Raw genomic sequence first — 57157 nt, forward strand, 5'->3', positions numbered from 1 at the left:
GGATTAGTAAGAATATTTCGTTTAATACCAGTTACCGCAAAGTATTCGATAACTATTTTGACCTTGCCCGTGTGTCCCAAATTCGATATTTAAAAGATAATCAAACCGATGCTGAACCCAAAAATTATTTGAGCTACAGTGCACTGGCAGATGAGATTTTTAGGGCGGGGATGAGCTATAACTTTTACGAAGGGTATAGCGCCTATCTGGGATATAACCAGATCAAATATAGCGACAACTCTTATAAATTACTCTCTACAAACCTAAGTGGGAGTCTGAACAAAAACTGGGGCTTTTATGCCTCAGCGTATAAAGATTATGAAAATCACAAAGACTATGGCATTTACTTTGCGCTGCGTTACACACCGTCTACCCGAGTGAATGCGATTACAAGTGTATCTAGTGATGCTGGCAGGCTGAGTTACCGTCAAGAAATATTCGGTTTATCAGAACCACAAATCGGTTCATTTGGATGGGGAGGCTACGTTGAGCACGATCAGGATGCCAATCAAAACAATGCATCTATCTATGCATCTTACCGTGCCCGTGCTGCTTATCTGACAGGTCGATATAACAAAATAGGAGAGAACGATCAGGTTGCACTTTCAGCAACAGGATCGTTGGTTGCGGCAGCTGGGCGGATTTTTGCGGCCAATGAAATTGGAGATGGCTATGCAGTTGTGACCAATGCTGGGCCACAAAGCCAAATTATAAATGGCGGAATCAACTTGGGCGTAACTGATAGTTCTGGAAGATTTCTGATTCCAAGTCTTATGCCATATAAAGAGAACCATATTTATTTAGATCCATCGTATCTTCCTTTGAATTGGAGCGTGAAGTCTACAGATCAGAAAACAGTTGTAGGTTATCGCCAAGGTGGTCTTATTGACTTTGGTGCTCATCAGGTCATTTCTGGATTAGTCAAACTTGTTGACCAGAATAATTCACCTTTATTACCGGGTTATACGGTTCGAATTAATGGGCAACAAGATGGGGTAGTTGGCTACGACGGTGAAGTATTTATTCAAAACCTAATAAAACAAAACAAGCTTGAAGTCGATCTTCTGGATCATGGTTCATGCCAAGTTGACTTCACTTATAACAGTAATCAGTACTCAACTAAGAAATTGGGACCTTATGTATGTCATTAAATATTATGAATAAGGCTCAAATAGAGAGCTATAAGAAATTTTCATTGGCTTTAAAATACTTTATAGGCATTTGCTTATTTTATCTCGTTTATGCTTTTTTTAGTCCAGCACATGCTGCTTGTACAGTAAGCGGAACTACTAATAGTACTTTTACCTACACGGCAGCAAATATTAATAGTGATGCAACTGTAAACCTTTCAGGCACAATTACTTGCACGAATTTAGGACTTCCCCAAATTTCTAATTTCATGTGTATGAAAACCGTATTTACAGGAGCAACCACTGCGAATAATAGTGTGACTTTACCATATACGGTCACTGCAACTGTAGGTGGAGCTGGGTCTTCTACCACCAACCAAACCTCCAATGTGTGGTATGGTCCAGTAGCAACAGTGGCATCAAATAATATTGTGAGTTACTCGGTAAATGTGAAAGTTCCAGCTCGAACGGGGTCACTCATTGCATATCCTAAAGGAACATATACGGCTTCGGTTCGGTTGTATTGGGATATGGATCTTTTGGGTTTATCATGCGGTGATTTAATTGGTGGCTGGGATTCAGGTGATGTATTACTAACAGCAAACTTTGTGGTACCAAGTATGTGTCAATTAAACTCAACCTCAACTGTAGATTTCAGCAATATTAATGATATTAGTACCACTAGTCGTGATTACACAGCGCAAGGAGCTGTAAATTCGACCTGTAATTATGGAACACCATATAGCATTTATTTAGGCGATGGCAATAACCGTATTCCTGGCGGATTTAGGCGTATGACCAATGGTAATAATGAATATATTCCCTATCAGTTATATAAAGACTCTAACTATAGTACGGTGTGGGATGCCACAGGTGGCGTAACCAATGTTGGGGGAGCCGGTGGAGTGTCTGGTACGGGAACAGGTAGCGCTCAAAGTACACCTGTCTATGGGAAAATTCCACAAGGTACTTCCATCGCAAGTACACCAGGAAACTATTCTGATAGTGTTGTGGTTACAGTGACTTATTAATTTATCAAATATACGCGGTTCTATGTTAGTCGCATGGTTCCGCGTAATTTTAATTTTATTCATTAAAATTGGCTGAGCATAAAACGATATAAATCAAATGATTTTAGTTTTTTGAAACTTATTCGTCATCAAAAACAGTTTGACTTAAAAATACATACTGTATATTTATTGGTTAGTTCTAAAAAAGAACTGGTAAGCAAAACAGGCAATTAAAATAAAGGTGAACAAATGTCGGATATTATTTTGCATCAATGGGAAATTTCGCCATTTTGTCAGAAAGTTTCAAGAATTTTGAAATTTAAAGGAATTTCATTTGAAACAGTTAACTATAACGGTATTTTGGGAGCTAAAGTTCCTTTATTGAGTAAAGTGGGCAAGGTGCCTGTAATTGACCATAATGGTCAGCGTATTCAAGATAGTACTCGAATTGCTCGTTATCTGGATGAAACCTATCCAGATACGCCTCGGCTCTATCCAGAAGATCCAAATCAAAAGGCACTTTCAGAGTTATGGGAAGACTGGGCAGATGAGTCTCTCTATTTTTATGAAGTCTATTTACGCGTAAATGATCCAGAAGCCCTAGATGAAGCAATTCGTATTAGCAGTATTGGTCGCCCATCTTATGAGAAGCCAATGGTAAAAGGATTTATTTTAGCCGAATTGAAAACACAGCTTTTCTTTCAGGGTTTAGGCCGAATGAAAGCTGAGCATGTTGAAGAAGAGTTCAGAAGACACTTAGGCCGCATTGAACAAGTTTTATCACAAAGTGAGTGGTTGGTTGGAGACTCACAAACAATTGCAGACATTGCTGTTGTTGCCCAACTAGGTGAAGTGATTCGCACAAGCAAAAAATTTGGTAAAGAAATTTTGGATCGTCCGTCTATTGCATTATGGTATAAAAAACAAACAGGGTGAAACGATTATGACATTAGCAACACCAGATAAAATATTAGATTGTGTAGTTGTTATTGGCGTTGGGGCATCACAAGGTATTGGTGCAGCTGTGTGCCATCGTTTTGCAAAAGAAGGCTTAAAAGTTTATGTCGCTGGGCGTACTTTCCAAAAAATTGAAGCAGTGGCTGCCGAAATCCATTCGAAAGGCGGTGACGCTGTTGCGTTTCGTTTAGATGCAGAAGATGTAAAGCAAGTACAGGCCTTGTTTGACACAATCACCAGTCAAAATGAACGCATTACTGCTGTAATTCATAATGTGGGAGGGAATATTCCCTCAATTTTTTTACGCAGCCCGCTATCGTTTTTTACTCAAATGTGGCAATCCACTTTTCTATCGGCGTATTTAGTTTCTCAAAGCTGTCTAAAAATCTTTAAAGATCAAAACTACGGTACGCTTATTTTTACTGGGGCGAGTGCTTCTTTGCGCGGGAAACCTTTTTTTGCAGCTTTTACGATGGGTAAATCTGCCTTGCGAGCTTATGCACTCAATCTAGCTCAAATCTATAAATCACAAGGCATACATATTGCTCATGTGATTATTGATGGAATGGTCGATGGCGATAGAGTGAATAAAGCATTATTTGGCCTAGGGCGTTTAGCCCGTCTTACGCGTGGCACGGGTGGACTCAATATTGACGCAATTGCAGAAAACTATTGGATGCTTTACCAACAAATGCCTGAGCTTTGGACACATGAGTTGGATTTACGCCCTTATCAAGAAAAATTTTGAGAGACTAAAATGCTAAAAAAAATATGTCAGAGATTTCAAAAAAAGCAGGGCTGTGTTGTCGTTGCTGGTCATGACTTACACTTGATCGAGCGTGACTTTGTAATCTTAGATAAAAATGCACATTCTCCATTATATCTTTATCAGGTTGTGCATGATTCAGCCATGCAGAATATACAAGTGCATTCTATAAATGATGGTGTGACAGCAGTTCATTTGAACTTGGTGAATGCAGATCATTTAAAAAGCTTGTTGAGTTATATTTCCAGTCACAGACATACAATTGAACTGTGTGTGTTTCAGCCGAACTTTTCATCTTCACCAAATATTGAGGCTTTATCTTTAGAAGAGATTGAACACCATTGGCAGACCACAGGTTTAAGTGCAGTGAGTGTAGCGCAAGCTGTGATTAAGCCTATGCTAAAACAGCAACGGGGCACAGTTATTTTTCTTGGAGCGCCATTTAGCAACTCGACTCATTATGATGTATTAAGCCAAAGCATGTTCGCGGGCATTCGTGCTTTAGCGCAGTCATTGGCAAGGGAGTTTCAACCTAAAGGCATTCATATCACCTATTGTATGGTTGAGAAATGGGATGGACAAAACCAGCACTTTACCTCATCTCTTAAGCAAGTATGCCAGCACATCTATCAACAACCTGATTCGGCATGGAGCCAAGAACTTAGCCTATCTTGAAATTTTACTTTTGCATGTTGTTAAAATACAGTACTGATCTGGAATGATGACAAAACAATAATTTCGATAGGTATTACATGGCAAAAATTAAGCGTGCTCAGCAAGCTATTAAAGCGGTTTGTACGTTGGTAGTTTTCATGGGCTTTTCTTCATTAGCGCAAGCATATCAATATGATCAAACTGCCCGTTTAATTAACGAGCGCTTATCTTATATGAAGGATGTAGCGGGTTATAAAGCAGAGCAGCATTTGCCGATTGAAGATTTAACTCAAGAAAAGAAAGTTCTCGATCAATCTGTTTCCGAAGCTGAATCTTTTGGTTTAAATAGCGAAACAGTGAAGCCATTTATTGTGACTCAAATGAATGTTGCTAAGGCAATTCAGTACAGATATCGAGCAGACTGGTTATCGAGTTCGGAAGCCAATTGGAAGCCCCAAGATTTAGCAGAAGTACGTTTAAAAATTAGTACGCTAAACACGGAGCTTCTAAAAAATATTGCCTATGAACTTAAGAAAAATAATAACAAAGCACCTCATAGCTGTGGCTACATGTGGTCTGTTCAGCATCCTCAACTTAAAGAGGCCGACAAAAAAGCCTTATGTATGACACTAAATAAAATTAAGTTAAAACAATAGGTTTTTTAAACCGATGCATATAACTTGCTGATTCAAGCCAAATTAAATCAGCAATTTCTTCAAGCTTAAATTTTTTGAAGAGTAGTTGGATGAGTGCGGAAATACTTTAAGTTGTAAACGCTTTTAGCTAAAAAGCGTTTTCTGGAATTTTTATTAATCTCTATTCAATACCAATAACAGTCGTAATGTAGCTCGTTGTTAAAAGGATGGCTAGGCCTAATGACATTTCAAATAAAATGGCGCAACCCAACTGGTTTGCAAATTTTGAGTGTTGTAAACGAGGAGTGAAATACCATTTGTTAAAGGCTGCTAGCAATAAAATACATAGCACAAAGAGTAGTTTTATAATCAATCCATGCCCATAAGGGGTATTGACCAGCGTATTGAAATCTTTAAGCAATAGCAGGGCAATAGTAACACCACAGACAAGTAAAACTCCAACAATAAAGGCTGCAATTTTTCCAAACAGATGCATACGTTCTTTTAACGGTAGGCCATGAATTATTCTGCTCGTTTTCCATAAGGGATAGAGTGAACCCATCCATAAAGACATTGCAAGTACATGTGTTGATAGTAAGATTTGCGCAAATAAGGATAAATTCGTGACATGACCTAATTGAGAAAAACTGAAAACAATGGGTATTAATAGTAGAGCGAAAATTGATCCTTCAAATTTAGAAATCTGACTATTTCCACTGCTTAATTTTACGAGCATAAAGAGTAATAAAAGCAGAAAGCTGATTGATCGAATGATGTAGACGTGACCAATCGTCGTATTAATGAGTAGATTTATATAGTTACTATCCCACATACCTGATAGGCCAGTATTGGCAAAACTTCCGATGAGAATGAAGAAGCCTAAAGTACTTGAGACAAGCCCCAACCCTGCACCAACAGTGATGTATTTGATAATAATTTTTTTAATTTCTACATAGTGTCCAAGCAAGAAATAACAGAAGGCACCTCCAATAACAAATGCGGCTCCCAAATATAAAAAAGCTTTAACAAGCCAAGTCGCATATATCCAAGTTTCAGGCACCATATTCTTCTCTCTATACAATATGCCAGCTCATTGCTGGCATGGACTAGCGATACTTTTTTATTTTTCTGGTTTATTTAATAGTGAAAGTATATTCGCCACTCATGTTGTGACCATCAGAGCCCATAGTGGTCCACACTACGGTATATTTTCCTTTTTTTAGCTTTGGCACAGCGACTTCAAATGATTTTTTTAAATCATGACTCACTTGGTAATTTAAAGGAATGTCTGTACGTTGAGCATCAAGCAACTTAATGTTCATTAACATGACTTCGCCGCCAAAATTAAGCGTTATATTTTTAGGTTGACTCACTACCGAAGCATTAATACCGGGGTTTGCGCTAACTAGGCTGACATGTGCAAATACGTTTGAAGCAGCAACCATCATAGTTGCTCCTACTAGAACATTCCGTAGAGCGGTCATTTTGTTGTGAAAAAGCTTCATGTTTTCATCCTCGTAAAATGAATATTTGACTAAGTAATGACTGAATTAAAATAAAGGATGTACTTTATTAGTCACACTCTTTGTATGCCTATTATTCAAGATAGAGAGAAACGCGTTGATGACTCCAAAATTACATTTTTGTCATTTTAAAAAATTGAGAATTTATCAGTACCAAAGACTTTTTCTATTTTGATAATATTTTACTGTTAGATCAATTTAACTAATAAATGAGTATGAGAGATCAGGAATACACTTAATTTTGAAAGATGATTTTAAAAGTAATATGCCCATTCTCATAGTTCGCCTGAATAGTAGCTCCATGTACATCAAGAATAGATTTGGTAATTGCTAATCCTAACCCCGTGCCTTCTTCAACTCGTTGTCTCGACGCATCTGTACGGTAAAAACGATCAAATAATCGAGTGAGTTGTTCTTGAGATAAGGGGGAGCTTTCATTTTCAATGGTTAGTTCAGTTGTATCACTATTCTGTTGGCATTTAATTTTGATGATCGAATCTGATTTACCATATTTGATTGCATTTGATAAAAGATTGCTAAGCGCTCGGCGTAACATTGAAGGATCACCCTCGACATAACCTTGGCCAGTTTGTTTTAGTGACATGCCTTTTTCAGCAGCAATCGCATCATAAAAATCAAATAATGCCGAGACTTCTTTGACCAAATTTACTTGTTGTAAGTTTGCTCTATGTAAGCCATGTTCTGCTTTGGCAAGAAAGAGCATATCGGACACCATTCTGGCTAAACGTTCAAACTCTTCCAAGTTGGAAAATAGAATTTCCTGATAGGTAGTGATATCTCGACTACGCGATAGACAAACTTGGGTTTGAGTCATCAAGTTGTTAATCGGTGTTCTAATTTCATGGGCAAGATCAGATGAAAAATCTGAGAGTTTTCCTACGGCTGTTTCTAGTCGATCTAACATATCGTTAAATGCGATAGCTAACGATTTCAGTTCAGTTGGTGTGTTGTCGACTTCTAAACGCTCGGAAAGATGCTGAGCTGAAATGCCTTCTGCAACCTTTGCCATGTTTTGAACTGGACGGAGCCCACGCCAAGCAGCAAACCACCCCAAGAGCATCAAACAAATTGTACCGATAATACCGATATATAAGAGCTGACGTCTAAAATCGTTTAAGAAATGTAGGTGCTCAGATGTATCAATACCCACAATAATTTGAGCTGATGGAATAGCGCTATTTTGATCGAAAGACTTTTTATAAATTAAGCCATGATAGATTTTATTTTGGACTTTCCATTCAAGCCACGGACCATGTTTAGATTTTACTAATGTTTTACTCTTAAGCGCTGTTGGCGATGAGCTAAAAATAATTTGACCGCTCGGGCGCTCTATTTGCACGATCAGGTCGTGATGTCCAACTAAGGCATCTTTTAAATATAAGTTTAATTCAGAAGGCTTGTGATGATTTTGCTCAAGTAGGTTTTCTACAAGTTGAATTTTACCTTCTAATTGAGTTCTATCTTGAGTTTCAAAATGATGCATGACGAGTTGGTGAATGACCAATCCCATAATCATTAAGATAATAACTGTAGAAAAAGAAAAAAGAATTGCAATACGAAAGCTGATCGCATTAAACAGTTTATTAGGCATCTTCAACCTCTAACACATAGCCCATTCCTCGTATGTTCTGGATCAGCTTAGGGCTGAAGTTACTATCTATTTTATTTCTTAAACGTTTAATAGCGACTTCTACAACATTGGTATCACTATCAAAATTCATATCCCATATTTGAGAGGCAATGAGGGTACGAGGTAAGATTTCTCCACGTCTACGCATGAATAATTCCATCAATGCAAACTCTTTAGCTGTTAAGTCAATACGTTGACCCGCTCGAGTGACACGACGCTTACGAAGATCAAGCTCAAGATCGGCAATTGTAATAATATTACTATCTTCTTTTTGTTGCCCACGACGGAGTAGGCTTTTTATTCTGGCAAGCAGCTCAGCAAAAGCAAAAGGTTTTACCAGATAATCATCGGCCCCGAGTTCTAGACCTTTAACTCTGTCTTCAATTTGATCACGGGCTGAAAGAAAAAGAATGGGCATGGTTTTGCCGCTTTTTCGGATATCGTTAATGATGTTCCAACCATCTAACTTCGGTAACATCACATCCAGAATAATCAAGTCATATTCTTCTACAAGCGCTTGATGTTTACCTGATAATCCATCAGTCACCCAATCGGTAATATATCCAGCTTCAGATAAACCTTGTTTAAGGTAATCACCTGTTTTTATTTCATCTTCAACCAATAAGATTCTCATTTATAAAAAATCTCATATTATTCACTGGGAATATAATAACGTTATAAACACATGATTCGGCGTAGATTACAAAAATGTCATTTTCAGGTCACCTGGATGTCCGTTGGAAGCCTATAGGGTATTTAGATAAAGTTAATTTTTGGATCTAAAAATGAAAACTCTATTTCGCCGTAGTTTAACAACGCTTATGTGTGTTGGTGCTTTAATCACTGGAACCCAGTCTTGGGCAGAAGATGCAAAACAAACAACGGCTGCGAATGCGGAAATTAAGCCAAATTCTAAAGCACAAGAAAAATGCACAAAACCTTGTAGCATGAAGAATGATGGAAAAATGCAGCAAGACCATACGCAGCATGAGCATGGCAATATGGCAGATATGTCTCAAATGGATCACTCTAAAATGAGTGAAATGGACCATTCACAGATGATGAATATGGATCACTCTAAAATGATGAATAAATAAAAAAGTAAAGAGCACTGTTTTAGTAAGTATCGTTAAAAAGTGCTCTTTGCGGATCTTATAAGTCCCTTGATCTTTTTTATTAATTTAAAATAAATAACACTTTTACATTTAAAGTACTTTTATTGCATAACACTAAGCAATGTGCTAGTTATTAAGCCAATATAAATCAATTTTCTTATAATATTTCTTCCTAATTTATCTTAATATAAAGAATAGATACGACTTACACCTTTTGTGAATCTTGAAAATTATAAATGAATAAAGAATTGAATTTGTTATCAGGAGAGGTTTTATGAAAAAAGCTTCCTCAATATCTTTTCTTCTTAAGAAGAGGTATTTACTGATACTTTTGTTAGTTGCAATCTTTAGTTATGGCAAATATCACAATTACAAAGAAAAGATTTTATTTAGAGAATATTATTTACATCCACCATTGTATACAGAGATTTGGCCATCTGAATTTGACTCTAATGGAGTCATATTAGATATTCCAGCAAACTATCTTATGGATGCAACTGCTATTTCTGAATCTTCACGAAAGAAAGATCTGGAATTCAGAGAAAAGCAACGATATGAGAGTGGCAAAGCCTTATGTGATAAATTCCAATGTACTGAACTTTTTCAAGTTCTTTTACCTGATTACAAAGGTAAAACATTAGAGAATTTACATATTTTTAATCCTGAATCAATAAGAGCTGAGTATGAAATACCTAAGGACTGGCAAGAGTTTCATAAGTATGTAATTTGGTTTTCCTTAAATAGCTGGATATATAAGAACATAAATGCTAGTGCCGCAGAAATTAAAATGGGTATAAATTTAAGTTCAGTGTTTCATCCGAAGAAGTATTTTGAAACGCCAAAATTAATTAAATATATACAAACTAAACCAGCTCTAGAATTAGGCTTAACAGAAGTGGTATCACTAGATCCTAATTTACCAGGCGGGTTCTATAAAGTTCTTGTTTATAAGGATTGGCGAAAGAAATATCCTGATGATGTAACAGAGGATTATAATCATTATAAGATTTACTTTAAAAAAGACGCTGATGGAAATATAGTCTCTTATATTAGTTGTAGTACTTTTGCTCGAACTTATTTATTAAGTAAACCAGATCCTGAACAGGCTATTCTAGAGGACTATGCTAAACCAAATCAGCAATACTATTGTAGTCATACTTTTAATGTGAAGGGACTGCCGATGAGTATTACCGCACATTACAGTGATATGCATCTAGCTGATTGGCAGAATATAGAAAATAATTTAACTCTGCTTATACAGTCATTTCATGTAAAAGAGACTAAGTAAGTTTCAATATTTAAAGCTCTTGTTATTTAAAGAGCTTTTTTTATATCTAATGTTTTGATTCTTTCTTTTTGAACATTGACACCTAAAACCTCTCCGATTATCCTTTGCCTGCTGGCCACATTGCCAGTCGGTTTTAGCAGACCGTTTTCATCTAGGACATCAAAAGAGCAATTTTTTGGTGTCGAACTCGTTCGTCTCCCTTCGTAGCGGTAGGACGGAGGAGGGACGCCCTCGGGCGTGCCGGTTCCTAGATGACTGGTCTGCTAACCCTTCTTCGTTCTGCCACCATAATCATTTAGCAGTGATTTGGCAGAACTTCTATTTCATCTAGGAGTCCGCTCATGCGTACTAATTCTTCTTATTTCTTGGCCTTTGCCAAACTCCCTCTACCGATACCATTCAACTGGCATTTAAAGCGGTTTAATCGACTCTAGGTTTTCTACACCTTTAGATCATTACGACTAAAAAATCATAGCAACAATAAAACCTGAGATAGGTGAACACACCACTTTTGTGTCGTTTTCGCATGCCTGTTTTTAGCGCTCATTTTAAGAGCGCCGGTATTTCTATCTCACTTATATACAACAAAAATTTATTTTAAACGGTATATCTATGCCAAATTTAGAAGCTTCATTTAGAGCACTACAAGTGCTCCACGCGGCAAAAGATTTATTTAATCAACATGGGTTTCACGTCGGTATCGACCGAATTATTAGTGAAGCCAAAATTCCAAAAGCCACCTTTTATAATTACTTTCACTCTAAAGAAAAACTGGTTGAGATGTCTCTGACTTTTCAAAAGGACGCATTAAAACATGAGGTGTTTTCTATTATTCATTCATACCAAGAACTTATGGTGTTCGATAAGTTAAAGAAAATCTACTTCTTACATGCGAACTTAGATGGCTTTTATCGGTTGCCATTTAAAGCGATTTTTGAAATTGAAAAGCTCTATCCAGCGGCCTATAAACTCGTCATTGACTACCGAAATTGGTTCATTAACGAAATTTATAAGCTACTTTTAACCATAAAAGTTACCGCTACACTTGAAGATGCTTACATGTTTTTATTTGTTATTGATGGAGCAATGGTTCAGCTTTTAAGTGCAAATAAGATCGATGAAAGAGATAAGTTATTAGAATATTTTATGTCGATGCTCGTTTAAATTGGCTAAGACTTTAATGTTTAAAGAAAAGCCCTCCGAAGAGGGCTTTTTGTTCAATTTGATTTAGCTTTAAAAGTCAAAAGAGGTTTGTAGATAGAAAGTACGTGGTTGCCCTACATACTTACCACCTGTAGAGTCAGTTGAGCGGGTAAAATATTGCTTATCAAAGACATTCTTTATTCCGCCAGCGATTTTTAAACCTTTAACTTGTGAACTTAAGTCATAAGAGGTACGGACCGCAAAAGTGGTATAACCCGGAATATCTCCATATTTACCATCAGCAGTTTCTTCTGTTTGATAGACCGTACTTTTAGGTAGGTCAGGTGAATGTTGCTTAGACTGCGCAAACATATCCGCATTTAAAGACCATTTATCTACTGTGTAACCTAACCCAACATTACCAACATGACGCGAGTAAAACGGTAAGTCTTTATCTTTAAATTTACCTTCTTCAGCTACTGCTTTGGTAAAAGTATAGTTTCCATATACTTTTAAGCCTTCTAACGTGTCTGTTAATTGACCGAAATCATAACTGATACCCGTTTCGACACCTTTATGGCTGGTTGCCCCTAAATCTGTCCAGATTCCGTTATTAGCAGCATCACGTACTAGTGAAAGCTCTTTATCAAAATCTAGGTAGAATACGGTGAATTCGGCATTTAAACCGTTACCTAAATATTTAGTTCCAATTTCGTAGTTATTGGACTTTTCAGGATGTAAGCCATCGGTTGTAGCAGCTGCAAATACTTTTTCATTTTTTTTATCTTCCTCAAGACGTGCCAATTGGCTGTATTGTTGTGGACCAAACGATACACCAGCATTAGCAAATATATTCCAGTTTTCATTTGCCGAGTACACGACAGACAAACTTGGCAAAAATTCATCAGAATCAATTTTTGGATGAACTGTATTTACGAGACCATTTTTGTCATAAACAGAAAAGTTACTATGGGCTTCAATTGATTCGAAACGTACGCCTGGTGTGATGGTCCAACGGCCGAGTTCCATACGGTTGTCGATATATACCGCATGTGCTTTGGTACCACCATCACTGATCGTACGTGGAGCAAAATCTGGAACTGCTTCACCTGAACTATAAGATGCGGTACGCCCAGCAAACTCAGAACTTTCTTCTTTTAAATAGCGATAGCCAACCGTTACTTCATTTTGAGTATTACCTAATTGATAAATACGAGAGTAACGCGGTTCAATTGCATAGACCTTGTAGTCGCGTGGAGAAGAGTCGAGACGCTTTTGTCCACCCTCTACTGTACTTTCAAGATTACTTGTGCGGAAAGAGTCAATGTAGTAAGTCAGAACTTCGAAGTTATTTTTTTCATCTTTATGGTTATAACGTAAAGAGACATCTGTACGTCGACCTGCAAAATAGTTTTTTTCACCAGAAGACTGATAAGGGTTTTCAGCATACTGAGCCTGAGTTAAACCCTCTGGCATTTCGCCTCGACCTTCATAATGATGCAGATTTAAAGCAACTGAATCTTTATCATTAAATTGATAAGCAGACTTTAACATTACATCATCGATATCAATCTTATTATTTGCGTCTCGATACCCATTTCCTTTAGTCCCTGAATATAAGAGGGCAAGGCCTAATCCGTTATCTAAAGTTCCCCCAACAAATAGATTAGGACTGAGTTTTACTTGGTCAGTACCAGATGCATATTCTGAAGTTAAGCTAACAGTTCCACTAAAATCTTGTGGAATTGATCGGGTCGCAAAGTTAATAATTCCGCCTACGTTTTGAGGCCCAAAACGAACTGACCCCGCACCACGTACTACGTCAACAGATTCAATATTACCTATTGAAACAGGCGCTAAAGATAATTGTGGCTGTCCATAAGGAGCAAACGAAAGTGGAACACCATCTACTAAAACTGTTGAGCGTGGTGAAAGACGTGATGCTAGACCACGGACCCCAATATTGAGTGAAACATCACTACCACCTGTTCCGCTGCTATCTTGAGCTTGAACTCCAGGAATTTGCTTTAGGGCTTCTCGAATTGAAGTTGCAGCTGTTTCATCCAAACGTTTGCGGTCAACAATAGTTCGAGCACCAGGGTGTTTGTGAACCGTTTCAGCATTTGCTTCTTCTAACCAGTTACCTTGCGCCTTAATAGTGATGGTTGGTAATGCGCTGGTAGCTGTATCTTCGGCATGTGCTGGAATTGCTAGATAAGTACAAGCAAGTCCGATCGCATAGCTAAGAGTAGAAACTTTGAACTTAAAATTTGGGAGTGAAAGAGCAGATGAGCGTTCCATGTTTATGTATCGAAATCCTAAACGATAATTATAATCATTATAGCGAAAAAGTAACAAAATTTTATAAATTGGTTTATGTTTTTCTCAGAGCTTTAAAACAATTTCTAAAATAAATTGGTGTTAAAAGCAGAATTAAAGAGCTCCTACAACAGGGCTTTTTTCTGTTCGATGATCTCTACTAACTGTTCACATGACTGATTTACTTTTGATAAGGGTGAGGTTGCAACACCTAACATTAAACCTGAAACAGCATTTTTAGGGTCTTGGTACCAAAGTGATAATGGAGAGGGAGCCAGATTGAAAGCTAATGCTTCATTCACAATTTTTTGATCGGATAATGAGGGCGGTAAATTAATGAGTACAGATAAACCAGCAGTATACGTTTGCAGATTAAATCGTTTTAAACACTTAATTAATTCATCACGCTGAGCACTATAAGTTCTTTTTGTTCGTCTTAAATGTCTTAAAAAATGGCCTTCATGCATAAACTCTTGAATTGAAAGTTGTAAAGATGGAGATGGAGCGGGTACTAAAGTAGCTGTCGTTTCTGCAAAGTGATTAATCATGTGAAAAGGCACAACCGCAAATCCAATCCGTAATTTGGGACTGATTGTTTTACTAAAGCTTCCTAAGTGAATAACTCTTCCAGTAGTATCTAATGAAAATAAAGCGGGCGCTGCTCGGCCATCTAATTGTAATTCTCCTAAATAATCATCTTCAATAATCCAGCTTCCATTCTGGTTAGCCCAATCAAGTAACTTTAATCGTCTGGTCAAAGAAAGTGACATTCCTAAAGGTGCTTGCTGTCCCGGGGTGACTAATGCAAGGGAGGCATCCGGTATATTTCTCATTGCGAACTCTACATCTATCCCATCTTTATCAACGGGAATTGGACATATTTCCAGTCTTCCAACTTCAAGCGCATGTTTAGAGAAAGGAAAACCGGGATCTTCAACCCATGCTTTTTTCCCACCTAATCCTAAAACATGTAATGTAAGGCCCAGTCCACCAGAGAAACCAGAAGTGATAAATACTTGGTCAGGAATACATTGAATGCCCCTTGATAGAGCTAAATAAGCCGCAATTTCTCGACGAAGGCCATGTTCACCCCGAGCGTCTGGATAGCTAGGCCATCCACTAGATTCATTACGCACAGATCTTGATCTGATTTTTGAAAATAACTTTGCTGGAAAGATTTCTTTTGAGGGGACGCCTAATTGAAAAATGCCCTGCACAGTTGTCATATCTAAATACATCTGTGTAAACGAACTATTTTTATAGTCATCTTGAGTAGAGGGTGGCTTAACTGCTTGGTAGGCAACACGTGTACCTTGTGATCGGGACGCAATGATAAATTGACCATCGGAAAGTCTTTCATATGCAACCTTTACGGTACCTCTAGAAACACCAAGTTGACTGGCTAAATCGATCCATGAGGGTAAACGATCACCTTGTTGTAGCGTCCCAGAAATAATGGCTTGTTCAATCCCAAGGCGTATTTGTTCGGCTAACGGAGTTTTTAATTTGCGATCTAAATTAATTTTGAGCTGCTGATACATGCGTGGTACAGCCTTTTAATGCATTTTTGGTTCATGAATTTATACTACGGATCTATAAAATAAAAACAACTTCCTATCTTTATGTAGGTTTAATTTGAAATGAAAATAATCAAAAGCAGATTCTTTTTAGGTATAGGTCTAATGCTTGCGAGTATTGCACCATCTATGGCACATGAGCCAGTGGAAAAAGTTACGCCTAATTTTGAACACGTCATTTCTAATATACCGGGCAAGTCTCTTATCGCTTTAGAGGTGGATTATCCGCCTGGTGGAGCTTCTATTCCTCATACTCATGCGAAATCATCTTTTATATATGCCTATGTGGTTGAGGGTAGCATTGAGTCTAAAGTGAATAGTGAGAAGCCAAAAATTTATCAGGCAGGTCAGAGTTGGTTTGAAGATCCAGGAGCAGTTCATTCTATTAGTCGCAATGTAAGTAAGACTAAACCAGCAAAGCTATTGGCAGTATTTGTTGTAGATACTGACGATAAAGAGTTAGTTACCCCGGTAAAATAATTGAAAGTAAACAGGTGTCTATTATGGTTCAACGTATTGATTATAATCAGGTCGCTCCAGCAGGTGTTAAAGCTCTAGCTGGTGTCTATAGCTACGTAATGCAAAGCGGTTTGGCAGCAGAGCTAGTTGAATTGGTTTATCTACGCATATCGCAAATTAATAACTGTGCATATTGTTTGGACATGCATACGAGAGATTTAATTAAAAAAGGCGTAGCAATTGAAAAACTAGCTTTAGTTCAGGCTTGGCAAGAAGGTGGTCATCTATTTGATGAAAGGGATAGAGCTGCTTTAGCTTGGGCTGAGTCAGTAACTAAAGTTTCTACAACCGGAGTACCTGATGATGTTTATCAACTTGCCCATTCTGTATTTGATGAAAAAGAACTGGTTGATTTAACGATAGCTATTAGTTTGATGAATGCATATAACCGTATGGCGATTAGTTTTAGAAATACTCCACAAGCAGCAAAATAATATTCAAAAAGCCCTCTAGCGAGGGCTTTTAACTTATTTAAAAGAAGGTTGGCTTAAGATTTTGTAGACCTTTTCTTTATATACATCATTGGAAATGATGCCTTTATCTCGCTGTTGTTTTAGCGATTTAAACTGCTGACCATGAATTTCTCTTTGAATATTCACATTATCATGATTTCTAATGTAGTAAAGACTACGCTCATGATCACTCATATTTACTGTTTCATCAGTAGAGTAGGACGGCTTAGCTTCATTTTCTTGATACTGTTTCGCAATCTCAAAAAAATCTACATTTTGATGATGAGCGGCAGAATTAGAAAAGTCTTTTGGTTGCCCATTAAATTTATGGTCTTGAGAACTCGTGTTTACTGCAAGCATGCTTTTATGCATATTAAAGTTAGGGTAGCTATATTCTTGTTTCATTTGAAATGTGCTTGTTTCAGAAAATGCTACGGGAGAAAAAAGACTAATATTTAAAAATAAAAAAGTTAATAACAATCTATTCATTTCTTTTGAAGTCCAATTGAAATTGAGTAAATCACTGTATTGTAACATTAAAGTTTAATTTTTAAAGGTTTTTTCTTTAGGGTATTTGATCATCTGGTCAATAATAGGGTGAATCGACAGGTTTGTGTGAAGTTCTATTGAAAGCTTCACACAAAGAATTTTATATAAAATAAAATCTAAAATTCTTCATTTTAGAGTGTTTGTCTATTATCTAATTTTAATATTTGCCCTGTAGCAGATTCTAATTTTTTAAAATGCTTCTTTTAAATTTATTATTAAGATTAACTAAATAGTACAGGTGTGACAATGGGGATTAAATTTGTTAAATTGCGTGGTTTTTATAACAGTGGGCGAAATTTATGAAGACGTTTTTGGTTATATCTTTATTGGGTTTTGGGCTGATTGGCTGTGCTTCATCTACATATAATTCTCAAGAAAATTACTTAAATAAACCTCCAATTGTTCCAGAAAATAAAGCCTTTAATAGTTTTAAAGCACCTGAACATGGAATTTTTACCGATCAAGATATCTATAATATTCCAGAAAATTCAAATATGAATATTCGTTATGAAGTCCCTTTTTAAAGAAAAATAAAACATTAATTTAAACAAAGGTGGAATAAGAACGGCTTACCACCTTTGCTGATTAGGGATATTCAATGATTAATACCACCTTCGGGTAGTTTTTTAAATTTTAAACTGTTAAATTTTAGTTATTGAAAAAAGGTATTTTAAATGAAAAACTTCACTATTATTGCTTCTTTATTTTTATTAGTTGGGTGTACTACTGTTCACAAGCAAGTTACTTCTGCTCAAGTGAATGATAATAAAATTACCTCAGAGGCTGATAAATATAAAAAACAATATCAAAAGAAAATTTATAAAATATGGGATGTTCCAGAGTCTTCTACAGGGATGAGTGCAAGCGTTAAAGTATTTTTAAGTGATAGTGGGGAAATTGAGCAAATCATCTTTTTAGATAAAGAAGAACAAAAATTTAAAACAAGTATTGAAAAAGCGATCTGGCGTGCAAGTCCATTTGCTTTGCCTTCCAACCCAGAAGTAAGAAAACAAGCAAGAAGATTCAATATGAAATTTCAGGCGAAATAAATGAGTTCTTCTTAAAACAGTTGAAAAAACCTTTATGTGCAGTACTGATAGTTTGTGGAAGTAGAGTGAAATAATTATTTACTGTACTTCTATCGCTAGTGAATAAGAATTTAGCAACCGCCTTCTAGGGCGGTTTTTTATCGAAAAATGTATCTTAAAGTGTAGTTACACAAATGATGATTGTTTGGTGTTGAATCTATCCGTTAATTATTTAAGGATGGAATGACACAAGTTAAGTAAAGGATGAATCTCATGATAGATGAAGAAAAACCCTTAAATTTTGACGATGATGAAGAGCCTCTCGATTTTGCCGATGAAGAATTTATCGATGATAAAAAAGAGGATGAGTTATATAACAGCATTACAAAAGATGGCTCAAGCGTAGATCCCGCAGATGATGGTGAGCGACACGTTCGCCCTGAAGATGGCGATCCCATCGAAATCGAACAATAACTCAAAGCCCAATTCAATATTGGGCATTTTTAATAGGTTTGATTTTTTTATCTGAACATTACGATATGCTAGAGGTTATTCAATCATTATCATTAATGACTCAAAAAATTGATACCTAAGCAATGAGTGTAGAGATGTGTACATATATATTTATTGAATGATTTATTCTCGAATTGAAGTAAAACTATGAGTAATTATATTTCTACAATTACCAACAAAATCAAAAATAAAGCAGTTCCACCTGTCAATGATGTTCTGATCGCTTTTAGGACTTTGAAGACCGTACCGGGGGGACTAACGCTATTGTCAAAAGTCGTTAGTCGAGTTGCTCCATATTTTCAGACTGTAAATCCAATTATCCAAAAATTAGATTTAGACGTGTGCGAAGCCTCGATCAAAAAAAATAAATCAATCGAAAATCATATCGGGACGGTACACGTGATTGCGATATGTAATGGGCTGGAATTTGTCATGGGTGTGTTAGCTGAAGCATCTGTGCCTCAACATTTAAGATGGCTACCTAAAGGCATGAGTGTAAATTATGTCGCCAAGGCAGATTCTGATATTAAGTTAGTGGCAACAATTGATGAGGAGTGGAAGGTGGGAGATATGCAAATAAAAGTTAATGCTTATAGAGCGGATGGACAGCCTGTAGTTCAAGGATATATTACGCTTTGGGTTACAGAGAAAAAGTAAATAGCAGGGCATTAAATGCAAAAAATATTGGATTATCTCCGCAAAATTTTTACTCCCAAGCCTCAGCAAGATGCAACAGAGGATCACCTCATTGCTACGGCAACTGATCATGGCGATGAATTGGTAGGTGTTGCTGTTGATGAGATGTCTCTTAGTGTGGAAGGTGTAAACCAAATCTGTAATTTTGAGGGGTTAAAACTCAGTGCCTATGATGATGGTACTGGCGTATGGACTATTGGATATGGCACGACGCGATATCCTAATGGTACGCGTGTAAGTGAAGGAGACCGATGCTCTCTTGAACAAGCTAAAACCTATATGCAGCACGATTTAAAGATATTTGAGCGTGCAGTAAATAGTTCTGTAAAAGTGCCTTTAAAACAGAATCAATTCGATGCACTAGTCTCTCTAACGTATAACATTGGGGTAGGCGCCTTTAAACATTCGACCTTACTCAAAAAGTTAAATTCAGGTGATTACAAAGAAGCAGCAAACCAGTTTGATGTCTGGATAAATGCGGGCGGTAAGCGTTTGCAGGGGCTGGTTAATCGCCGTGCAATGGAAAAGAAATTGTTTTTATCATCAAAGTAGTTGTCTCAATTTTTTATTAGACTTGGTTAAAAAGTCATGAAAAAGCCTCGAATGGTCAGGGCTTTTTCATATGGAAATTGAATGGATTAACTTTTATCCCCTAAGGTGATTCTGAGCCTGTTTAATGCTCCCATGAGTGAAATGCTGGTGGTCAACTCTACAATCTCTCGTTCATTAAAATACTCGGTTAAATGAGCTTTTACAGTTTCAATTTTTTCAGATAAAAAAGTGACGGCCTCTGCGAGTTCTAGAGCAAGAAGTTGCTTCTTTGAAAAGACATTAGAATGTTTGTAGCCCGGAATTTTATCAATGACTTCTTGGCTTACTCCCATATCTCTTAATTCTTGAGCATGAAAAGCGCAGCAGTAAGCACAGCCGTTGATTTGTGACACATATAACTCAGCTAAAGCAACTATTTGAGGATCAATGCCAGAGGTTCGTATCGATGCATGTGCTGAGTACAAATGATTAATCGTTTTTTTAGCAACTTCTTTATATTCCATCATATAGGCCAGTCTTTTTGGTGATAAAAAAATATTATTCATCACTAGGTATAGATTGTAAATTAGGCACTATTTTGTTATATAGGTATATTTTTTATACCTAATTAGACAATGAAAGATAATATTTCTGGCTGTTCTGTAGAAGAGGCAATGACAGTATTGGGTGGTCGTTGGAGAATGTTAATTATTTCATTTCTCATCGAAAGACCTATGCGTTTTAATGAGCTAAGACGGGCAATACCTAATATTTCTCAAAGAATGTTAACCTTAGAGTTACGTTTTCTTGAAGAAGAAGGTTTTATTAACAGAGAAGTTTTTGCGGAAGTTCCTGTTAAAGTTGAGTACTCATTGACGGAAGATGGTAAGAAATTAAACGGTTTAGTTGAGGTGCTAAAAGAAGTTGGCTCTTGGCTAAAAGTAAGATAGTGCAATTTATTTTATAGTTTTATTTACTTTGTTTTAGGTCACGCCGAGATCGTATGTCATCATTTTGGCAGGATCATTTATACAAGTTTTAGGTGTAAAAAAAGCCTGATGCTACGAATCAGGCTTCAGTATTCATCAACAATAGGAGTTGATGAACAAGACCAATCTAACAGACCTGCCCTATAAAGGCAAACCAATGTCCGACCAGACAGTTCAGATAGGCATAATTTTCTCAAATTATAGGCATTAAAAAAGCCCTTGCTCGAAAGCGAAGGGCTTAGTCGTTCATTGATCTAGCAATGAACTATATAAGGCTCATCTCATACTAAGTTCAGTATATCTGAAATTGAAGTAACAAAGAAGAAAACATTCTAAATATCTTCTTCACTCTATTTAAACTCAATTTATTCATTCCTATAGCAACTTACATCTTTGATAAATCAATACACAAAATTTGCACTTTGCATTTTTGAGGACGTGCTATTTGTGTGTAGCGCTAGAGGGAAGCAAGGGAGTAAGGATGAATTTGATTAGATTAGAAGAGCTTTCATTAATGAGTAATGCTGTTTTAACACCCCAATTAAACAATTGGCCGTGTGTACTATCTGGAAATACGGGCGTTGCTTCTTGTAATAAGCATAAGGACAGTTTTTTGGAACAATCTGATAAAAAATTTTATAAAGAATGGCTGAAACAACAAAAGAAAATACTTAAAAGTATTCCGAGTAATGCTGTTTTACTGAGCATGAAAAAACCTATTTAGATTAGACATGAGACAAGTGTATAAAGATATATTACAAGGATGAGCTTTTAACCAAATATACACACTTAAACAATTAGTTGAAAAAAGTTTCCGTAATCTCATCAAATAGCGTGTTAAGTTTTTCTCAATCATAAAAATTTAAAAAGGATTGAAACATGAAATTTTCATATCAAGATCTTGCTGGAAACAACGTTGAAGTGGAGTGTGAAAGTTATATCCATATACCATCAGGAACAGCAATAAAATCTACAGAAGCTGGCAATTATCACCTTACTGAAAACTTCAGATTCTTTAAGAAAACTGAAGCTGATTCTATACCTATCTATCGATTTGCCATTGACCAAAATTTTAATGTTTTTAATAGTGATGAATTACCTGCATTAGCTCAAATCGGCACTGACTGGAAAAAATTGGTTTAAGTTTGTATTCAAAAATAAAACCCTCAACCGAGGGTTACACCCTAAAACCTTTAAGAATTATTTCTTTTTAAATACGAGCATTAAGCCTAGCAAAATTGCAATCATCCCAATTAAACCTGCTAGTGGTAACTTATTTTTTAAAATTAGAAAATCTAAAAGTGCAGTCACGATAGGAACCAGATAGAACAGGCTTGTCACATTTACAATATTGCCCTGACTTAGAAGTCGGTAAAGTAAAAGCTGAGCAACTACAGAAATTAAAATTCCAAGAAATAAGACTGAAATAATCAGTTGTGAATTCCACGTTATTTCAAAATGTTCAAAGGGAACTATAAATAAGCAGACGATAAGACTGATTACATATTGTAGCGGTAAGACATCTGTAGGGGCTTGTTGAATGTTCTTTTGCATTATGGCCCCAAAAGTTATACAGATTAGGGCAGCCAAGGCAAACAGCATACCAATTGGAGCAATAAAAGACAGCGTTAGGCTTTTCCATACTAAAAGAATGAGCCCCGCTAAAGAGATGCATAATCCTAACAGTCTTTCTTTTTGCCAGTTCTTTTCCAGAAGGCAAAGCGTGAGTATGGGCTGTATTCCCATAATTGTTGCCATTAAGCCAGGAGTGACCCCATGGGCCATGGCTTTAAAATAGCAAATTGAATAACCTGCAATAATAAGCAGCCCAGTCAGCAGAACTTGTTTTCGAGTTCCATGTTTGGGTAAAAGTCTTTTTCTAAAAAGAGCAAGTACGAACAGAACAATCAAAGCAGTTGAAAAACGCAGAATTAATAATGCTATGGGCGAGGCATTATCTAACCCCCATCGAGTAAAAATTGCGGCACTACCCCAGAGTAAAACAAAAGCGGATGTTGCACTTTGTGATGCAAGCATCTGTTTATTTAGGCGCATAAAACCTCCTCCTAGTGTGTAATACCTAAGAAATACGAAGTGATAAAATTGTTAGTAAGTGCAGCTATTAATGTGTTGTTCAGTCATTAATCATGTACTGATCTTGGTTAAAATTGTGAATAGGGCAAATAAATCGCTTTGAACTTATTATGATTTCAGTATGGAAGAGAGAATAGGTAAAGAAAAGCGCATAATTCTTTTATATACTATTTGAAAATCGAATAGATAAATTGTAATGACTTTAAAAAACCTACAGATTGATTGGCTGAAGTGTTTTGTCACAGTAGTAGATACAGGCTCATTGTCAAATGCAGCGCCTGAGCTATATCGTTCGCAATCTGCTGTTAGTATGCAATTGAAAAAATTAGAAGAAGCTCTACATTGCCAACTTTTAATACGAACGCATCGACAAATTGAATTAACTTCTCAAGGACAACTACTTTTAGGTTATGCACGCCGTATTCTCGATTTACATGCAGAAGCACAAATGGCATTTCATGGAGATGAATTGAAAGGACGTATACGCCTTGGAGTGCCCGATGACTATGCTGCTAAATATTTAACACCTGTACTTAAGCGTTTTGCACCGCGTTATGGAGGGGTTGAAATCGAATTGATCTGCGAACAATCTACATCTTTAATTCCGCGGGTAGAAAGTGGTGATATAGATTTGGCATTAATTTCGAGAGACAACACTCGTCAAGGAACACTCCTATTTCATGAACCGATGGTATGGGTTGGCTCTCCACAGTTTGAACTCTGGCGAGAAGACCCACTTCCAATTGCAGTTTATGAAAGTACGAGCCAAGCCAAAAAGAGCGCTATTCATTCTTTGGCATTACAAGGGCGCCGTTACCGTGTGGTGTACAACAGTTCAAGTTTGGCTGGTCAGATTGCAGCAGTTGAAAGCGGTTTAGCAATCGCTGTGTTCACACAATGCAGTGCACCTGAGCATTTAACCATATTAGGTGCAGATCATGGACTTGGGCCATTAGAGCCTATGGAGGCTGCTGTTTATCGGAGTAGGTCTTCTTTAGAGTCAAAAGCTGTAGATCATTTATACGAATTACTCATTAAAACGCTCAGACACTCAGTTAACGTTTAATGGTCAAATCTTAAGTTGATATTTAAATGTAAAACTAAAGAGCTTTACATTTTTGCGCTAAATCTACAAAAAAGCTTAGAAACGTATGCTGATCGTAAAACTAATAAAAAGTATTTATTAACTCACTATCTGAACAATTCATGAGGCGAAGTATGACAAAAATTATGGCTACCTTAGGTTTGGCTGCGATTATTTCTTTAAGTGTGAGCGCTTGCCAAGGTGAAAATGATACAAAACAGCAAGATAAAACGACAACACCTCATTCAATGGACAAAGATTCATGATCTATATGAATGCTTAGGCCCATCGTAAGATGGGTTTTTTTATATCTTTTTATTTTTACTCTAAAGTGTGATTTGTAACTCACAATATTTATTTTTAATGTCACTGTTCAAAATATGTTGACTAATATGCTAGGTTTTAAATATATTTAAATCCAACACCAATCATTTTAAATATAACTCTATATTTAAAGTAAATTGGTTCAAATGCCATCAGATCAGAAATTTAACCTTTAAATTTGATTATAAAAATATTAATTAATCAAGGAGGTGGGTATGGACGCTAAATTTCATTCTGAAAATGAATATGGTTTTATTCTAGACATATTGAATACTTATGTTGTGGTAAAGAAGACACTAAAAAATGATCATTATCCTTATGATTCATTTGGTTATCTTCTTGCTCTTTATCAACCCCTAAAAGTCTATATTCCTCAGCTTCCACATCCGAAAATTTATATTGAAATTGGTGGAATTTCATATGACCGAATGATTGTGATGCAAACAACAGATGAGACAGAGGCTATGAATGTTTTATTGGATTTAGGGCAACTTGTTGTTTAACAATTAATTGATATTTTTAGTGCTCAGTTTAATTTACTTAAGAAAAACGCTTTCTTAAGTAAATTAACGATAAAGTTATAGGCTAGAAAATGCTTGTTGGAAGAGAAAACTTAAAGAAATTCTTTGCAGATACATTTGCGATGGTTCTATTTTCGCTAGCCATAGGTACTTTTGTTGAGCTTGTAATTACGGGTCTTACACTTGAACAAACATTTAAAATACGTGCTACCGCAATACCTATTTCTCTAGTGATTGGTCGACCATATGGGTTTTATCGCGATTGGATTTTTAAAAAAATATGGGGAAAACATAAAACAGCTGTACAAAGCTTTTTGCTAGATACACTCGCTAATTTAACGTTCCAAATACCACTATATATTTTAATACTTGCTTTTAATGGAGCAACTTTAGTGCAGGTAGTTACGGCTGTCAGTTCTATTCTTATAATTGTTAGCGTTTCTGGAAGACCCTATGGAATTTTCTTAAATTTTTGCCGCAAATTATTTGGTGTTTTTACATGACATGATTAAAGAAACTCTCTTATAAGATACAAAAAGCCACAAAAGCTAAATCTATAACTTTAAAATAATTTGTTTATATAACTAAGAACATTAAAAGTAGGTCATCGTAATGAAAAAAATATTCTTAGCAATACTCACTGGGTTGGCTTTATTGGGTAGTAATGCGGTATTGGCTAAACCAGATGCTGCCTTATTAAAAGAAGCGACAAAAAATGTAGTCACGGTGTCTAAAGCAAAAACCTTGGCTGATGAGTCTGGTGTTACGTTAACAGGCACTATTGTAAAGCATATTGCTGGTGATCATTTTGAGTTTAAAGATGCAACTGGGTCAATTGTAATTGATATAGATGATGACTTATGGAAGCCTCTACAACTAAAAGCTGGAGATAAAGTACGTGTTGTGGGAGAGGTGGACACACATAGAGTTAAGCCAACTGATATTGAAGTTTTTAAGATTGAGCGTGTTAAATAAAACTAAATCATTTATATAAATATTGCTCAGAGCAAAAAAGAAAACTCCTAAGAACAGGAGTTTTCTTTTTAACGACGTTATTTTTTATTATTGTGTTGCATTAAATGCCTCATGATAGTGTACGTTTCCTTTAGGAATATTGCCTGAAAAACTTAAGGCTTGGAAATATTCACTTGGCACATCTGGCAAAATTAGCTCAGGATATGTTTTAAAACCAAATCTGCTGTAATAATTGGGATCACCCAGTAAAACACATCCTTCTGCGCCTAACTTTTTTAATTTATCTAGTGATTTATTCATCAGAAGCGAGCCAATACCAAGCCCCTGTTTATTTGGATGAACAGAAATAGGACCTAAACCATACCAACCCATTTCCCCTGAACTCATTTGAACTGGAGAAATAGCAACATGCCCAATAACAGAACCATCTTCAATCGCGACTAGAGAGATGGTCAATTGTCCGTGGTTTCTTAAACTATTCACAATACAATGTTCTGTATGACTGGTGTGCTCAGCATTTTGAAAAGCTGCTTTCGTTAGTTTTTCTATTGCTTCAACATCCTCATTTCGCTCATCACGAATCGTAATATTCATTAAAATTCTTCCTTATTTATTGACCAATCATACGCTTTAATTTTTTAAATTAAGTTAACTTCTTTAAATTTTGTCGAAATATAGGTAAGGCGTGGAGTTAAATTTCGACCTCAGTTCTATCTAATTGGTTCAATCACAAAAGCATGCGAGTATTAAAATTAGACTATTTAAAACTTTAATGTATTTTACCGATCGTTAAATTATTTATTTGCATAATATTTCCATTTGTCAGAAAAATTAGATAACTATTTCATGTAATTAACAGCATAAATTGATGGGTTTATCTAAATTAATTATATTTTAAAATATACCGATTGATAAAAACGGCAACTTGTCTATATTCCATACATATATTGCAAAATCAGCAATATATTTCTAGGATGGAATAAAAATGAAAAAAATAGTAATAAAAATAGCAATATTGAGTTCATTATCTGTAATAACAAGCATGAGTTATGCGGAAGGATTTAAAAGATTCTCTGTATCTGCTGGTTGGTTACATGTAATGCCCCAAGGTAATGCTAATCCATTTAATATTAATACAGCTGTTAAAAATGGAACTGCAGCTAAAGTCGGTACTATTTCAACCACAAGCTTTTTAAATTCTGTTGATCCGAATGCCACAGAAGTGGATTTAGGAGGAGAAGTCTTTAATCAAAAGGAATTTCTAGAGCTAGCTCTAAAAGATGAATATATGCGAGAGGTTATGCTTGATGCTGATGGCAATATTAAATCTGAAGTTTCCGGTATTGCGACAGTTCGTGGAATAGAAAACTGGCAACAAAATGATGCAGGTCTTGAGGTTGATGATGCAGATACGTTGGGTTTAACCTTTAACTATTATCTTAATGATCATGTGTCTTTACAATTTATTGGCGGAATTCCACCTAAAGTAGATATTAAAGGAAAAGGAGAAATCTTAGCACCGTTAAGTGGAGTCGCAATGTCTCCTAATGACTTGGTGAAATATCTTTTCCCTAATGGGATTGCTTTAGGTCAAGCGATTCCAATTACCAACCTAGGGAATAAATCTAAAGCTGCATCTATTCGAGCATGGACACCAACGATAGAAGCACAATATCAGTTTGGTAAAAGTGGGGTAAATAAGTTTAGACCCTATATTGGAGCTGGTTTAATGTATGCCCATTTTAATGATATTAAACTCAATGACGGGATTCGGTCTGATTTAGTCTCCGCAGGCCATATGATTCAGAATGTGTTAGATGGCAAAGCAGGAGCAGCTTTAGACCGAAAAGAATCCAGTGGAAAGATGGTTGTGAATGTTGATGCTGATGACGCTATAGCACCCATTTTTACTGCCGGTTTTACTTATGATTTTAATGATTCATGGTATACGGTTGCGTCTGTATCTTATGCAAAGTTGAGTAATAAAGCCCAAATTGATGTAGTTAATCAAAACACGGGAACTCGCTTAATTCATGCGACAACAAAAGTTGATATTGATCCATTGATAACCTATTTAGGGGTAGGCTATCGGTTCTAAAATTTTAACTATTTAAATGGAGTATCTCAAAGAGAAAGTAAAACTGGAACTTTGAGATATTTAATTTGTTATTCGTTATAAAAAATAGCTATAACTAATGAAACTTATACATAAAGTAAAATTATATAAAAATTATTCTTTATATAATTATTTGAAAATAATTTTGAGGGTTAGAAATTGAAAAAAATCATTAAAAATTTATTACTTTCTACATTGATTTCGACTATCTCTTTATCTGCGTTAGCTAAAAATATTGAGCAAAAAGTTAATTTCTTACAAGGTTCAACCCACCTAACATTAACTGGAAAATTTCAGGGCTATGATGACGTAAAGTATAGAATCTCTGCGAAAAATGGTCAGATTTTAAGATTTAATATTAATAGTCTTGGTAATTTAGCCTATGTCAATATTTTTGCACCAGGTAAAAAACCAGGTAAAGATAATGCATTATTAATTGGCTCAACTGTAGGCTTTAAAGGAGAGCTTACTTTGCCAGTTGATGGCGATTATATTATTCAAGTTTATCAAATGCGTAATAGTGCTCGTAAAAATAAGACGGTGAAATATAGTCTAGATATCGAATTATTAAATAAAGTAAAAAAATAATAATCGATAAAATTTACTAGCTTTCACATGAGAGCCAGTAAATTTGAAGAAATAGTCTGAGTGAAAACTATTCGGCTAACGAAAATGACTCACTTATACCGCAACTTTCAACAAACATTTGATCATGTGAAACTAGTAATACAGCACCTTCATAACTCTGAATGGCACTAGCTAATAATTCTCTCGATTCAATATCTAAATGATTTTCTGGTTCATCTAATAACAGGAGTTCAGGTGTAGGTTTTATCTGGCTAAGCGCTAATAAAGCTACTTTGAGTTTTTCACCACCACTTAGCTGAGATAATAGTTGGATACCTTTATCACCGCGAATTCGCAGTTGACCTAATAAATTTCTCCATTCCAATTCTGAAAGCTCGCTATTCATGTGAGTTAAATTCTCAATAACAGTCATCCCATCACATAAAAAGCTAAAGTTTTGATCTAGATAAAAACACTCTACAAATAATTGAATGCTTTTGTTTGACTGATTTTTCTGTGCATTGATTGCTTTAAGCAGTGTTGACTTTCCGATACCATTTTGACCCGTTATGTGGATTTTTTGGGCGGTATGTACAGCTAAATCTATGGGTTTTTGCGTTCCATATTTCAACTTTAACCCTTTAACCCGAAGAATTTCTCCAGATTTCTTTTGGAAGGTAGGGAAGACAAACTGTTGTGATTTGACGGTTTCAAGATGCATTTTTTTGTCTTTTAAGTCATTTTGGCTATTTGTAATTTGTCGTTGGTGCTGAGACTGTATAGCCGCAATACTTTGACCAGCTTGTTCCTTTTTAAAATCGAGCAAAATTTTGGCTTGAGAATTTGACTCTCTTAATTTATTGCCAGCACGTTCACGTTTCTGAGCTTTCATTAATACTTCATGTTGCTTTTGCTTCATGTGCTTAACTTCACGTTGGTTTTGTTGAACAGATTGTTCTAAAGCCGCAAGGTTAGTTTGATACTGTGCATAAAATTGTTCATAGTTTCCTGTTGTGTGATGTAAGCCATGTTCATTTAAATGATAAATATGGTTTACTTCATTCAACAAAGTTCGGTCATGACTAATAATCAGTGCACCTGCTGGGTGTCTTTTCAAATGATCAATTAACCATTTTCTAGATTCCTGATCTAGATGATTGCTAGGTTCATCAAGAAGTAAGTAGTGATCTGATTTTAAAAATAAACAGCTTAAGGCCAACTTGGTTTTTTGACCTTCACTTAAGTTTTTAATTGGAAAGTCTAAATCAGTGGGTAAATGAGCGGATTCTAAGAGAGTATTCCACAAGGTAGGTAAATCCCATTTACCTTCCAATAAATCATAATCATTGAAACTGGCAACACCTTGTTCAACTCTTTTAAAAGCTTGATAAATATCTAAGATATCTAATGCTTCAGCTATGGTCAGTCCAGTTAACCGATGCAATTGAGGTAAATATGCATGTTTTATATGCCAAGATATTTGTCCAGATGTAAGAATTGAATCTGATTTAAGCGTCTGATTTAACATTTGCATAAGCAAGGATTTGCCCTGACCATTACGGCCAATTAAGGCAGACACCTGATTCGATTCAAGGCTAAAATTGAGTTGTTTAAACATGACTTTAGATGAAAATTCTAAAGTCAGCTGTGATATTACACATGCCTGCTGAGTCATAAAAAACCTCATAAATACAGGATGTACAAAATAGGAAAAAGTAGTTTTAAGCAGAGACGTTAAATCACAAAAAATAGTCTATTTTGCACATCAAAAAAGAAAAAATTGATGGGAAAAAAGACTTACTTCATTGGCGTGACTCACGAAATTGGAAGAATAAGAAGCTATTCTAGCTGGGTTTTTGATTAGTGTAAAATTTATGCAATCTATTTTATTAAAAAACCCAATCGTTGGATTGGGTTCTTTTCATTTAAAAAGTTTATTCTTTTACAACCAATACCTGAATTTTAGTACTGTTTAAAACATCTTGAGCAAAACTACCCAAAATAAGTTTTTGGAAGCCTTTACGACCATGAGAACCAATCACAATCAAGTCTGAACCTAAATCTTCTACAGCTTTTAAGATACCATCTGAAGAAATTTCACCTTGGATAATCTGAGTTTCGGCATCAATACCTTCTTCAGCACATAAAGCTTTTACTTTAGCGAGAGTTTTTTCAGCATTGGCGCGTGCTTCAACAAAATAATCTTTTACAACTGGTGAGATATAGTAGAAATCTACGCCGCTAAAAGGATCTACTGCCACTAAGCTAATAGCGGTTAATCTACTACCAAATGCTTTGGCAATATGAGCTGCTTGTCTTGCTGCTGCTAAAGAAATTTCAGAACCATCGACAGGTACAATAATATGTTGGTAATTCATAATGTTATTCCTCTTATTTACAGTTGTTATATGTATGAAGCATTTATTAATTAAAGATTAACATATTTCATTCTCGGTAAACATCTATTCGACTAAACGAAAGAAAAATTAAATAAAACTATTTTAAATCATTTGCTTATATTTATTCTTGTATTGGTTGTGATGGAGTTTAAGTGCTATTTCTGAATAATTGATAATATTTACATGAAAATTACAAAAAACTACCGTTCATATTTCTGTCATATAGAAACCGTATAACAAAATAGTGAACTAAGGGGGAGAGTGAGGAAGATGGCTGATTTAACAGCAAAGAAAGTCAATAAACTCATTGAAGAGTTTCGTCAAACAGGTAAAGAACCCGAAAAATTAGTCATTGGCTATAAAACGTATGCCAGACTCATGACTGAAGATAAATTTTCAGAGAAAGTTGTTCCGTCGCTTGAAGATTCAAAAGAGCGGTTATATAAAAATTTGAAAATCAAACTTGTGACTGAAAAGCATTACTTTGAAATTAAATAAAAGTTATGTGACCTTCATCACTATCTATTAAACTAAAGTAACACTAAATAAGTTTTATAACATGATTATTGTATGATGATACAAATTAATAGTGTAATGAACATTTGAAAACAGCAATCGTTTATAAACTCGATAGAATAAATTGCTTTTATTTTTAAGTAGTGGAATAAATTGAAATGCCAACACTCAGTGTAATTATATTTTATTTTTTAACTATATTAGGTAGTGTAGCTATTGTTTATGGATTAGTCAGCTTAAGTGTTTTTTTAATTGTTATTGGATTAGCTCTATTATCTGCAGCATTATTATTAAAAAAAGAATTTAAATTAGATATTTTGTTCTGGAAGTAAATAAAATATGTATTTATATTTTTAATTGTCTATAAAACTTTTCAATAGAACTGAAACGAAAATTTTCAGTTCTAAAAATATTAAATTATTTTTTTATGATGAATATTGATGCAATAACGTTTTTTTGATCGAAATTATTACAATAAAATATAAAAGTAGAAAATTTTAAATTTATTTAAGTATTTAAAAATAAAAAAGTTTCATTTAGGATGAAAGTAAAATTGTAAAAGCGTTTGTAGCGATTAAACAATAACAAAGCGAGGTGAGCATGACTTATAAGTATGAGTATGCAGGGTTCTGGTTAAGATTTGGTGCAATGATTATTGATACTCTTATTCTTTTTTTGGCAGTTATTCCTGCGGCATGGATTTTTTATCAAGGGGATTATGATTTAGTCTTTGCCACGGGCTTAAGTATAAAACCACAAAACTATTGGTTCGATTTGATCGTGAACTATGTATTTCCTTTATTGTATTCAGTTTTATGTTGGCTGTATTTTGCAGGTACTCCAGGTAAACGATTGATGCGATTAAAGGTTTTAGATGAAAAAACAGGCAATAAGCTGACAGTCATGCAGAGTATTATTCGATATATTGGCTATATTCCATCAATTTTAGTCTTTGGTATTGGTCTTTTTTGGGTCGCATTTGATGCTAAAAAACAAGGCTGGCATGACAAAATGGCAAAATCAGTTGTAGTAAGAGAGCTATAAGAAATAAGATGAAAAAGCGTTCATAGCATTGAAAAAGGGAGCTATGAACGCTTTTTTATTAACTTTTTTTGACCTTAAATTTAAGTACTAAAAACACAATAAGACCGACAATAAGTCCCCAAAAGGCTGAGCCAATACCAAAAAATTGAATGCCCGAAGCACTGCATAAGAAGGTAAATAATGCAGCTTCACGATCTTCAACCTGAGCAAATGCGATTGCAATGTTGTGGCTGATCGTACCAAATAATGCAATGCCAGCTAAAGCTACAATAAAGATATGTGGAAAAGACATCAGCAAACTTGTCAATGTTGCGGCAAACAAGCCCATTAAAATGTAGAAAAAACCACAGCTCATGCCTGCAATATATCGTTTACTTGGGTCAGGGTGGACTTGATCGTCTAAGCTTACAGCCGCACTAATTGCAGCAATATTTACGCTATAACAACCAAAAGGTGCAAGCACAACTTGGGTTAAACCTGTCCAGCCAATCAGTTGATTAACATGCGGTTTATAGCCATAACTTTTAATCATGGCAATTCCGGGTAAATATTGCGAAGCCATGCTAATCACAAAAAGTGGTAGAGCTAAGCCCAAAAGTGCTGACCAGCTAAATTCCGGACTAATCCAAACAGGTTTAGCCAAAGACCACTGAAGTGAAGGCATATGAAATTCTAAAAAGACAGGGCACAGGGCAATACCCGCAAGTGCTGTGAATACAATGCTATAACGCGGCCATAATCTTTTTGTAATTATATAAATGGCGAGTAAGGATAAAACGAATTCCCAATCATTTTGCAAACTGGCGAATAGGGAAATACCAAATTTAAGTAAAACTCCTGCAAGCATGGCACTGGTTAAGCTTTGCGGAATGTACGAAAGCGCTTTTTGAAATATACCTGAAAAACCTAAAATAGTAGTCAGTAAACCACCTATTAAAAAAGCACCAATCGCTTCATTTAAGCTATAGCCACTGCCTGTTGCCATAATTAAAGCGAGGCCAGCAGTTGACCATGCTGTCGCTACAGGATATTTAAATTTCCAAGAAAGTATGAATCCTGATAAACCAATACCTAAACCTAAAGCCCAAAACCATGAGGTGATTTGCTCGGGTGAAGCTCCTAAAGCTTGAGCCGCCTGAATTACTAAAATGGCCGAAACACTAATACCTATTAAAAAAGTGATAAAGCCAGTAAATACGGCCGGAATTGAAAAATCTTGAAGAATCTTTTGCATAGCTAAATGTTCTAAATCCCTGAAAAATTAATATGTTTCTGTCTTTACTTTCAGCTAGGTAAATCTAACAATTTTTTTTAAGAAGGTGCTTTCTATTTTTTACTTAAAATAGAAATAATATTTTCAAAATATTGAATAATGCTATTATTCCTTTCGTAAATAATACTAAATTTGGGATATTGTTTTATGGATGAACAAACTGAAAATTTGTCACCACTTGAATTGAAAATTATGCGTGCTTTACAAGAAAATGGGCGCTTAAGTAATGCTGAACTGGCCAAACTTGTAGGTATAAGTACTTCTTCTTGTTGGAATCATACACAGCGTCTTTTTAAAATTGGGGCAATTCTAGATGTGCGTGCTCGGATCAATCCGAGCATGGTGCAGCGTGATACGGTAGTACTCGTTGGTGTGGTTTTAGACCGCTCAACGCCTGATAGCTTTCAGGCATTTGAACAAGCATCTGGTGATTTGGAAAATGTTTTGGAATGTTATCTGGTGGCGGGAGAGGTCGATTATTTTTTAAAAATTCGTGTTAAAGATTTAGCTGCTTTTAACCGATTTCATAGTGAAAAAATTATTGCTTTACCGGGGGTAAGACAAGTCAGAACATTTTTTGTGCTCAATGAAGTTAAAACAGATGGCATGCTGGCATTTTAGCAGTTCATTATGTTTTAACTTTATAAATGCAAAACTAGGGTGAAGATTATTAGATTGTTGAGGTTGCCAGTTTTAAACCGAATCCGAAAAATAGAATCCCTACTAAAAAAATACTACTTGCTGCAATTTTATGGTTCTGTTTAAAAAATGCTGAAAGTTTAATTCCAGAGAAGATTAATGCAGTTAAATAACTAAAGCTAATCACCTGTAAAATAATCGCTAAAATTAAAAAGCTTAGTGCGGGATAGGCATAGTCGGGTTCAACAAATTGAACAAAGAAAGATAAGAAAAATAAAATCGCTTTCGGGTTGAGTAAGCTAATACTTAATGCTGTTTTATAAGGATGAATTTTATCTAAAGCTGGTAAATCAGCCATTTCAGGTTGTGGTTGATTACGTTGTTTCCAGCGTTGAATACTACCTTGTAAGAGCTTAAAGCCTAGATAAGATAGATAAAGTGCACCTGTTAATTTAAGAATAACAAATACCCATGGGAATGCTTTTAATAAAGAGGCTGCACCTAGTACGGTACAAAGCATTAAAATAAGATCACCGGTAAAAATACCTAACGCACCCATATATCCAGTTTTAATGCCGTAACGTGAAGCAATTGACATCACATAAAGAGAATTGGGCCCCGGCAATAACACAATTAGGAATGTACCAATAATATATGTTGTTAAATCTGTTATGCCGAACACGATAAACCCAATAAAAAACCGATTTTTGCCATGATAACAAAAATCGGTGATTTTGTATGAAAAGTGAAGTTTTTAAGGTTTAATTTCCGCATCAATTCCAAAAGATTGACGTAATAAGAAACTTAATTGGTCACGGGCTTTAATAAAGCCATCAACACCACCTTGTAAAAGTTGGAATGCCATTAAGTCATGATTAAGTTCGTCTTTAAAACTTTGTTCATCTTGAGCGGGTCTAACAATAGCATCTGCTTGCTTTGATTTAGTTGCATCAAGAGCTGCATCAACTGTACGTGTATCTTGCTCGAGCTGGGTAAGTAAGCCCGGAGAGATCGTTAGCAAATCACAACCAGCAAGTCCAAGAACTTGATCGATACTACGGAAGCTCGCACCCATCACTTGAGTTGGAATATTTTGTTGCTTGTAGTAGTTATAGATTTTCTTAACTGACACCACACCTGGGTCTTTTTCGATTGGGTAAGAATCTACACCTTCAGCTTTTTTGTACCAGTCCAAGATACGACCTACAAATGGTGAAATTAAAGTTACTTTTGCATCTGCGCATGCTTGAGCTTGATGTAATCCGAAAAGGAGAGTGAGGTTACAAGCAATACCTTCAGCTTCGAGTACTTTTGCGGCTTGAATACCTTCCCACGTCGACGCAATTTTAATAAGAATACGTGACTGATCAATACCGTAACCTTTGTAAAGTTCACATAATTCATGAGCTTTTTGAATGGTCGCTTCGGTGTTATATGAAAGTGCAGCATCAACTTCAGTCGAAACGCGACCTTCGATCAGTTTTAAAATTTCTACGCCAAATTTTACGGTTAAAATATCAATGGTTCTTTCGATTAACTCATCGTTGCTATAGCCTTCTTCTTTGGCTTGATAATAAGCATCCTCAATGAGTTCTTTACTTTCTGGTTGTTCTGCTGCTGCCGTAATCAATGAAGGATTAGTCGTCGCGTCTAATGGACGAAATTTGCGAATTGCATCAAGGTCGCTACTGTCGGCAACAACGGTCGTTAGTGTTTTTAATTGGTCAAGTGCTGTATGAGTCATTGATATTCAACATCTTCAGTAATAAATCTTATATTTTCTTTATAGCACAAAGTCTATTCATACTGTCGATATATCAATTGTTATATTTCAAAGAAAAACGTTTAGGTTCTGCATCTAAATTGAAATAATTTTAAGGGACCTGTTGTGTTCGTTGCTTACGGATATGTTCAATAAGGAATCTGGCAGCGGCACCAAGCTCACTTTCACGACTCCATACCAAATCTACGTAATATTCAAATCTTGGAGTGAAATCTAATAAATTCAATATTTTAAGCTTGTTTTTAAGTTCAGGGTTTTCTTTAAACATTTCTTGAGGAAGAACACCCCAGCCCAGATCACGTAAAATCATTAAGCAAGCAGAGTGGTGGTTATCTGTACGCCAGTAATGTTTCGAAAAAAGTAATTCGGGTTTTAATGTCTCATCTCGACTTGCCACAACAATTTGTCGTGTTGTGAGGATCTGTTCATAAGAAACCTGATTTTGGCTTGCGAGTGGATGACTATTTGAAATAACTGGAATTAAAGCCTCAGGCTTGAGTTCTACAAACTGTTCTCGGTTATCTAGATGCTCACGTTCAAACATGAGTGCAAGTTGGGCAGAGCCATCTAACAACATTTGTAACGCATCTTCTTGGGGAGCAGAAACAATATTAATTTGTAGGTCAGGGAAACGACCCTCTAAAAGGCAAATATAATCGGTCCAGTTGGTGTGTAAGAGTTCAGATACAATCACAATGGTTAAGTTAGCTTCTAAACCTGTGCTTAACGCATGGGCATGTTGTTTCCATTGATTCATCTCAATCAAAAGTTGAGAAGTCTTTTCATATAACACCCGTGCTTCGTCCGTAGGGACGGGCTCACGACCTTTACGATCAAATAAGGTTAAGTCCAAATCAATTTCTAAGTTGGCAATAGACATGCTTACAGCCGAAGGAACTTTTCCAAGTTTACGTGCTGCTGCTGAAAAGGAACCAGTTTCTATAACGGCCTGAAACATGAGTAATTGTTCTTGATTAATATTCATCTGTCAAAAAAACTGAAAGAACCTGATTGGATTAATCAATATTATAAAAATAAAATGCACATTATCCAAGTATTATTGAGTATTTAAAAATGTTGATTTCCAAGAGAAGGATCATTCATGCAATCAGTTATGAAGGAATTTTATTGGTCATCATTGCGATTGCATTAAGTTTTATTTTTGATATGCCTATGGACGTAACCGGAACACTCGGTGTGTTTATGGCAGTGGTTTCAGTTTTCTGGAATATGATTTTTAACCACTACTTTGAAAAAGTAGAGCATAAATATAATTGGGAAAGAACAATCCCTGTAAGGATTTTGCATGCGGTTGGTTTTGAAGGCGGTTTGCTGATTGCAACAGTGCCAATGATTGCTTATATGCTACAAATGAATGTCATTGATGCGCTTATTTTAGATATTGGTTTAACCTTATGTATTTTGGTGTATACCTTCATTTTCCAATGGTGTTATGACCATATCGAAGATAAGTTTTTCCCTGAAGCAAAAGCTGCCTCACTGCACTAAATTTATAAATCCTAAAATGAAATAAGCACCCAAATGGGTGCTTATTTCATTTTAGTTAGATGTAGAAATTATTTCTCTACAATTGCAACTACACCTTCACCGCCAGCAGTACAGATAGAGATTAATGCGCGGCCTGAACCTTTTTGATTAATCAATTTAGCAGCAGTTGCTAAGATACGACCACCAGTTGCAGCAAATGGATGGCCTGCACCTAAAGATGAGCCATTTACGTTAAGTTTAGAGCGGTCAATTGAACCTAAAGGTGCATCTAAGCCAAGACGTTCTTTACAGAATTTTTCATCTTCCCAAGCTTTCAATGTAGACAACACTTGAGATGCAAATGCTTCATGAATTTCGTAGAAATCGAAATCTTGAAGTTTAAGGTTTGCACGCTTAAGCATACGAGGTACTGCATAAGCAGGAGCCATCAATAAGCCTTCTTTAGGACCATTTTTACCAATGAAGTCCACAGCAGCGGTTTCAGAGAAAGAAAGGTAAGCTAAAACTTCATGACCGTTTTCTTTTGCCCATTCTTCAGAAGCAAGCAATACAACAGATGCACCATCAGTCAACGGAGTTGAGTTACCCGCTGTCATTGTTGCAGTTTCGCCTTTACCGAAAACAGGCTTTAATTTAGCAAGTTTTTCAACTGTGCTGTCTGCACGTAAGTTGTTGTCACGGTTAAGACCTAAGAATGGAGTAATTAAGTCATCAAAGAAACCGCGCTCATAAGCAGCAGCAAGTTTTTGATGGCTGCTTGCAGCGAGTTCGTCTTGAGCTTCGCGAGTAATACCCCATTCCAATGCAGTAATTGCTTGGTGTTCACCCATTGAAAGGCCAGTACGTGGTTCACCATTGCTTGGCGCATCAAGAAGCTTTTTAAAATCAATTTTTGTTAATGCTTTAAGACGGTCTTTACCAGTTTTAGCAACATTGAGCTCAAGCAAAACTTTACGTAAACCATCACCAACAGCGATTGGGGCATCAGAAGTGGTGTCTACACCGCCTGCAATACCTACATCAATTTGACCAAGTGCAATTTTGTTAGCAACAACAAAAGCAGCTTGTAAGCCTGTACCACAAGCAATTTGAATGTCGTAAGCAGGAGTTTCAGGAGCAAGATCAGTGCTCAATACAACTTCACGAGTCATATTAAAGTCACGGCTGTGTTTTAAAACAGCACCAGCAACGACTTCACCAATACGCTTACCTTGTAAGTTAAAGCGCTCAACCAAACCATTCAATGCTGCTGTCAGCATGTCAGAATTCGATGCTTTAAAATAAGCAGTATTTGAACGTGCAAATGGAATGCGGTTGCCACCAATAATTGCAACGCGGCGAACAGTGTTTTGGCTCATGGTTTTATCCTGTTGAACAGAAGTTTTGGTTTTTGTTGCTTTTGGTGCTGCAGCTACATTATTAGAAGATGTAGATGGGGATGCAGAAACAGCGCTCTTATTACGAGGGCTTCGTGCAGGTGCAGTCGTTGAACGAGTACGTGTCGTTTTTGGTGTATTAGTTGCTGCTTTAGGAGTAGTGCTGTTACGCTTAGCCGTGTTAGAAGCCGGCTTTGATGTATTTGACACTTTTTCCTCAGCAGAATTCTCGACTGCTGGATTTTCTTGAGTTGTCTTGCTCATAAGGCTTTTCCAAGCATATTAACGATATTCTTATAAGCTACATTAACACAATTCAAATAGACCTGTATTGACTAGAATGACATTGTAGATAGCATTCAGGTCAAGACATCCAAAGATGAACTCAAGTATGATTTGGAGTAACTCTAATGAACGACTGATTTCATATTGTTGCTATTCATCTCATAACATAATGAAGCCTGTCGTAGAAAATTCATTTCTTTGAGAGATAATAATCATGACTGATCAATACCAAGCATTTACACAATCTCCTATTGGTAAATTCGTTGTTAAAAATTTGGGTTTACCATCACCAGTTGCATTAGAGCGTTTTGAAAGTGCTCAGCTAGTAGTGAATGGTGCAGTATTGGTTGGCGCAGCGCCGTCAAGTGTATTGTCTGGTGCGATTGCACAAGTACTTAGCAATATTCATGCTGACAGCTATGTAGGCAATAATGTTGCATTACAGCAAGAAGCTGCAAAAGTTGGTTTAAATTTACGCCCATTCAATGCAGGCGACAAAGAATCAAAATTCAAAGCAGTAGTATTTGATGCTTCTGGTATACAAAACTCAGAACAGTTAAATGAGCTTTATAAATTCTTTAACCCGATTGCACGTCAAGTTGCGACTTCTGGTCGAGTTATTGTGATTGGTACAACACCTGAAACTGCAAAAACTGTAAAACAGGCGATTGCTCAGCGCGCTCTTGAAGGTTTTATCAAATCTGTAGGTAAAGAATTTAAAAAGGGTATTACTGCACAAGTTGTCTATGTAGATGAAGGTGCTGCTGCAAACCTTGAATCAACTTTACGCTTCTTGCTTTCTCCGCGTTCAGCTTATGTATCTGGTCAAGTTGTTCGTATTTCTAAAGCAGATGTCGTTGATGTTGATTGGGCAAAACCGCTTGCTGGTAAAACTGCGTTAGTAACAGGTGCAAGCCGTGGTATTGGTGAGGCAATTGCACATGTATTGGCGCGTGATGGCGCTCATGTCATTTGTCTAGATGTACCTCAGCAGCAAGCTGATCTTGACCGTGTAGCTGCGGACATTGGCGGTTCTACATTGGCAATTGATATTACAGCTGCTGATGCAGGTGAAAAAATTAAAGCTGCTGCGGCAAAGCAAGGCGGTTTAGATATTATCGTTCATAACGCGGGTATTACTCGTGACAAGACTTTGGCAAACATGAAGCCTGAGCTTTGGGACTTGGTAATTAACATTAACTTGTCTGCTGCTGAACGTGTAAATGACTACTTGTTAGAAAACGATGGTCTAAATGCAAATGGCCGTATTGTTTGCGTATCATCAATTAGTGGTATTGCAGGTAACCTTGGTCAAACGAACTATGCTGCATCTAAAGCAGGTGTGATTGGTTTAGTTAAATTTACTGCACCTATTCTAAAAAATGGGATTACCATTAACGCAGTAGCTCCTGGTTTTATTGAGACACAAATGACTGCTGCGATTCCATTTGCAATTCGTGAAGCTGGTCGTCGTATGAACTCAATGCAACAAGGCGGTTTACCTGTTGATGTAGCAGAAACGATTGCATGGTTTGCATCAACTGCTTCTACAGGTGTAAATGGCAACGTGGTACGTGTGTGTGGCCAAAGCTTGTTAGGCGCTTAAGCACTCTGAGCTAAAGATAAGGGGTGCTTGGGCATCCCTTTTTTATTCAAGAATCTATAAATTATAAAAGGTTAGGTATGAATACTCGTCATTTTAGCCAGCTACCAAAAGCGGCATTGGCTTATCCAAAAGTTGTGCAAGGTTTAATCTTTAAAAAGCCTAAAGGGCCAAAAATCTTGCCGCAAGTTGAATATGTGGTTGATAGTCTTGAGATTGATCAAAGTCATCTCAAAGCTTACAACGAAGTATGTGGCTTTAAAAATAATGGCTTTGTACCTGCGATTTATTTGGCTGTGTTGTCGCAAAGTTTGCAAATGCACATGATGACGGCAGAAGCATTCCCATTTCCGATTTTAGGCTTAGTCCATATTCGTAACCAGATTAAACAGACTAGACCGATTGGTGTGACTGAAAAATTAACTCTGTCATGTAAATTTGGGGAACTAAAACCGCATGATAAAGGTGTTCAGTTTGACTTTATTACCACGGCTAAAGTTGGCAATGAAGTAGTTATGGAAGGCTTAACGACTTATTTATCTCGTCAAAAAGTTGAGAAAAGAGTCGGCGAGAAAGCTAAAGAAGAGCAGGTCCCAGCTTATGTGCCAAAGGCAGAGTGGGATATTTTAGAAAACACAGGTCGCCGTTATGCGAAAGTATCTGGTGATTTTAACTTAATTCATATTCATGCCATTACTGCGAAAGCATTTGGCTTTAAGCAAGCAATTGCACATGGCATGTGGAGCAAAGCTAAAGCACTAGCGAACCTTGAATTACCAAATGCCTATGAAGCAGATGTGTGGTTTAAGCTGCCAATGTTCTTACCTTCAAAAGTTGAGTTCTTAACTGCCAATGCAGATAAAAAGACTGATTTCTTGATTCGTAATACGAAATCACAAAAACCGCATGTTGCAGGAACTGTAAAAGCATTATAAAAATATCAGCAGCCTGAACAGATGTTTGGGCTGCTTTTGAGCAAAATAACAAAAAATGCAAGGAACTTCATGTGATTAAAGAGATTTTACTGGCCGATACCCAAAACTATCACGGTATTTTAGATGAACGTTTTATTGATTTAGCTCACCAGTTTAGCCGTCTTCAAGACGCTAGAACGGGACAAGGTGGAGCTGCCTTAGCGGTTTATTTTAGAGGTCAGAAAGTTGTCGATATTTACACCGGTCTAAAATCACAAACTGAAGCTTGGCAACCAGATACCTTGGCAGTTTGCTACTCTACAGGTAAAGGTATACTTGCGACTTTAGCTCACATTTTAGTAAGTGAGGGTTTTTTAGAATACGACAAACCGATTTCGACTTATTGGCCTGAGTTTGCTCAAAATGGTAAAGAGCAAATGACATTGCGTCATGTGCTGAGCCATCAAAGCGGCATGTTTGATATTCGAAATACCATCGAAAGTGCGAGAGAAATGCTCGACTGGTCACACATGTTAGATGTGGTTGCGGCGACTAAGCCAAGATTTGTCGCGGGAGAGGGGAATGCTTATCAAGCTTTAACATTTGGTTGGCTTGTGGGCGGCGTGCTTGAAAAAGCAACTGGTCAATCTTTACATCAGCTCATGCAAAAATATCTTGTTGAACCGTTGCAGTTAGATGGCGCTTATTTTGGAACGCTTGCAAGTGAGTTAGATCGTGTAGCACGTCTAATTATTCAACCGAAACCAGAAAAACCAGCATCTACTCAAGTTGAAAAAGTAAAAAAGCCGCAGCCGCGCAAAAGTTCACTCTCTGAAAAAATGATTACGTGGACTGGACAAGACCCGCAAGATTTTCAGGATGCTATGATTCCAAAAGGAATGAAGCATTTTAGTTTCTTTAGTGATGAAGGGTTGCAAGCCGTTATTCCGGCAGCAAATGGGACATTTACTGCAAGTAGCCTTGCCAAAATTTATGCGATGCTAGCAAATCACGGTGAATGGGATGCACAGCAACTGATTCGTCCAGAAATATTTAAAGAATTGAGTACCATCCAAAGTTATGCACGTGATCGTGTTATGCCAATTCCAATGAATTGGCGTTTAGGTTATCACCGTATTATTACCATGGGTAAGCGTGCTAAAAATGGCTTTGGTCATATTGGCTACAATGGTTCAGGAGCATGGTGTGATCCTGAACGTGATCTTAGCTTTGCTTATACACATAACTTTCAGATTGGTTCAATAACGGGCGATTATCGTTTGTGGGGCCTGACTCAAGAAGCCTTACGTTGTACCGACCAAATTTTAAAAGGCCGAAAAGGTTGGTTCTAAATTCTGTACTTTCAAAAATGCTGGTATTTGAATAAATGCCAGCTCTGCATTTATAATAATTCTAAGCGAATAATCACTTCTGTATGGCGTTTAAAATCTTCTTCAGCCAGTCCTTGTAATCCAAGTTTATAAATACCTTCTAGACCGCATACAAAAGCAATCAAACGCCAAGCAATGTCTGTTGAGTTAGACAGAGTTTTAAACTCACCGTCTTTTTTGCCACTTTCAATCGCTTGAACAATCGTTTGATGCCAACTTTGCATGGCCAAGTTATAAGCTTTTTGTATTTCTATATCTTGTTCAATCAAGAGTTCAGCTTCGTTCCATAATCGTAAGTAGGGTTGAAGTCTGTCTATGTTTTCCGCGCCTAACAAGATAAAGAGCCTTTGAAATTGGCTAGTTGTTTGTAGAGCTTGTTCAATTTCATCCAGCTGTTCCATAAGCTTTAAAAAAGCTTCAGCTTTTAAGTGAGATGCCGATGAAAAGTGATGATGAACTTGTCCAGTAGAGGTTTGGGCTTCACTTGCGATTCTACGTACCGTCATGGCTGTAAAACCTTCAGCCAAAGCAACTTGCATGGCAGCTTGCAGAATCATTTCTCTGCGTTGATCACGATTAAGATAGGCCATGTTTATTTTACCTGACTGAATTCGAGACAAACTACATTAAAAATTAAAGTTGGACAAGTGTCCAATTGTGTATATAATAACCGTGATTTGAACACATGTCCAAGTTTTGGATATCGAAGAGCGTTATGCAAAAGAAATGGTTAATTCTGACGATTATCGTCCTTATTTATTTGCCGGTTACAATTGATGCAACAGTTATGCATGTTGCAACACCATCTTTAAGTACAGCATTGAATTTAACTGCCAATCAGCTTTTATGGATCATTGATATTTATTCACTGATTATGGCGGGTTTGATTTTGCCGATGGGTGCACTCGGAGACCGTATTGGCTTTAAAAAATTACTATTTATAGGAACTGCAATTTTTGGAGTCGGTTCACTGGCAGCTGCTTTTTCACCAACAGCCTATGCTTTAATTGCTTCCCGTGCTCTTTTAGGGCTAGGGGCAGCCATGCTTATTCCTGCAACTTTATCGGGAATTCGAAATGCTTTTACCGAAGAAAAGCAAAGGAATTTTGCACTTGGCCTTTGGTCTACAGTAGGGGGCGGTGGTGCCGCTTTTGGTCCATTAGTTGGCGGTTTTTTACTAGAGCATTTCCATTGGGGAGCAGTATTCCTCATCAATATCCCAATTATTTTGGTTGTTCTGGTCATGATTGTCATGATCATTCCTAAGCAGGAAGAGAAAACCGACCAGCCAATTAATTTAGGCCAAGCTTTAGTGTTGGTTGTGGCGATTTTAAGTCTGATCTATTCGATCAAATCGGCCATGTACAACTTCTCAGTACTTACAGTCATCATGTTTGTGGTTGGGGTAAGTGCTTTAATTCACTTCATTCGTAGCCAAAAAAGAAGTACAACTCCAATGATTGATTTGGAGTTATTTAAACATCCAGTCATTTCTACCAGTATTGTTATGGCCGTCGTTTCCATGATTGCTTTGGTTGGCTTTGAATTACTCTTGTCTCAAGAATTGCAGTTTGTGCATGGCTTTTCTCCATTACAGGCAGCCATGTTTATTATTCCATTTATGATTGCAATTAGTTTAGGTGGTCCATTAGCAGGAATCTGTTTAAATAAATGGGGACTTAGACTTGTATCTACTGTTGGGATTTTAATAAGTGGCTTTAGTCTATGGGGACTTGCCCAACTTAACTTTTCGACCGATCATTTTTTAGCATGGACGTGTATGGTCTTTTTAGGTTTTAGCATTGAGATTGCTTTACTGGCTTCAACAGCAGCCATTATGTCTTCTGTACCACCAAACAAAGCGAGTGCAGCAGGTGCGATTGAAGGTATGGCCTATGAGTTGGGTGCTGGTTTAGGTGTCGCTATTTTTGGTCTAATGTTGTCTTGGTTTTATAGTCGCTCAATTATTTTGCCAGAGGAACTCCCGACGAACTTAATTGAAAAAGCGAGTATTTCGATTGGTGAAACCATGCAGTTGGCTTCTAACCTTGAAAGTCCTTTGGGAGGACAATTAATTGCAGTTGCGCAGCAAGCTTTTAGCTATGCACATAGTTGGGTACTTACAATCTCAGCCATTTGTTTCTTCCTTTTAACTGTATTTGTCTGGTTTAGTTTTCCAAAGAAAGTGAATTAGAGGCCTAAAATAAAGGATAAAAAGAGAGATTTTTCTTTCTTTTTATCCTTAAATATCGTTTTAATATTTTTCTCATATTGAAATCTTTTAGTTATTTAATTCTCATAAAAAAATTATTATTTAATAAGTTTCATATTTTTATTTCAAAATGATTCAGTGATCATGTAATTGAAATTTAATAAAAAATTAATTGATCGAAAATTGACTATAAAAAAATGGTTTGTTAATCTGCTATTCGAAAAATCTAAAAACAAATAAAAGAGGCTGCTGTGAATTTAAAATTAAAAACATCATTCATTATCGGAGCAATTGTTGCATCTTCACTTGTATATGCCGCAACTGTACTTTCACCCAATCAGAATAATAATAGTGGATCAATTCCATCTGGTTATTCAGATTTAGAATTTTCTTTAGCAAATGGGAATTGGGTCAAAAATCTCTCTTTACCAGCAAGTGCCAATAATTTAGACAAAATTACAATTCGCTCTAGTGCGGCTTATAGTAGTTATTTAGATACTTCTAATACGAATATTCCGTTAGAAGTGTTGAAGATAAATAGCGGGGATGTTTACCAATTCATCTTTAATACCGCTCAAAATAAATGGATTGCTCAGTTGGCGACAGTGAGTCCTACGAATGGTGCTAACTATGAGGTTGTACCGTTAACAACTGCATCCATACAAAAAGTACTCATTCAAAATGACAAATGGGCACAAACCATTGCATTACCGAGTGATGTACGTGATGGAACAACTGTACAAGTTGTTTCTACAGCAAGTGCAAGCTCGGATATTGATAAAACAAATTTACTATTCCCGAGCAGTTTCTCATTAAAAAATGGATCTGAATATTGGTTTAAATATTATTCGGCTTTAGGGAAATGGGTGCCAGAATATATTAAACCGCAGAAGTTAAATGTTCAGCAAATTGGAACATCTTTAGCAGTTGTAAATAGTCCACTTACAGAAGTTTCATTTGGGGATGGGAACTGGGTATCCAATTTCACTCTACCAGCGACTGCAAATGATCGGGATAGAATTGTTATTAAATCTACGGCGACTTGGTCTGCAAAAATTAATAATACCAATATTAATAGCCAAGCGACTTTAACGCTAAAAACAGGCGATCAATATGAGTTTATGTATGTCAGTGATAAAGGATATTGGCAGCTGATCTCTTCACCAACGAAGGTGATTGATTCATCGGCAACAATTCCTGCAATTTTACCGAATATGACTCAACCCGCTTTAAAGGTAAAACTTTCTACCTCAAATTGGCAGCCAACCTTGCAACTACCAGTTAAAGCTCAAGTCGGGGATAAGGTGGCTATTGCGTCAAATGCATCGGCTGATACCTATATTAATGCTGCCAATGGTTTGTCTACAGCAATTAAAAATGGTGAAAATCGCCGTTTTATTTACACTGCTCAAGGCTGGTCAGTAGATAGCTATACAATTGATATGTTGTTGGTTTCTAGTCCAGAAGTAAATTCAATTTTAGGTGAAAGTGCTGCAAAACTTAGAATGATTGAAGGTGTCAATTTAACGAATTTAACTGCTGAAAATTCGAATGCACGTTTTTATTTAAGAGATGTGGGCTATTTAACTTATAAAATACCTGCTGCAACTTTAAAAGAAGCGATTTCTTTTGGACGTGATGACACGACCGTACAAAATGAGCGTAAACGCGTATTGGCTGATGGCGTCTATTATCAAGGCAATGAACCAGGCGATGGTGGTTGTGGCTGGGCATGGATTAATGCATCTTCATATAACATGATTGGTGCAAATGATATTGCAGGTTGTTCTTTTGCTGCGATGCGTCATGAGGTGGGGCATAATATTGGTCTATACCATAATGGTTCAACCAATATTGGTTCAGGCTTTGCTCATCCTTTAGGAAGTACTGCGATGGGTGGTAATAATATTAATTTTTACTCTAGCCCATACTTATACAACCCTAAATATGGTGTCCGTTTGGGTGAGGACGGAAAAATTGATGCGGTGAGTGTCATTAACCTAAATGCACAGAAAATTTCTCTATATAACTAATCTCTATTTTTTAGCTGTAAATAATGAAAAAAAATAAATTGTTAATAGGAACTGCTATCGCTTGTTTAGCGCTAGCAGTTCTCATCTGGCTCGCATTTTCACAGCAAAGTTCTTCTGCTTTAACGTCATCTGCAGATAGCCTGAAAAGTGAAGTTAGCTTAAAGCGAGTTGAAGGTCAGAATGGTCTTGCTCGTCAAAATACAATGAATCTGAGTCCGTCAGAGAAAGAAAGATTATCTAAGCAACAAATTGTTTTTAATGAGATAGAAAAGGATCAGCTGCCTTCTAATGTTAATTTTCCATTAATTAAAAATGGACAAGGTATGGTGATTAAGTATGATCCAAACGTGATTGAACTGAAAAAAGTGGGTGATACGGTTAAGTTTCAAATGTTGGAATATGGAATTAACCGCACAGGAAAAATTGAAGAGATTGAACCTGTTGATCAAGATATTGTTCGGTGGACTGGGAAATTTGATCAGGGAGATCCAAATCAGAATTTCTTTACCATCACCCAAAGTCAAAAAGACCACTATACGATCATGCAAATTTTTACCGAGAAAGGAAATTATTCGGCTGAAATTAAAGATGGGGTTGGACTAGTACAAACGATGGATGACGGAGTCACTGATCAGGAGTTACATCATGATCACCCTTAGTCAAATAAATGGTTCCGATGAGAAAAGAGTATAGTTCGCAGTTTATCTGTACGGATATGAGCTTTATGCGTTCACTCTCTTTTAAAAACAAAGTATGCTTATGCCTGTAACAAGGAGCATACATGTATCAAGTACTTGCTAGAAAATACCGTCCACGTAATTTCAATGAGTTAGTGGGGCAAAACCATGTTTCTCGTGCATTAAGCAGTGCATTGGAACGCGGTCGTCTACACCATGCTTATTTATTTACAGGAACGCGTGGTGTGGGGAAGACCACAATTGCACGTATTTTAGCCAAGTGTTTAAACTGTGAAACAGGTGTGACCTCTACACCATGTGAAGTCTGTGCAACTTGTAAAGCGGTAAACGAAGGCCGTTTTATTGACCTGATTGAAATTGATGCTGCTTCAAGAACAAAAGTAGAAGATACGCGTGAACTTTTAGACAACGTTCCATATGCGCCAACGCAAGGTCGTTTTAAAGTTTATCTGATTGACGAAGTACATATGTTATCTACGCATTCCTTTAATGCGTTATTAAAAACATTAGAAGAACCACCAGAACACGTTAAATTTTTATTTGCAACGACTGATCCACAAAAGCTGCCAATTACGGTAATTTCACGTTGTTTGCAATTTACATTGCGCCCTTTAGCTGTCGATGAAATTACAAAGCATCTTGGCACTATTCTTGAAAAAGAACAGATTGTTTCTGACCAAGATGCAATTTGGCAAATTGCCGAGTCTGCTCAAGGTTCATTGCGTGATGCATTATCTTTAACAGATCAGGCAATTGCCTATGGTCAGGGTGCTGTACAGCATCAAGATGTTAAAGAAATGCTCGGTCTAATTGACCGCACCATTATTTATGATTTGATTTTAGCGATTCATCAGAACCAACGTGAAAAAGTTAGTCAGCTTTTATTACAATTTAGACATCAAGCGCTCGATGTTTCACTTGTACTTGATCAGTTGATTTCGACATTGCATGAATTGGCAATTTTGCAATATCTGCCTGATTTGAGTTTGAAATATAGCGATGAAATCAATCGCAAAATCATGCAACTGTCCAAGCTGATTTCTGCTCAAGATTTACAGCTTTATTACCAGATTGCATGTAAAGGACGATCTGACCTACAACTTGCCGTGACGCAAGAACAAGGTTTTGAAATGTGCGTTTTACGCTTATTAGCGTTCCGTCCTCTAACGCCAAATGAAATTGTAGTGTCAGAGCCAGTTCAACAAAATCAGCAAGTTGTAGTGAATCATCAAGTTCAGCAAACAGCTGAAGATATTGCTCCTGTAAGTGCTGTGCAGCCAGTTGAAGTTATTAGCCAACCCGCTATGGTTGAACCTGAACCTGAACCTGAACCTGAACCTGAACCTGAACCTGAACCTGAACCTCAGTCTAATCAGGACTTAATGGTATTTGACCCAAATCATCATGAGTTAATCGGATTTGAGTCAGCGTCTGTTCAAGAGACAAGTAATGTTCTGGAGGAAGATTTCATTCCGCTACCAGAACAAAAGTCAGTACAAGTTCAGGCTGAAACCATCGCTAAAAATATTGAACCTGAACCAGCTTTTACTGCTGAGCCTATAGGTTTATTTGAAGCACCTAGCGCTGATTTTCCACTTGCCCAAGATATGCCTATTGCTAATGATTTAGCCTTAGAATCTGTTGTCGAGCAACCGTTACTGGTGGAAACCCCAGAGGCGATTGAGAAGATTGAAGTTGTAAAAGAAGTTAGTGCAACTGATAACGGGCAGCTTATGCCTCAAGACATTTTGAAGCTAACCATGCAAACCTTAGAAGGTGAGTGGACACTAGCAAAATGGGAATATTGGTTTAGAACTAGTCAACTGTCTCCAGCCGTTCAAGAGCTTGCTCAGCATGGCGTGATGACAGGTCAAATTGGTGGCAATACAGTTTTCCATATTCCTCAAGAATATGAAAATATGTTGACTCAATTACAACAAGGTCTTATTGATGCATTAAATGAGCAATGGCCTGATACTCAATTTACAGTTGAATATGGTGCTGTAAATACGGCTACACCATATATCATTCAAAGTGCGCGTAAAGAAAAAGCCTTTCAAAGAGCAGCTGAGTTATTACAACAACAGCCAGTCATTAAAAGCCTCATAGAGACCTTTGATGGCGAATTACAAAATATTCAATTAAAGCCTTAACTTTTTAGCCCTGTGATGAGCATGGAAATTATACAATTCCATGCTTTTTCACGGGATTGAAACATTCAGGTCACGTCACTGTCATTGTACTTTTCTATGTTAGCCATTTTAGATTTTAAATGGATTGTACATAGACATGAAAAGGCAATACGCAGGAATAACTTCTTTTAAATATTCATATTTTTTATTGATCAGCGCACTTTTGCTGAGTGGCTGTAACGACTCATCAAATGATAATTCAAATGCACCAGACACAGGTAAAAAGCCTGTAATGCGCTGCGCTCCATAAACTTAAATAATAAAAAGAACCTGATCATGATTACACGTCGTAAATTTTTAAATTACTCTTTAAATATGGGCTTTGGTGCTGCGGCATTGGCGGCTTTCCCATCTAGTATTCAAAAAGCTTTGGCAATTCCTGCAAACAATAAAACTGGCACCATTCAGGATGTCGAACAGGTTATTATTTTAATGCAGGAAAACCGATCTTTTGACCATTATTTTGGAACATTAAAAGGCGTTCGAGGTTTTGCTGATCGTTTTACGATTCCTCTACCGAGTGGCCGCCGTGTATGGGAGCAACTCAGAAGTAATGGGCAAGTTTTAACGCCATTTCATTTAGATGGTACAGCCAATAATGCACAGCGAGCAGATGGCACGCCTCATACGTGGAATGACAGTCAGTTAGCATGGGACAATGGGCGTATGGCGAATTGGCCAGCCCATAAAACTGATATATCCATGGGTTATTTTAAAGAAAAAGAAATTCCATATCAGTTTGCGCTTGCAAATGCATTTACGATTTGTGATGCCTATCATTGCTCTATGCACACTGGAACAGATGCGAATCGGTCTTTTCACTTAACAGGCACGAATGGGGCAACACCAACCAAACGATCATTTGTAAATAATGAATGGGACTGGATTGATGGTAATCCAGCTACAGCAGATCGTGGTTATACGTGGAAGACCTATGCCGAGCGTTTGGAAGAAGCAGGAGTAAACTGGATTTGTTATCAAAATATGCCAGATGAATGGGGTGATAATATGCTTGGTGCATTCCGCTCATTTAGAAAGGCAAATATCGCATCTGGCTATCCAGTTGCAAGTGGTGGTGAACCGAACAAACCATATGCCGACACGGGACAAAAATTACCGTATAAAGCTTATGAAGCTGCGACTGATAATCCCAAAAATCCATTATATAAGGGCATCGCAAATACTTTACCAGGCAATAAACCAGAAGAATACCTCGACGCTTTTAAACGAGACATTCGTGAAGGAAAATTGCCGCAAGTCTCTTGGATTAATGCGCCGTCAATTTACTGTGAACATCCAGACCCTTCAAGCCCAGTTCAAGGGGCGTGGTTTATTCAAGAAATTATTGATGCATTAACTGCTGTGCCAGAGGTTTGGAGTAAAACAGCACTGATTATCAATTTTGATGAAAATGATGGCTATTTTGACCACGTACCATCACCATCTGCGCCATCTCGACTTACAAATGGTCAATACGCAGGGAAATCAACATTAAGCAGTGCCGATATGCAGGATGAATATTTTGATCATGCTGCACCAGAGGGTAGCCATTCTCAGCCTACACCTGATGGGCGTGTTTATGGGCCAGGGCCTCGTGTTCCATTATATGTGATTTCTCCATGGAGCCGTGGTGGTTGGGTCAACTCGCAAGTTTTTGACCATACGTCCGTGCTGATGTTTTTAGAAAAACGATTTGGTGTAAAAGAGCCAAATATTAGTCCATACCGCCGTGCGGTGTGTGGTGATTTAACCAGCGCATTTAATTTTAAAACTCCAAATGCTGATGTTTTACCGCAGCTCAATGGAAAGCAAACACGTTTACAGGCAGATGAATTAAGAGAAAATCAAGAGGCCTTACCTGCTGTTCCAGTACCAACAGATAGCAAGTTACCGATTCAGCAAAGTGGTATACGTCTGTCACGAGCATTGCCTTATGAGTTGCATACCAGTGCGCGTTGTAAAGCGGATGGAAAGGTGCAATTGATTTTCTCTAATACAGGTCAGCAAGCGGCGGTTTTCCATGTGTATGACAAGCTCAATCTAGACCGTATTCCAAAGCGTTATATTGTAGAGCCGAATAAAACCTTAGATGATGAATGGGATGCTTTAAAAGATAACTTAGGTCGCTATGATTTATGGGTGTTAGGCCCAAATGGTTATCATCGTCATTTTAAAGGAGATACTCAACGTATTGTCGATAGTGGAATTAAACCTGAAATTCGAGTGTGTTATGACATCGCGAATGGTGATGTCTATGTAGAACTCATGAATGAAGGAACCAAGGATGCAATATTAACGGTAAAACCATGCGCATACCGACAGGATGCTCCATTACAACTTACCGTAAAAGCGGGACAAGTCATTAAGCAGCACTGGGCTTTGGCTGACGTAGGGTATTGGTACGATTTTGAAATCACATGCCAAAGTGATGTGTCTTATTACCGACGCTTTGCTGGTCGGGTTGAAACGGGTAAGGACTCTTTTAGTGATCCTGTGATGATCTAAATAATGAAGAGGCAAAAAGAACAACGTATTTTCTTTTTGCCTCATTTTTTATAATAAAAATTTCTCTAAAACGTCACGAGTAGACTCAGAAATTGGAACAGTCTTACGCGTTTCGCGATCAACAAAGACATGCACAAAATGTCCTTGAGCTGAAGCTTGCTCTTGGCCTTGTTTAAAGATGGCCAGTTCATAGCGCAGTGAAGTGTTACCGATTTTACCAATCGCAACACCTACCTGAATAATTTCGGGAAAAGATAATTCCTGAAAAAAACTACAAGCTGAATCGACCACTAAGCCAATTGATTGTGATTGATGAATATTAAAACCTGTTTTTTGAATGAGCAAAGCATTTGCTGCCGTATCAAAATAGCTATAGTAAGTCACATTATTCACATGACCATAGATATCGTTATCTGCCCAGCGCGTTTGAATATCTAAAAAGAACTTAAATTGATCGCGAGTTTTTAAAACTGGTTTAGTCATTAATGAATCGCCTGATAAATTGCCAAAGCAGCAGCTTCTGTCATGTCACGAGGGTTATTTTGTAGCAAGCGAGTTTGTAGCATGGCATCTTGAGCAAGCTTAGGTAGACTAGACTCTTCAATATCCAAATCTCTAAGTTTTAAGACCAAACCACTACGATCTAAATGATTCTGCATATGGTCAATAAACAGATCACACAAACCATCAGTGCTGCCATTGCTATATGGATCTAGCCATTGCATCAGTTCCGCATAGTATTTTTTTGCATTTGGTGCATTAAATTTTAATACTTCAACCAACACTAAGGCATTGGTGTGGCCATGCGATAAATGAAAATGTCCGCCAAGTGGGTAAGCTAAAGCATGTACAGCGGCAACGGGTGAATTTGCAAATGCTTGACCTGCAAGCATCGAGGCGAACAGCATGTTTTGCCTTGCTTCTAGGTCATTACCGTTTTTAAGAACTTTCGGTAAGTTATGGTTCAGTAACTTCAAAGCATTTTTGGCTAAAATATCAGTATAAATATTCTTTTTATGCTTAGAGGTATATGCCTCAATGGCATGCACCATCGCATCAATACCTGTTGCAGCAGTAATGTGAGCTGGTAAATTTTCAGTAAATGTTGCATCCAAAATAGCGGTATCTGCATACAGTACCGGAGAGACAATCCCCATTTTTGTTGTCTCGCCCGTGGTCACAATTGAAATTGGAGTGACTTCCGAGCCTGTACCAGCTGTAGTGGGAATTAAGATAAGCGGAAGACGAGCTGTGGTTACCTGATTTACGCCATACATATCTTGCAAACTTTGAGTCTGGTCGGGGTGTGCGAGCAAGGCAATTACTTTTGCAACATCTAAAGAACTACCACCGCCAAAACCAATAATGGCATCTACATTTTGCTGTTTTGCATAATTAGCTGCATCTAATACCACTTGTTCTGGTGGGTCAGCCTGAACATCCGCATAAATGACATGTTCAATATTGAGGGTATCTAAAATTTGAATGATGGGTAGATGTAATTGATTTTTGATCATGCCTGCATCGGTGATGAGTAATAACTTACGGCAAGCTTTTGATGACAAAACATTCTTTAATTCTTGTATAGAGCCTAAGCCTGAGATGATATTTGGAACGGTTTGAAATTGAAAATGGCTCATATACGTTATTTCCTTATTTTTGAACATTATTGTAGAAGGGTTCTTTAGGATTCAATCTTTAAGTAACTTAGCATAAGACACTTTAAAATAAAGTAGTTCTGAAGTGATTATGTTGAGTGTTGTATGAGATAAGCACTACTTTCATATGGTAGGAGAGGGAAGGTAGGCGGAGATCCGCAGTTATTTAAAAACCCATCGAAAGGTGGGCTTTTTGTTATTTATACTGTTCGGTAGATTTTCCTGAAGGTTACTAATTCATATAATGGCCTAACAATTTATAATTTTATTCGGTTCAAAAGTGAAAATTTCTAAAACTGTACTTAGTCTTATTGGATGTTCTTGTTTAATGCTTAGCTCAGTAGCAATGGCGAAAACCAGCTCTAGCGTCTATTCACCTAAAAATGGTGTAATTTGTGACAAATATATCTGCGCTGACAAGAAAGGAGTATCTAAAAAACTTACAGCCAAATACTTAGGAACTAACAAAGCGAACAGAGCATTCTCTCAAGGCGACTTTGATACTTCAGCATTCACACTCTCAAATGGTGTGTTCTGTGATACCAAAACAAAACTATGCCATGTTGATCGATACTTTGAAAATGGACATCGTAGTAAAGTTGATAGAAAAATGACGGATAAACTTTTTAAAAATAAATGATTTTTATCCTAGTTTTACTAAAAAGCCCATAATATTGGGCTTTTTTACATCTAAATAAAAAGTGAAATGAACAGAAAAAAATAATATAAAAAAGTTATTCCTTTGTGTAAAAGCCCTCTGATGAGGGCTTTATTATTTTCTTGAAAATTAGAAGATCAGATCGTTTGTCGACTGATTTATCAACTTTTAATCTATTGATAAACATTATTTTCCTTTTCAAGCCATGTGAGTTTTGACAAAATGCAACACGTCACAATGGTCAATTCAATTCTGACAATAATTTATAGTTTTGTTAGGATTTTTCATGCACCATATTTATTTCTATGTAATTCAAATATTTGGAAGTAATTTCTAATGGAAACACAATATAAGGTGTTATGTGTCTGTTTAGGAAATATTTGCCGTTCTCCCACGGCTGAAGTGGTTTTTAGACATTATTGTGATGCACATCAACTCAATATATTTGTCGATTCTGCTGGAACGAGTAATTATCATCCAAATAAAGCACCAGATCAGCGTAGTCAGCTGCACGCTAAAAAAAGAGGCTATGACTTATCTTCTTTACGAGCAAGACAGCTTTCAACTCAAGACTTTTTAGAGTTTGATTTAATTTTGGCAATGGATCATCAAAACTTTGATGATATTCATGACATGCTACAAAGCGCGGTTTCTCAGTTTGGAACTCATCAAATTCGTGCAAAAGTAGCTTTAATGAGCGAGCATGATCCTGAATATCCACAGCAAGCCTTACCTGACCCTTATTATGGCAGAGCTGAGGGCTTTGAACGTGTACTCAATCAATGCGAGTCCAGTAGTTTGGCGTGGATTAATATTTTAAAAAACAATTGAATGTTTAAGAGTAGGTTTTTCAATACAATGCAAATTCAAAATCATGTACAGCTTAAGCCATTCAATACTTTGAGTTTAGATGCAACAGCGTCTCACTACACAAAAGTTCAAACTATTCAGGATATTGAGGATGCTTTGGGTTTTGCTGAGCAGCATAATTTAAATGTACTTGTACTATCGGGCGGTAGCAATATGCTACTGCCGCAACAGATCAATGCGTTGGTTATTCATCTAGATATTCAAGGTATCGAAGTTTTATCGAACGATGATGATTTCGTTCGAGTTAATGTCGGTGCAGGCCAAGTCTGGCATGATTTCGTTTTATACAGTACTCAGCAAAATTGGTTTGGCTTGCAAAATCTTGCACTTATTCCTGGCTTAGTCGGTGCTTCACCAGTACAAAATATTGGTGCTTATGGGGTAGAAGTAGGTGAGTTTATTGAGTCGGTACAAGTATATGACCGTAAATTAAAAGAAACTCAGACAATTTTAGAAGCAGACTGCCATTTCGCCTATCGTCATAGCATTTTTAAAGATAATCCGAACCGTTACATCATTACGCATGTGACTTTTAAATTGCTTAAACATCCCCATTTAAAGCTTAACTATGGTGATTTGAAGCAAGCAGTTGGAGATAATCAGACTGCCGAGAACTTACAAAATCAAGTCATTCATATTCGTCAAAGTAAACTCCCTGATCCAAAAGAATATCCAAATGTGGGAAGTTTCTTTAAAAATCCGATAGTTAATCCTCAGGAATTTGAGCGTTTAGTCACACAATTCTCAACAATTCCACATTATCCTCAAGCCAGTGGAAACGTTAAAATTGCAGCAGGATGGTTAATTGATCAGGTGGGTTGGAAAGGTAAACAACTTGATATGGTGGGTATGTTTCACAAACAGGCATTGGTT

Annotated in this window: 62 protein-coding genes (1 of these 62 cut by a window edge); 42 read left to right on the forward strand and 20 right to left on the reverse strand. The window is 36.8% G+C overall.

Annotated features, from left to right (window positions below):
• From RMB03_RS12515 to RMB03_RS12540, 6 genes are all read left to right on the forward strand, one after another.
• A partial coding sequence (locus tag RMB03_RS12515; RefSeq protein WP_311076443.1) for a fimbria/pilus outer membrane usher protein occupies positions 1 to 1151 on the forward strand: 1151 nt, incomplete at its 5' end.
• Positions 1142 to 2161 carry a spore coat U domain-containing protein gene (locus RMB03_RS12520; RefSeq protein ID WP_311076445.1) on the forward strand — a complete coding sequence of 340 codons (1020 nt, stop codon included), beginning with the start codon at positions 1142 to 1144 and terminating at the stop codon, positions 2159 to 2161. The genes RMB03_RS12515 and RMB03_RS12520, both read left to right, overlap by 10 nt.
• A 228-nt stretch (positions 2162 to 2389) precedes the next feature.
• A complete protein-coding gene (locus RMB03_RS12525; protein WP_311076447.1) occupies positions 2390 to 3076 on the forward strand; it encodes a glutathione S-transferase family protein in 687 nt (228 codons plus the stop codon).
• 7 nt (positions 3077 to 3083) lie between these two features.
• Positions 3084 to 3845, forward strand: coding sequence for an SDR family NAD(P)-dependent oxidoreductase (locus tag RMB03_RS12530; protein ID WP_311076449.1), 762 nt, complete (start codon positions 3084 to 3086; stop codon positions 3843 to 3845).
• Positions 3846 to 3854: 9 nt separating this feature from the next.
• A complete protein-coding gene (locus tag RMB03_RS12535) occupies positions 3855 to 4538 on the forward strand; it encodes an SDR family NAD(P)-dependent oxidoreductase (RefSeq protein ID WP_311076452.1) in 684 nt (227 codons plus the stop codon).
• A 77-nt stretch (positions 4539 to 4615) separates the two neighbouring features.
• Positions 4616 to 5173, forward strand: coding sequence for a chorismate mutase (locus RMB03_RS12540; RefSeq protein ID WP_311076454.1), 558 nt, complete (start codon positions 4616 to 4618; stop codon positions 5171 to 5173).
• Positions 5174 to 5333: 160 nt separating this feature from the next.
• Here RMB03_RS12540 and RMB03_RS12545 read toward each other — a convergent pair whose 3' ends face one another.
• From RMB03_RS12545 to RMB03_RS12560, 4 genes are all read right to left on the reverse strand, one after another.
• Positions 5334 to 6215 (reverse strand): CopD family protein, encoded by an 882-nt coding sequence (locus RMB03_RS12545; RefSeq protein ID WP_311076456.1) that lies wholly within the window; start codon positions 6213 to 6215, stop codon positions 5334 to 5336.
• Between the two features lie 70 nt (positions 6216 to 6285).
• A complete protein-coding gene (locus tag RMB03_RS12550; RefSeq protein WP_311076458.1) occupies positions 6286 to 6657 on the reverse strand; it encodes a copper resistance protein CopC in 372 nt (123 codons plus the stop codon).
• A gap of 253 nt (positions 6658 to 6910) precedes the next feature.
• A complete protein-coding gene (locus RMB03_RS12555) occupies positions 6911 to 8287 on the reverse strand; it encodes a heavy metal sensor histidine kinase (protein ID WP_311076460.1) in 1377 nt (458 codons plus the stop codon).
• On the reverse strand, positions 8280 to 8960 hold the full coding sequence (locus tag RMB03_RS12560; RefSeq protein WP_056480886.1) for a heavy metal response regulator transcription factor: 681 nt from the start codon (positions 8958 to 8960) through the stop codon (positions 8280 to 8282). Before RMB03_RS12560 ends, RMB03_RS12555 begins: the two co-directional genes overlap by 8 nt.
• A gap of 151 nt (positions 8961 to 9111) precedes the next feature.
• Between RMB03_RS12560 and RMB03_RS12565 the strand changes: the two genes are divergently transcribed.
• From RMB03_RS12565 to RMB03_RS12575, 3 genes are all read left to right on the forward strand, one after another.
• Complete coding sequence (locus tag RMB03_RS12565) at positions 9112 to 9423, forward strand: hypothetical protein (RefSeq protein ID WP_017392135.1); 312 nt, start codon at positions 9112 to 9114, stop codon at positions 9421 to 9423.
• A gap of 292 nt (positions 9424 to 9715) precedes the next feature.
• Complete coding sequence (locus RMB03_RS12570) at positions 9716 to 10729, forward strand: hypothetical protein (RefSeq protein WP_311076463.1); 1014 nt, start codon at positions 9716 to 9718, stop codon at positions 10727 to 10729.
• Positions 10730 to 11341: 612 nt separating this feature from the next.
• Entirely contained in the window at positions 11342 to 11893 is a 552-nt protein-coding gene (locus RMB03_RS12575; protein WP_311076465.1) for a helix-turn-helix domain-containing protein, read from the forward strand.
• A 69-nt stretch (positions 11894 to 11962) separates the two neighbouring features.
• Here RMB03_RS12575 and RMB03_RS12580 read toward each other — a convergent pair whose 3' ends face one another.
• Together RMB03_RS12580 and RMB03_RS12585 are read right to left on the reverse strand one after the other, a co-directional pair.
• Positions 11963 to 14173, reverse strand: a complete 2211-nt coding sequence (locus RMB03_RS12580; protein ID WP_311076467.1) for a TonB-dependent siderophore receptor — start codon at positions 14171 to 14173, stop codon at positions 11963 to 11965.
• 143 nt (positions 14174 to 14316) lie between these two features.
• Positions 14317 to 15732: a PLP-dependent aminotransferase family protein gene (locus RMB03_RS12585; protein WP_311076468.1), complete on the reverse strand. Its 1416-nt coding sequence runs from the start codon at positions 15730 to 15732 to the stop codon at positions 14317 to 14319.
• 141 nt (positions 15733 to 15873) lie between these two features.
• Here RMB03_RS12585 and RMB03_RS12590 point away from each other — a divergent pair, with 141 nt between their 5' ends.
• A complete protein-coding gene (locus tag RMB03_RS12590) occupies positions 15874 to 16248 on the forward strand; it encodes a cupin domain-containing protein (protein WP_311076470.1) in 375 nt (124 codons plus the stop codon).
• 23 nt (positions 16249 to 16271) lie between these two features.
• Positions 16272 to 16721 carry a carboxymuconolactone decarboxylase family protein gene (locus RMB03_RS12595; RefSeq protein ID WP_311076471.1) on the forward strand — a complete coding sequence of 150 codons (450 nt, stop codon included), beginning with the start codon at positions 16272 to 16274 and terminating at the stop codon, positions 16719 to 16721.
• A 33-nt stretch (positions 16722 to 16754) separates the two neighbouring features.
• On the opposite strand, the gene RMB03_RS12600 is transcribed toward RMB03_RS12595, so the two are convergent.
• Positions 16755 to 17276 (reverse strand): hypothetical protein, encoded by a 522-nt coding sequence (locus RMB03_RS12600; protein WP_311076473.1) that lies wholly within the window; start codon positions 17274 to 17276, stop codon positions 16755 to 16757.
• A gap of 311 nt (positions 17277 to 17587) precedes the next feature.
• On the opposite strand from RMB03_RS12600, the gene RMB03_RS12605 reads away from it, so the two are divergent.
• The 5 genes from RMB03_RS12605 to RMB03_RS12625 all read left to right on the forward strand — a co-directional run bounded on the left by RMB03_RS12605 (position 17588) and on the right by RMB03_RS12625 (position 20077).
• Positions 17588 to 17812, forward strand: a complete 225-nt coding sequence (locus RMB03_RS12605; RefSeq protein ID WP_080027343.1) for a hypothetical protein — start codon at positions 17588 to 17590, stop codon at positions 17810 to 17812.
• A gap of 150 nt (positions 17813 to 17962) precedes the next feature.
• Positions 17963 to 18337 (forward strand): TonB C-terminal domain-containing protein, encoded by a 375-nt coding sequence (locus RMB03_RS12610; RefSeq protein WP_311076476.1) that lies wholly within the window; start codon positions 17963 to 17965, stop codon positions 18335 to 18337.
• Between the two features lie 252 nt (positions 18338 to 18589).
• Entirely contained in the window at positions 18590 to 18790 is a 201-nt protein-coding gene (locus RMB03_RS12615) for a hypothetical protein (RefSeq protein ID WP_198079938.1), read from the forward strand.
• 186 nt (positions 18791 to 18976) lie between these two features.
• The gene (locus tag RMB03_RS12620; protein WP_311076479.1) at positions 18977 to 19486 is read left to right on the forward strand and encodes a hotdog fold domain-containing protein; all 510 of its coding nucleotides are present in this window, start codon (positions 18977 to 18979) and stop codon (positions 19484 to 19486) included.
• A gap of 15 nt (positions 19487 to 19501) precedes the next feature.
• The gene (locus RMB03_RS12625) at positions 19502 to 20077 is read left to right on the forward strand and encodes a lysozyme (RefSeq protein WP_311076480.1); all 576 of its coding nucleotides are present in this window, start codon (positions 19502 to 19504) and stop codon (positions 20075 to 20077) included.
• A gap of 86 nt (positions 20078 to 20163) precedes the next feature.
• Here RMB03_RS12625 and RMB03_RS12630 read toward each other — a convergent pair whose 3' ends face one another.
• A complete protein-coding gene (locus RMB03_RS12630; RefSeq protein ID WP_132070243.1) occupies positions 20164 to 20580 on the reverse strand; it encodes a carboxymuconolactone decarboxylase family protein in 417 nt (138 codons plus the stop codon).
• 111 nt (positions 20581 to 20691) lie between these two features.
• Between RMB03_RS12630 and RMB03_RS12635 the strand changes: the two genes are divergently transcribed.
• From RMB03_RS12635 to RMB03_RS12645, 3 genes are all read left to right on the forward strand, one after another.
• Positions 20692 to 21006 carry a helix-turn-helix domain-containing protein gene (locus RMB03_RS12635; protein ID WP_005039816.1) on the forward strand — a complete coding sequence of 105 codons (315 nt, stop codon included), beginning with the start codon at positions 20692 to 20694 and terminating at the stop codon, positions 21004 to 21006.
• A gap of 520 nt (positions 21007 to 21526) precedes the next feature.
• Complete coding sequence (locus RMB03_RS12640; RefSeq protein ID WP_311076483.1) at positions 21527 to 21769, forward strand: hypothetical protein; 243 nt, start codon at positions 21527 to 21529, stop codon at positions 21767 to 21769.
• A 155-nt stretch (positions 21770 to 21924) separates the two neighbouring features.
• Positions 21925 to 22188, forward strand: a complete 264-nt coding sequence (locus RMB03_RS12645; RefSeq protein WP_132069320.1) for a hypothetical protein — start codon at positions 21925 to 21927, stop codon at positions 22186 to 22188.
• A gap of 57 nt (positions 22189 to 22245) precedes the next feature.
• On the opposite strand, the gene RMB03_RS12650 is transcribed toward RMB03_RS12645, so the two are convergent.
• On the reverse strand, positions 22246 to 23100 hold the full coding sequence (locus RMB03_RS12650) for a DMT family transporter (RefSeq protein ID WP_017388153.1): 855 nt from the start codon (positions 23098 to 23100) through the stop codon (positions 22246 to 22248).
• Between the two features lie 235 nt (positions 23101 to 23335).
• Between RMB03_RS12650 and RMB03_RS12655 the strand changes: the two genes are divergently transcribed.
• From RMB03_RS12655 to RMB03_RS12675, 5 genes are all read left to right on the forward strand, one after another.
• Entirely contained in the window at positions 23336 to 24205 is an 870-nt protein-coding gene (locus RMB03_RS12655; protein ID WP_017388154.1) for a LysR family transcriptional regulator, read from the forward strand.
• 152 nt (positions 24206 to 24357) lie between these two features.
• A complete protein-coding gene (locus RMB03_RS12660) occupies positions 24358 to 24489 on the forward strand; it encodes a hypothetical protein (protein ID WP_004643213.1) in 132 nt (43 codons plus the stop codon).
• 273 nt (positions 24490 to 24762) lie between these two features.
• The gene (locus RMB03_RS12665) at positions 24763 to 25050 is read left to right on the forward strand and encodes a hypothetical protein (protein WP_005039828.1); all 288 of its coding nucleotides are present in this window, start codon (positions 24763 to 24765) and stop codon (positions 25048 to 25050) included.
• An 89-nt stretch (positions 25051 to 25139) separates the two neighbouring features.
• Positions 25140 to 25571: an L-alanine exporter AlaE gene (alaE, locus tag RMB03_RS12670; protein WP_198307732.1), complete on the forward strand. Its 432-nt coding sequence runs from the start codon at positions 25140 to 25142 to the stop codon at positions 25569 to 25571.
• Positions 25572 to 25680: 109 nt separating this feature from the next.
• A complete protein-coding gene (locus tag RMB03_RS12675; RefSeq protein ID WP_311076487.1) occupies positions 25681 to 26043 on the forward strand; it encodes a NirD/YgiW/YdeI family stress tolerance protein in 363 nt (120 codons plus the stop codon).
• Positions 26044 to 26130: 87 nt separating this feature from the next.
• On the opposite strand, the gene RMB03_RS12680 is transcribed toward RMB03_RS12675, so the two are convergent.
• The gene (locus RMB03_RS12680; RefSeq protein ID WP_311076488.1) at positions 26131 to 26637 is read right to left on the reverse strand and encodes an N-acetyltransferase; all 507 of its coding nucleotides are present in this window, start codon (positions 26635 to 26637) and stop codon (positions 26131 to 26133) included.
• 391 nt (positions 26638 to 27028) lie between these two features.
• Here RMB03_RS12680 and RMB03_RS12685 point away from each other — a divergent pair, with 391 nt between their 5' ends.
• On the forward strand, positions 27029 to 28141 hold the full coding sequence (locus tag RMB03_RS12685; protein WP_311076490.1) for an OmpW family outer membrane protein: 1113 nt from the start codon (positions 27029 to 27031) through the stop codon (positions 28139 to 28141).
• Between the two features lie 177 nt (positions 28142 to 28318).
• On the forward strand, positions 28319 to 28747 hold the full coding sequence (locus RMB03_RS12690) for a DNA breaking-rejoining protein (protein ID WP_281830905.1): 429 nt from the start codon (positions 28319 to 28321) through the stop codon (positions 28745 to 28747).
• Between the two features lie 67 nt (positions 28748 to 28814).
• Here RMB03_RS12690 and RMB03_RS12695 read toward each other — a convergent pair whose 3' ends face one another.
• Entirely contained in the window at positions 28815 to 30401 is a 1587-nt protein-coding gene (locus RMB03_RS12695) for an ATP-binding cassette domain-containing protein (RefSeq protein WP_311076492.1), read from the reverse strand.
• 259 nt (positions 30402 to 30660) lie between these two features.
• Positions 30661 to 31104 (reverse strand): universal stress protein, encoded by a 444-nt coding sequence (locus tag RMB03_RS12700; RefSeq protein ID WP_056480860.1) that lies wholly within the window; start codon positions 31102 to 31104, stop codon positions 30661 to 30663.
• A gap of 291 nt (positions 31105 to 31395) precedes the next feature.
• Between RMB03_RS12700 and RMB03_RS12705 the strand changes: the two genes are divergently transcribed.
• The 3 genes from RMB03_RS12705 to RMB03_RS12715 all read left to right on the forward strand — a co-directional run bounded on the left by RMB03_RS12705 (position 31396) and on the right by RMB03_RS12715 (position 32685).
• On the forward strand, positions 31396 to 31623 hold the full coding sequence (locus RMB03_RS12705; RefSeq protein WP_311076495.1) for a hypothetical protein: 228 nt from the start codon (positions 31396 to 31398) through the stop codon (positions 31621 to 31623).
• 176 nt (positions 31624 to 31799) lie between these two features.
• The gene (locus tag RMB03_RS12710; protein WP_311076497.1) at positions 31800 to 31973 is read left to right on the forward strand and encodes a hypothetical protein; all 174 of its coding nucleotides are present in this window, start codon (positions 31800 to 31802) and stop codon (positions 31971 to 31973) included.
• A gap of 268 nt (positions 31974 to 32241) precedes the next feature.
• Complete coding sequence (locus RMB03_RS12715) at positions 32242 to 32685, forward strand: RDD family protein (RefSeq protein ID WP_311076499.1); 444 nt, start codon at positions 32242 to 32244, stop codon at positions 32683 to 32685.
• 58 nt (positions 32686 to 32743) lie between these two features.
• On the opposite strand, the gene RMB03_RS12720 is transcribed toward RMB03_RS12715, so the two are convergent.
• Complete coding sequence (locus RMB03_RS12720) at positions 32744 to 33919, reverse strand: benzoate/H(+) symporter BenE family transporter (RefSeq protein ID WP_311076502.1); 1176 nt, start codon at positions 33917 to 33919, stop codon at positions 32744 to 32746.
• Positions 33920 to 34105: 186 nt separating this feature from the next.
• Between RMB03_RS12720 and RMB03_RS12725 the strand changes: the two genes are divergently transcribed.
• A complete protein-coding gene (locus tag RMB03_RS12725) occupies positions 34106 to 34579 on the forward strand; it encodes an Lrp/AsnC family transcriptional regulator (protein WP_005046495.1) in 474 nt (157 codons plus the stop codon).
• 49 nt (positions 34580 to 34628) lie between these two features.
• Here the strand turns inward: RMB03_RS12725 and leuE are convergent, their stop codons facing one another.
• The 3 genes from leuE to RMB03_RS12740 form a co-directional block, all read right to left on the reverse strand.
• On the reverse strand, positions 34629 to 35279 hold the full coding sequence (gene leuE / locus RMB03_RS12730) for a leucine efflux protein LeuE (RefSeq protein WP_003652317.1): 651 nt from the start codon (positions 35277 to 35279) through the stop codon (positions 34629 to 34631).
• A 72-nt stretch (positions 35280 to 35351) separates the two neighbouring features.
• Positions 35352 to 36341 carry a transaldolase gene (gene tal, locus RMB03_RS12735; RefSeq protein ID WP_017390025.1) on the reverse strand — a complete coding sequence of 330 codons (990 nt, stop codon included), beginning with the start codon at positions 36339 to 36341 and terminating at the stop codon, positions 35352 to 35354.
• 130 nt (positions 36342 to 36471) lie between these two features.
• Positions 36472 to 37365 (reverse strand): LysR family transcriptional regulator, encoded by an 894-nt coding sequence (locus tag RMB03_RS12740; RefSeq protein WP_005039849.1) that lies wholly within the window; start codon positions 37363 to 37365, stop codon positions 36472 to 36474.
• Between the two features lie 89 nt (positions 37366 to 37454).
• Here RMB03_RS12740 and aceI point away from each other — a divergent pair, with 89 nt between their 5' ends.
• Positions 37455 to 37889: a chlorhexidine efflux PACE transporter AceI gene (gene aceI / locus RMB03_RS12745; RefSeq protein ID WP_004643197.1), complete on the forward strand. Its 435-nt coding sequence runs from the start codon at positions 37455 to 37457 to the stop codon at positions 37887 to 37889.
• A gap of 68 nt (positions 37890 to 37957) precedes the next feature.
• Here the strand turns inward: aceI and RMB03_RS12750 are convergent, their stop codons facing one another.
• Positions 37958 to 39529 carry an acetyl-CoA C-acetyltransferase gene (locus tag RMB03_RS12750; RefSeq protein WP_311076506.1) on the reverse strand — a complete coding sequence of 524 codons (1572 nt, stop codon included), beginning with the start codon at positions 39527 to 39529 and terminating at the stop codon, positions 37958 to 37960.
• Positions 39530 to 39764: 235 nt separating this feature from the next.
• Here RMB03_RS12750 and RMB03_RS12755 point away from each other — a divergent pair, with 235 nt between their 5' ends.
• The 3 genes from RMB03_RS12755 to RMB03_RS12765 all read left to right on the forward strand — a co-directional run bounded on the left by RMB03_RS12755 (position 39765) and on the right by RMB03_RS12765 (position 43419).
• Complete coding sequence (locus RMB03_RS12755) at positions 39765 to 41156, forward strand: 3-oxoacyl-ACP reductase (RefSeq protein WP_311076508.1); 1392 nt, start codon at positions 39765 to 39767, stop codon at positions 41154 to 41156.
• A gap of 77 nt (positions 41157 to 41233) precedes the next feature.
• Entirely contained in the window at positions 41234 to 42088 is an 855-nt protein-coding gene (locus RMB03_RS12760; protein WP_045430854.1) for a MaoC/PaaZ C-terminal domain-containing protein, read from the forward strand.
• Positions 42089 to 42159: 71 nt separating this feature from the next.
• The gene (locus tag RMB03_RS12765; protein WP_311076511.1) at positions 42160 to 43419 is read left to right on the forward strand and encodes a serine hydrolase domain-containing protein; all 1260 of its coding nucleotides are present in this window, start codon (positions 42160 to 42162) and stop codon (positions 43417 to 43419) included.
• A gap of 50 nt (positions 43420 to 43469) precedes the next feature.
• Here the strand turns inward: RMB03_RS12765 and RMB03_RS12770 are convergent, their stop codons facing one another.
• Entirely contained in the window at positions 43470 to 44048 is a 579-nt protein-coding gene (locus RMB03_RS12770) for a TetR family transcriptional regulator (RefSeq protein ID WP_132069344.1), read from the reverse strand.
• Positions 44049 to 44173: 125 nt separating this feature from the next.
• Between RMB03_RS12770 and amvA the strand changes: the two genes are divergently transcribed.
• The 5 genes from amvA to RMB03_RS12795 all read left to right on the forward strand — a co-directional run bounded on the left by amvA (position 44174) and on the right by RMB03_RS12795 (position 53098).
• Entirely contained in the window at positions 44174 to 45652 is a 1479-nt protein-coding gene (gene amvA, locus RMB03_RS12775) for a multidrug efflux MFS transporter AmvA (RefSeq protein ID WP_311076514.1), read from the forward strand.
• Positions 45653 to 45921: 269 nt separating this feature from the next.
• Positions 45922 to 47703, forward strand: a complete 1782-nt coding sequence (gene cpaA, locus RMB03_RS12780; protein WP_311076516.1) for a metalloendopeptidase CpaA — start codon at positions 45922 to 45924, stop codon at positions 47701 to 47703.
• Between the two features lie 23 nt (positions 47704 to 47726).
• Entirely contained in the window at positions 47727 to 48362 is a 636-nt protein-coding gene (cpaB, locus tag RMB03_RS12785) for a metalloprotease secretion chaperone CpaB (RefSeq protein ID WP_311076518.1), read from the forward strand.
• Positions 48363 to 48484: 122 nt separating this feature from the next.
• Positions 48485 to 50554, forward strand: coding sequence for a DNA polymerase III subunit gamma/tau (locus tag RMB03_RS12790; protein WP_311076521.1), 2070 nt, complete (start codon positions 48485 to 48487; stop codon positions 50552 to 50554).
• Positions 50555 to 50869: 315 nt separating this feature from the next.
• A complete protein-coding gene (locus RMB03_RS12795; protein ID WP_311076522.1) occupies positions 50870 to 53098 on the forward strand; it encodes a phosphocholine-specific phospholipase C in 2229 nt (742 codons plus the stop codon).
• A 48-nt stretch (positions 53099 to 53146) separates the two neighbouring features.
• On the opposite strand, the gene RMB03_RS12800 is transcribed toward RMB03_RS12795, so the two are convergent.
• Positions 53147 to 53581: a thioesterase family protein gene (locus RMB03_RS12800; RefSeq protein WP_311076523.1), complete on the reverse strand. Its 435-nt coding sequence runs from the start codon at positions 53579 to 53581 to the stop codon at positions 53147 to 53149.
• Positions 53581 to 54738 carry an iron-containing alcohol dehydrogenase gene (locus RMB03_RS12805; protein ID WP_311076524.1) on the reverse strand — a complete coding sequence of 386 codons (1158 nt, stop codon included), beginning with the start codon at positions 54736 to 54738 and terminating at the stop codon, positions 53581 to 53583. The genes RMB03_RS12800 and RMB03_RS12805 overlap by 1 nt, the downstream gene beginning before the upstream one ends.
• Positions 54739 to 55084: 346 nt before the next feature.
• On the opposite strand from RMB03_RS12805, the gene RMB03_RS12810 reads away from it, so the two are divergent.
• The 3 genes from RMB03_RS12810 to murB form a co-directional block, all read left to right on the forward strand.
• Positions 55085 to 55396, forward strand: coding sequence for a YcgJ family protein (locus RMB03_RS12810; RefSeq protein ID WP_198495575.1), 312 nt, complete (start codon positions 55085 to 55087; stop codon positions 55394 to 55396).
• 354 nt (positions 55397 to 55750) lie between these two features.
• Positions 55751 to 56245, forward strand: a complete 495-nt coding sequence (locus tag RMB03_RS12815) for a low molecular weight protein-tyrosine-phosphatase (RefSeq protein ID WP_311076525.1) — start codon at positions 55751 to 55753, stop codon at positions 56243 to 56245.
• Between the two features lie 27 nt (positions 56246 to 56272).
• Positions 56273 to 57157: the 5' portion of a UDP-N-acetylmuramate dehydrogenase gene (murB, locus tag RMB03_RS12820; RefSeq protein ID WP_311076526.1), read on the forward strand. It continues 150 nt past the right edge of the window; the window shows 885 of its 1035 coding nt (coding positions 1–885); the start codon lies at positions 56273 to 56275; its stop codon lies off the right edge, out of view.

It is taken from the genome of Acinetobacter sp. V91_7 (assembly GCF_031799075.1).
GTDB classification, from domain to species: Bacteria; Pseudomonadota; Gammaproteobacteria; order Pseudomonadales; family Moraxellaceae; genus Acinetobacter; species Acinetobacter calcoaceticus.

Bases quoted from the DNA above. Each gene is read 5' to 3' on its own strand.
- RMB03_RS12755 (WP_311076508.1), top strand. From the start codon at position 39,765: ATGACTGATCAATACCAAGCATTTACACAATCTCCTATTGGTAAATTC.
- RMB03_RS12710 (WP_311076497.1), top strand. From the start codon at position 31,800: ATGCCAACACTCAGTGTAATTATATTTTATTTTTTAACTATATTAGGT.
- RMB03_RS12810 (WP_198495575.1), top strand. From the start codon at position 55,085: ATGCTTAGCTCAGTAGCAATGGCGAAAACCAGCTCTAGCGTCTATTCA.
- RMB03_RS12795 (WP_311076522.1), top strand. From the start codon at position 50,870: ATGATTACACGTCGTAAATTTTTAAATTACTCTTTAAATATGGGCTTT.
- RMB03_RS12580 (WP_311076467.1), bottom strand. From the start codon at position 14,173: ATGGAACGCTCATCTGCTCTTTCACTCCCAAATTTTAAGTTCAAAGTT.
- RMB03_RS12560 (WP_056480886.1), bottom strand. From the start codon at position 8,960: ATGAGAATCTTATTGGTTGAAGATGAAATAAAAACAGGTGATTACCTT.
- RMB03_RS12615 (WP_198079938.1), top strand. From the start codon at position 18,590: ATGATAGATGAAGAAAAACCCTTAAATTTTGACGATGATGAAGAGCCT.
- RMB03_RS12715 (WP_311076499.1), top strand. From the start codon at position 32,242: ATGACTTATAAGTATGAGTATGCAGGGTTCTGGTTAAGATTTGGTGCA.
- RMB03_RS12700 (WP_056480860.1), bottom strand. From the start codon at position 31,104: ATGAATTACCAACATATTATTGTACCTGTCGATGGTTCTGAAATTTCT.
- RMB03_RS12530 (WP_311076449.1), top strand. From the start codon at position 3,084: ATGACATTAGCAACACCAGATAAAATATTAGATTGTGTAGTTGTTATT.
- RMB03_RS12555 (WP_311076460.1), bottom strand. From the start codon at position 8,287: ATGCCTAATAAACTGTTTAATGCGATCAGCTTTCGTATTGCAATTCTT.
- RMB03_RS12585 (WP_311076468.1), bottom strand. From the start codon at position 15,732: ATGTATCAGCAGCTCAAAATTAATTTAGATCGCAAATTAAAAACTCCG.
- RMB03_RS12620 (WP_311076479.1), top strand. From the start codon at position 18,977: ATGAGTAATTATATTTCTACAATTACCAACAAAATCAAAAATAAAGCA.
- RMB03_RS12610 (WP_311076476.1), top strand. From the start codon at position 17,963: ATGAAAAACTTCACTATTATTGCTTCTTTATTTTTATTAGTTGGGTGT.
- RMB03_RS12595 (WP_311076471.1), top strand. From the start codon at position 16,272: ATGGTTCAACGTATTGATTATAATCAGGTCGCTCCAGCAGGTGTTAAA.
- aceI (WP_004643197.1), top strand. From the start codon at position 37,455: ATGTTGATTTCCAAGAGAAGGATCATTCATGCAATCAGTTATGAAGGA.
- RMB03_RS12805 (WP_311076524.1), bottom strand. From the start codon at position 54,738: ATGAGCCATTTTCAATTTCAAACCGTTCCAAATATCATCTCAGGCTTA.
- cpaB (WP_311076518.1), top strand. From the start codon at position 47,727: ATGAAAAAAAATAAATTGTTAATAGGAACTGCTATCGCTTGTTTAGCG.
- RMB03_RS12695 (WP_311076492.1), bottom strand. From the start codon at position 30,401: ATGACTCAGCAGGCATGTGTAATATCACAGCTGACTTTAGAATTTTCA.
- alaE (WP_198307732.1), top strand. From the start codon at position 25,140: ATGCTTGTTGGAAGAGAAAACTTAAAGAAATTCTTTGCAGATACATTT.
- RMB03_RS12630 (WP_132070243.1), bottom strand. From the start codon at position 20,580: ATGGAATATAAAGAAGTTGCTAAAAAAACGATTAATCATTTGTACTCA.
- RMB03_RS12565 (WP_017392135.1), top strand. From the start codon at position 9,112: ATGAAAACTCTATTTCGCCGTAGTTTAACAACGCTTATGTGTGTTGGT.
- RMB03_RS12520 (WP_311076445.1), top strand. From the start codon at position 1,142: ATGTCATTAAATATTATGAATAAGGCTCAAATAGAGAGCTATAAGAAA.
- RMB03_RS12800 (WP_311076523.1), bottom strand. From the start codon at position 53,581: ATGACTAAACCAGTTTTAAAAACTCGCGATCAATTTAAGTTCTTTTTA.
- RMB03_RS12635 (WP_005039816.1), top strand. From the start codon at position 20,692: ATGAAAGATAATATTTCTGGCTGTTCTGTAGAAGAGGCAATGACAGTA.
- RMB03_RS12725 (WP_005046495.1), top strand. From the start codon at position 34,106: ATGGATGAACAAACTGAAAATTTGTCACCACTTGAATTGAAAATTATG.
- RMB03_RS12535 (WP_311076452.1), top strand. From the start codon at position 3,855: ATGCTAAAAAAAATATGTCAGAGATTTCAAAAAAAGCAGGGCTGTGTT.
- RMB03_RS12660 (WP_004643213.1), top strand. From the start codon at position 24,358: ATGACAAAAATTATGGCTACCTTAGGTTTGGCTGCGATTATTTCTTTA.
- RMB03_RS12685 (WP_311076490.1), top strand. From the start codon at position 27,029: ATGAAAAAAATAGTAATAAAAATAGCAATATTGAGTTCATTATCTGTA.
- RMB03_RS12605 (WP_080027343.1), top strand. From the start codon at position 17,588: ATGAAGACGTTTTTGGTTATATCTTTATTGGGTTTTGGGCTGATTGGC.
- RMB03_RS12650 (WP_017388153.1), bottom strand. From the start codon at position 23,100: ATGCGCCTAAATAAACAGATGCTTGCATCACAAAGTGCAACATCCGCT.
- tal (WP_017390025.1), bottom strand. From the start codon at position 36,341: ATGACTCATACAGCACTTGACCAATTAAAAACACTAACGACCGTTGTT.
- RMB03_RS12550 (WP_311076458.1), bottom strand. From the start codon at position 6,657: ATGAAGCTTTTTCACAACAAAATGACCGCTCTACGGAATGTTCTAGTA.
- RMB03_RS12680 (WP_311076488.1), bottom strand. From the start codon at position 26,637: ATGAATATTACGATTCGTGATGAGCGAAATGAGGATGTTGAAGCAATA.
- RMB03_RS12760 (WP_045430854.1), top strand. From the start codon at position 41,234: ATGAATACTCGTCATTTTAGCCAGCTACCAAAAGCGGCATTGGCTTAT.
- RMB03_RS12750 (WP_311076506.1), bottom strand. From the start codon at position 39,529: ATGAGCAAGACAACTCAAGAAAATCCAGCAGTCGAGAATTCTGCTGAG.
- RMB03_RS12770 (WP_132069344.1), bottom strand. From the start codon at position 44,048: ATGGCCTATCTTAATCGTGATCAACGCAGAGAAATGATTCTGCAAGCT.
- RMB03_RS12570 (WP_311076463.1), top strand. From the start codon at position 9,716: ATGAAAAAAGCTTCCTCAATATCTTTTCTTCTTAAGAAGAGGTATTTA.
- RMB03_RS12545 (WP_311076456.1), bottom strand. From the start codon at position 6,215: ATGGTGCCTGAAACTTGGATATATGCGACTTGGCTTGTTAAAGCTTTT.
- RMB03_RS12655 (WP_017388154.1), top strand. From the start codon at position 23,336: ATGACTTTAAAAAACCTACAGATTGATTGGCTGAAGTGTTTTGTCACA.
- RMB03_RS12645 (WP_132069320.1), top strand. From the start codon at position 21,925: ATGAAATTTTCATATCAAGATCTTGCTGGAAACAACGTTGAAGTGGAG.
- RMB03_RS12665 (WP_005039828.1), top strand. From the start codon at position 24,763: ATGGACGCTAAATTTCATTCTGAAAATGAATATGGTTTTATTCTAGAC.
- RMB03_RS12540 (WP_311076454.1), top strand. From the start codon at position 4,616: ATGGCAAAAATTAAGCGTGCTCAGCAAGCTATTAAAGCGGTTTGTACG.
- RMB03_RS12815 (WP_311076525.1), top strand. From the start codon at position 55,751: ATGGAAACACAATATAAGGTGTTATGTGTCTGTTTAGGAAATATTTGC.
- RMB03_RS12740 (WP_005039849.1), bottom strand. From the start codon at position 37,365: ATGAATATTAATCAAGAACAATTACTCATGTTTCAGGCCGTTATAGAA.
- RMB03_RS12575 (WP_311076465.1), top strand. From the start codon at position 11,342: ATGCCAAATTTAGAAGCTTCATTTAGAGCACTACAAGTGCTCCACGCG.
- RMB03_RS12705 (WP_311076495.1), top strand. From the start codon at position 31,396: ATGGCTGATTTAACAGCAAAGAAAGTCAATAAACTCATTGAAGAGTTT.
- RMB03_RS12525 (WP_311076447.1), top strand. From the start codon at position 2,390: ATGTCGGATATTATTTTGCATCAATGGGAAATTTCGCCATTTTGTCAG.
- RMB03_RS12720 (WP_311076502.1), bottom strand. From the start codon at position 33,919: ATGCAAAAGATTCTTCAAGATTTTTCAATTCCGGCCGTATTTACTGGC.
- RMB03_RS12675 (WP_311076487.1), top strand. From the start codon at position 25,681: ATGAAAAAAATATTCTTAGCAATACTCACTGGGTTGGCTTTATTGGGT.
- RMB03_RS12640 (WP_311076483.1), top strand. From the start codon at position 21,527: ATGAATTTGATTAGATTAGAAGAGCTTTCATTAATGAGTAATGCTGTT.
- RMB03_RS12625 (WP_311076480.1), top strand. From the start codon at position 19,502: ATGCAAAAAATATTGGATTATCTCCGCAAAATTTTTACTCCCAAGCCT.
- amvA (WP_311076514.1), top strand. From the start codon at position 44,174: ATGCAAAAGAAATGGTTAATTCTGACGATTATCGTCCTTATTTATTTG.
- RMB03_RS12790 (WP_311076521.1), top strand. From the start codon at position 48,485: ATGTATCAAGTACTTGCTAGAAAATACCGTCCACGTAATTTCAATGAG.
- RMB03_RS12600 (WP_311076473.1), bottom strand. From the start codon at position 17,276: ATGTTACAATACAGTGATTTACTCAATTTCAATTGGACTTCAAAAGAA.
- RMB03_RS12590 (WP_311076470.1), top strand. From the start codon at position 15,874: ATGCTTGCGAGTATTGCACCATCTATGGCACATGAGCCAGTGGAAAAA.